At 66.3% G+C, this 55,773-nt stretch carries 53 protein-coding genes and 1 riboswitch (2 of these 54 cut by a window edge); of the genes, 30 read left to right on the top strand and 23 right to left on the bottom strand.

All coding sequences use genetic code 11. The features are described from left to right. Window positions 1-1,789, bottom strand: the 5' portion of a protein-coding gene (locus J2T47_RS06915) for a transglycosylase domain-containing protein (RefSeq protein ID WP_437180956.1). 1,328 nt of this gene lie to the left of the window's left edge; only the first 1,789 of its 3,117 coding nucleotides appear in the window; it begins with the start codon at window positions 1,787-1,789; its stop codon lies beyond the left edge, outside the window. Window positions 1,790-2,109: 320 nt separating this feature from the next. Between J2T47_RS06915 and J2T47_RS06910 the strand changes: the two genes are divergently transcribed. From J2T47_RS06910 to J2T47_RS06900, 3 genes are all read left to right on the top strand, one after another. Further along, on the top strand, window positions 2,110-2,289 hold the full coding sequence (locus tag J2T47_RS06910; RefSeq protein WP_437180960.1) for a hypothetical protein: 180 nt from the start codon (window positions 2,110-2,112) through the stop codon (window positions 2,287-2,289). A 118-nt stretch (window positions 2,290-2,407) separates the two neighbouring features. Beyond that, window positions 2,408-3,085 (top strand): class I SAM-dependent methyltransferase, encoded by a 678-nt coding sequence (locus J2T47_RS06905; RefSeq protein WP_253443742.1) that lies wholly within the window; start codon window positions 2,408-2,410, stop codon window positions 3,083-3,085. 325 nt (window positions 3,086-3,410) lie between these two features. Continuing rightward, window positions 3,411-4,805, top strand: coding sequence for an amino acid permease (locus J2T47_RS06900; RefSeq protein ID WP_253443739.1), 1,395 nt, complete (start codon window positions 3,411-3,413; stop codon window positions 4,803-4,805). Between the two features lie 60 nt (window positions 4,806-4,865). Here the strand turns inward: J2T47_RS06900 and J2T47_RS06895 are convergent, their stop codons facing one another. The 4 genes from J2T47_RS06895 to J2T47_RS06880 form a co-directional block, all read right to left on the bottom strand. After that, window positions 4,866-5,240 carry a 5-carboxymethyl-2-hydroxymuconate Delta-isomerase gene (locus J2T47_RS06895; protein ID WP_253443736.1) on the bottom strand — a complete coding sequence of 125 codons (375 nt, stop codon included), beginning with the start codon at window positions 5,238-5,240 and terminating at the stop codon, window positions 4,866-4,868. A gap of 793 nt (window positions 5,241-6,033) precedes the next feature. Beyond that, window positions 6,034-7,941: a M48 family metallopeptidase gene (locus J2T47_RS06890; protein WP_253443733.1), complete on the bottom strand. Its 1,908-nt coding sequence runs from the start codon at window positions 7,939-7,941 to the stop codon at window positions 6,034-6,036. 21 nt (window positions 7,942-7,962) lie between these two features. Next, window positions 7,963-8,559 (bottom strand): LemA family protein, encoded by a 597-nt coding sequence (locus J2T47_RS06885; protein WP_253443730.1) that lies wholly within the window; start codon window positions 8,557-8,559, stop codon window positions 7,963-7,965. Window positions 8,560-8,722: 163 nt separating this feature from the next. Beyond that, window positions 8,723-9,271 (bottom strand): cysteine hydrolase family protein, encoded by a 549-nt coding sequence (locus J2T47_RS06880; protein WP_253443728.1) that lies wholly within the window; start codon window positions 9,269-9,271, stop codon window positions 8,723-8,725. A gap of 109 nt (window positions 9,272-9,380) precedes the next feature. Between J2T47_RS06880 and J2T47_RS06875 the strand changes: the two genes are divergently transcribed. From J2T47_RS06875 to J2T47_RS06865, 3 genes are all read left to right on the top strand, one after another. Further along, window positions 9,381-10,379: a GlxA family transcriptional regulator gene (locus tag J2T47_RS06875; protein WP_253443725.1), complete on the top strand. Its 999-nt coding sequence runs from the start codon at window positions 9,381-9,383 to the stop codon at window positions 10,377-10,379. A 92-nt stretch (window positions 10,380-10,471) separates the two neighbouring features. After that, complete coding sequence (locus tag J2T47_RS06870) at window positions 10,472-10,726, top strand: type II toxin-antitoxin system RelE family toxin (protein ID WP_253443722.1); 255 nt, start codon at window positions 10,472-10,474, stop codon at window positions 10,724-10,726. Next, a complete protein-coding gene (locus J2T47_RS06865; RefSeq protein ID WP_253443719.1) occupies window positions 10,710-11,036 on the top strand; it encodes a helix-turn-helix domain-containing protein in 327 nt (108 codons plus the stop codon). The genes J2T47_RS06870 and J2T47_RS06865 overlap by 17 nt, the downstream gene beginning before the upstream one ends. A 4-nt stretch (window positions 11,037-11,040) precedes the next feature. Here J2T47_RS06865 and J2T47_RS06860 read toward each other — a convergent pair whose 3' ends face one another. Beyond that, window positions 11,041-11,409: a cupin domain-containing protein gene (locus tag J2T47_RS06860; RefSeq protein ID WP_253443716.1), complete on the bottom strand. Its 369-nt coding sequence runs from the start codon at window positions 11,407-11,409 to the stop codon at window positions 11,041-11,043. Between the two features lie 180 nt (window positions 11,410-11,589). On the opposite strand from J2T47_RS06860, the gene J2T47_RS06855 reads away from it, so the two are divergent. The 10 genes from J2T47_RS06855 to J2T47_RS06810 all read left to right on the top strand — a co-directional run bounded on the left by J2T47_RS06855 (window position 11,590) and on the right by J2T47_RS06810 (window position 20,441). Then, window positions 11,590-12,018, top strand: a complete 429-nt coding sequence (locus J2T47_RS06855; protein WP_253443713.1) for a VOC family protein — start codon at window positions 11,590-11,592, stop codon at window positions 12,016-12,018. A 72-nt stretch (window positions 12,019-12,090) separates the two neighbouring features. Beyond that, window positions 12,091-12,297: riboswitch (cobalamin riboswitch) on the top strand. Between the two features lie 94 nt (window positions 12,298-12,391). Beyond that, on the top strand, window positions 12,392-14,347 hold the full coding sequence (locus J2T47_RS06850) for a TonB-dependent receptor plug domain-containing protein (RefSeq protein WP_437180955.1): 1,956 nt from the start codon (window positions 12,392-12,394) through the stop codon (window positions 14,345-14,347). Continuing rightward, window positions 14,347-15,048, top strand: coding sequence for a (2Fe-2S) ferredoxin domain-containing protein (locus tag J2T47_RS06845; RefSeq protein WP_253443711.1), 702 nt, complete (start codon window positions 14,347-14,349; stop codon window positions 15,046-15,048). The genes J2T47_RS06850 and J2T47_RS06845 overlap by 1 nt, the downstream gene beginning before the upstream one ends. Window positions 15,049-15,191: 143 nt before the next feature. Beyond that, complete coding sequence (locus J2T47_RS06840; protein ID WP_253443708.1) at window positions 15,192-16,064, top strand: ABC transporter substrate-binding protein; 873 nt, start codon at window positions 15,192-15,194, stop codon at window positions 16,062-16,064. An 86-nt stretch (window positions 16,065-16,150) separates the two neighbouring features. Then, window positions 16,151-17,245 (top strand): D-alanine--D-alanine ligase, encoded by a 1,095-nt coding sequence (gene ddlA, locus J2T47_RS06835; protein WP_253443705.1) that lies wholly within the window; start codon window positions 16,151-16,153, stop codon window positions 17,243-17,245. 102 nt (window positions 17,246-17,347) lie between these two features. Then, window positions 17,348-18,172, top strand: coding sequence for an aldo/keto reductase (locus J2T47_RS06830; protein WP_253443702.1), 825 nt, complete (start codon window positions 17,348-17,350; stop codon window positions 18,170-18,172). Between the two features lie 90 nt (window positions 18,173-18,262). Then, a complete protein-coding gene (locus J2T47_RS06825) occupies window positions 18,263-18,634 on the top strand; it encodes a nuclear transport factor 2 family protein (protein ID WP_253443699.1) in 372 nt (123 codons plus the stop codon). 1 nt (window position 18,635) lies between these two features. Continuing rightward, window positions 18,636-19,448, top strand: a complete 813-nt coding sequence (locus J2T47_RS06820) for a class I SAM-dependent methyltransferase (RefSeq protein ID WP_253443696.1) — start codon at window positions 18,636-18,638, stop codon at window positions 19,446-19,448. A gap of 68 nt (window positions 19,449-19,516) precedes the next feature. After that, window positions 19,517-19,972 carry a DUF3237 domain-containing protein gene (locus tag J2T47_RS06815; RefSeq protein ID WP_253443693.1) on the top strand — a complete coding sequence of 152 codons (456 nt, stop codon included), beginning with the start codon at window positions 19,517-19,519 and terminating at the stop codon, window positions 19,970-19,972. A gap of 73 nt (window positions 19,973-20,045) precedes the next feature. Beyond that, a complete protein-coding gene (locus J2T47_RS06810) occupies window positions 20,046-20,441 on the top strand; it encodes a thiol-disulfide oxidoreductase DCC family protein (protein ID WP_253443691.1) in 396 nt (131 codons plus the stop codon). Window positions 20,442-20,566: 125 nt separating this feature from the next. On the opposite strand, the gene J2T47_RS06805 is transcribed toward J2T47_RS06810, so the two are convergent. Together J2T47_RS06805 and J2T47_RS06800 are read right to left on the bottom strand one after the other, a co-directional pair. Continuing rightward, on the bottom strand, window positions 20,567-21,310 hold the full coding sequence (locus tag J2T47_RS06805; protein ID WP_253443689.1) for a TorF family putative porin: 744 nt from the start codon (window positions 21,308-21,310) through the stop codon (window positions 20,567-20,569). Window positions 21,311-21,458: 148 nt separating this feature from the next. Next, window positions 21,459-23,216 (bottom strand): amidohydrolase, encoded by a 1,758-nt coding sequence (locus J2T47_RS06800; protein WP_253443687.1) that lies wholly within the window; start codon window positions 23,214-23,216, stop codon window positions 21,459-21,461. Between the two features lie 118 nt (window positions 23,217-23,334). Between J2T47_RS06800 and J2T47_RS06795 the strand changes: the two genes are divergently transcribed. Continuing rightward, a complete protein-coding gene (locus J2T47_RS06795; RefSeq protein ID WP_253443807.1) occupies window positions 23,335-24,243 on the top strand; it encodes a LysR family transcriptional regulator in 909 nt (302 codons plus the stop codon). A 3-nt stretch (window positions 24,244-24,246) separates the two neighbouring features. Here J2T47_RS06795 and J2T47_RS06790 read toward each other — a convergent pair whose 3' ends face one another. From J2T47_RS06790 to J2T47_RS06770, 5 genes are all read right to left on the bottom strand, one after another. Further along, window positions 24,247-24,855 carry a LysE family translocator gene (locus J2T47_RS06790; RefSeq protein WP_253443685.1) on the bottom strand — a complete coding sequence of 203 codons (609 nt, stop codon included), beginning with the start codon at window positions 24,853-24,855 and terminating at the stop codon, window positions 24,247-24,249. 52 nt (window positions 24,856-24,907) lie between these two features. Beyond that, entirely contained in the window at window positions 24,908-25,744 is an 837-nt protein-coding gene (locus J2T47_RS06785) for an AraC family transcriptional regulator (protein WP_253443683.1), read from the bottom strand. 110 nt (window positions 25,745-25,854) lie between these two features. Continuing rightward, window positions 25,855-27,462, bottom strand: coding sequence for an FMN-binding glutamate synthase family protein (locus tag J2T47_RS06780; RefSeq protein WP_253443681.1), 1,608 nt, complete (start codon window positions 27,460-27,462; stop codon window positions 25,855-25,857). 443 nt (window positions 27,463-27,905) lie between these two features. Further along, window positions 27,906-29,285 carry an L-serine ammonia-lyase gene (locus J2T47_RS06775; protein WP_253443677.1) on the bottom strand — a complete coding sequence of 460 codons (1,380 nt, stop codon included), beginning with the start codon at window positions 29,283-29,285 and terminating at the stop codon, window positions 27,906-27,908. A 254-nt stretch (window positions 29,286-29,539) separates the two neighbouring features. After that, window positions 29,540-30,319: a helix-turn-helix transcriptional regulator gene (locus tag J2T47_RS06770; RefSeq protein WP_253443674.1), complete on the bottom strand. Its 780-nt coding sequence runs from the start codon at window positions 30,317-30,319 to the stop codon at window positions 29,540-29,542. Between the two features lie 150 nt (window positions 30,320-30,469). On the opposite strand from J2T47_RS06770, the gene J2T47_RS06765 reads away from it, so the two are divergent. From J2T47_RS06765 to J2T47_RS06755, 3 genes are all read left to right on the top strand, one after another. Further along, on the top strand, window positions 30,470-31,291 hold the full coding sequence (locus J2T47_RS06765) for a carbon-nitrogen hydrolase family protein (protein ID WP_253443671.1): 822 nt from the start codon (window positions 30,470-30,472) through the stop codon (window positions 31,289-31,291). Window positions 31,292-31,454: 163 nt separating this feature from the next. Further along, window positions 31,455-32,777, top strand: coding sequence for an APC family permease (locus J2T47_RS06760; protein WP_253443668.1), 1,323 nt, complete (start codon window positions 31,455-31,457; stop codon window positions 32,775-32,777). Window positions 32,778-32,833: 56 nt separating this feature from the next. Then, the gene (locus J2T47_RS06755; protein WP_253443665.1) at window positions 32,834-33,478 is read left to right on the top strand and encodes a glutathione S-transferase family protein; all 645 of its coding nucleotides are present in this window, start codon (window positions 32,834-32,836) and stop codon (window positions 33,476-33,478) included. A gap of 266 nt (window positions 33,479-33,744) precedes the next feature. Here the strand turns inward: J2T47_RS06755 and J2T47_RS06750 are convergent, their stop codons facing one another. The 3 genes from J2T47_RS06750 to J2T47_RS06740 all read right to left on the bottom strand — a co-directional run bounded on the left by J2T47_RS06750 (window position 33,745) and on the right by J2T47_RS06740 (window position 36,339). Further along, window positions 33,745-34,743 (bottom strand): tellurite resistance/C4-dicarboxylate transporter family protein, encoded by a 999-nt coding sequence (locus J2T47_RS06750; RefSeq protein ID WP_253443662.1) that lies wholly within the window; start codon window positions 34,741-34,743, stop codon window positions 33,745-33,747. A gap of 116 nt (window positions 34,744-34,859) precedes the next feature. Beyond that, on the bottom strand, window positions 34,860-35,780 hold the full coding sequence (gene metR / locus J2T47_RS06745) for a transcriptional regulator MetR (RefSeq protein WP_253443659.1): 921 nt from the start codon (window positions 35,778-35,780) through the stop codon (window positions 34,860-34,862). A 115-nt stretch (window positions 35,781-35,895) separates the two neighbouring features. Then, window positions 35,896-36,339: a CopD family copper resistance protein gene (locus tag J2T47_RS06740; protein ID WP_253443656.1), complete on the bottom strand. Its 444-nt coding sequence runs from the start codon at window positions 36,337-36,339 to the stop codon at window positions 35,896-35,898. A 194-nt stretch (window positions 36,340-36,533) separates the two neighbouring features. Between J2T47_RS06740 and J2T47_RS06735 the strand changes: the two genes are divergently transcribed. Then, window positions 36,534-37,544 (top strand): alpha/beta fold hydrolase, encoded by a 1,011-nt coding sequence (locus tag J2T47_RS06735; protein WP_253443653.1) that lies wholly within the window; start codon window positions 36,534-36,536, stop codon window positions 37,542-37,544. A 19-nt stretch (window positions 37,545-37,563) separates the two neighbouring features. Here the strand turns inward: J2T47_RS06735 and J2T47_RS06730 are convergent, their stop codons facing one another. Next, entirely contained in the window at window positions 37,564-38,475 is a 912-nt protein-coding gene (locus tag J2T47_RS06730; protein WP_253443650.1) for a LysR substrate-binding domain-containing protein, read from the bottom strand. A gap of 99 nt (window positions 38,476-38,574) precedes the next feature. Between J2T47_RS06730 and J2T47_RS06725 the strand changes: the two genes are divergently transcribed. The 5 genes from J2T47_RS06725 (at window position 38,575) to J2T47_RS06705 (ending at window position 45,145) form a co-directional block, all read left to right on the top strand. Further along, a complete protein-coding gene (locus J2T47_RS06725; protein WP_253443639.1) occupies window positions 38,575-39,660 on the top strand; it encodes a tartrate dehydrogenase in 1,086 nt (361 codons plus the stop codon). Window positions 39,661-39,903: 243 nt separating this feature from the next. Next, window positions 39,904-41,553 carry a BCCT family transporter gene (locus tag J2T47_RS06720; protein WP_301295398.1) on the top strand — a complete coding sequence of 550 codons (1,650 nt, stop codon included), beginning with the start codon at window positions 39,904-39,906 and terminating at the stop codon, window positions 41,551-41,553. 139 nt (window positions 41,554-41,692) lie between these two features. Then, complete coding sequence (locus tag J2T47_RS06715) at window positions 41,693-42,814, top strand: aromatic ring-hydroxylating oxygenase subunit alpha (RefSeq protein ID WP_253443637.1); 1,122 nt, start codon at window positions 41,693-41,695, stop codon at window positions 42,812-42,814. Window positions 42,815-42,949: 135 nt separating this feature from the next. Next, the gene (locus J2T47_RS06710) at window positions 42,950-43,909 is read left to right on the top strand and encodes a PDR/VanB family oxidoreductase (protein WP_253443635.1); all 960 of its coding nucleotides are present in this window, start codon (window positions 42,950-42,952) and stop codon (window positions 43,907-43,909) included. 150 nt (window positions 43,910-44,059) lie between these two features. Next, on the top strand, window positions 44,060-45,145 hold the full coding sequence (locus tag J2T47_RS06705) for a helix-turn-helix domain-containing protein (RefSeq protein WP_253443633.1): 1,086 nt from the start codon (window positions 44,060-44,062) through the stop codon (window positions 45,143-45,145). 1 nt (window position 45,146) lies between these two features. Here the strand turns inward: J2T47_RS06705 and J2T47_RS06700 are convergent, their stop codons facing one another. From J2T47_RS06700 to glpK, 4 genes are all read right to left on the bottom strand, one after another. Beyond that, complete coding sequence (locus J2T47_RS06700; RefSeq protein WP_253443800.1) at window positions 45,147-45,473, bottom strand: GlpM family protein; 327 nt, start codon at window positions 45,471-45,473, stop codon at window positions 45,147-45,149. Window positions 45,474-45,575: 102 nt separating this feature from the next. Next, window positions 45,576-47,117, bottom strand: a complete 1,542-nt coding sequence (gene glpD / locus J2T47_RS06695; RefSeq protein WP_253443631.1) for a glycerol-3-phosphate dehydrogenase — start codon at window positions 47,115-47,117, stop codon at window positions 45,576-45,578. A gap of 146 nt (window positions 47,118-47,263) precedes the next feature. Beyond that, window positions 47,264-48,019, bottom strand: coding sequence for a DeoR/GlpR family transcriptional regulator (locus J2T47_RS06690; protein WP_253443629.1), 756 nt, complete (start codon window positions 48,017-48,019; stop codon window positions 47,264-47,266). 244 nt (window positions 48,020-48,263) lie between these two features. Next, complete coding sequence (gene glpK, locus J2T47_RS06685) at window positions 48,264-49,778, bottom strand: glycerol kinase GlpK (RefSeq protein ID WP_253443627.1); 1,515 nt, start codon at window positions 49,776-49,778, stop codon at window positions 48,264-48,266. Window positions 49,779-49,949: 171 nt separating this feature from the next. Here glpK and ybaK point away from each other — a divergent pair, with 171 nt between their 5' ends. The 3 genes from ybaK to J2T47_RS06670 all read left to right on the top strand — a co-directional run bounded on the left by ybaK (window position 49,950) and on the right by J2T47_RS06670 (window position 52,351). Continuing rightward, window positions 49,950-50,420, top strand: a complete 471-nt coding sequence (ybaK, locus tag J2T47_RS06680) for a Cys-tRNA(Pro) deacylase (RefSeq protein ID WP_253443625.1) — start codon at window positions 49,950-49,952, stop codon at window positions 50,418-50,420. Between the two features lie 93 nt (window positions 50,421-50,513). After that, on the top strand, window positions 50,514-51,299 hold the full coding sequence (locus J2T47_RS06675; protein ID WP_253443623.1) for a PhzF family phenazine biosynthesis protein: 786 nt from the start codon (window positions 50,514-50,516) through the stop codon (window positions 51,297-51,299). Between the two features lie 95 nt (window positions 51,300-51,394). Next, window positions 51,395-52,351, top strand: coding sequence for an electron transfer flavoprotein subunit alpha/FixB family protein (locus J2T47_RS06670; protein ID WP_253443621.1), 957 nt, complete (start codon window positions 51,395-51,397; stop codon window positions 52,349-52,351). Here the strand turns inward: J2T47_RS06670 and J2T47_RS06665 are convergent. Both J2T47_RS06665 and argF read right to left on the bottom strand, forming a co-directional pair. Then, window positions 52,348-53,409, bottom strand: a complete 1,062-nt coding sequence (locus J2T47_RS06665; RefSeq protein WP_253443619.1) for an ABC transporter ATP-binding protein — start codon at window positions 53,407-53,409, stop codon at window positions 52,348-52,350. The two genes, J2T47_RS06670 and J2T47_RS06665, sit on opposite strands and share 4 nt — an antisense overlap. A 17-nt stretch (window positions 53,410-53,426) precedes the next feature. Beyond that, on the bottom strand, window positions 53,427-54,344 hold the full coding sequence (argF, locus tag J2T47_RS06660) for an ornithine carbamoyltransferase (RefSeq protein WP_253443617.1): 918 nt from the start codon (window positions 54,342-54,344) through the stop codon (window positions 53,427-53,429). A gap of 314 nt (window positions 54,345-54,658) precedes the next feature. Here argF and J2T47_RS06655 point away from each other — a divergent pair, with 314 nt between their 5' ends. Beyond that, window positions 54,659-55,773 carry the 5' portion of a molybdopterin oxidoreductase family protein gene (locus J2T47_RS06655; RefSeq protein WP_253443615.1) on the top strand. Its footprint extends 979 nt past the window's final position, so the window shows 1,115 of its 2,094 coding nt (coding positions 1-1,115); its start codon is at window positions 54,659-54,661; its stop codon lies beyond the right edge, outside the window.

The following is a 55,773-nucleotide window of genomic DNA, read 5'->3' as shown; positions in this document are numbered from 1 at the left end:
TGTGGATGCCGCCGCCGGTGAAGAAGCTCTCGTAGGGGCTGGCGGAGTACTTGCGTTGCAGGGCGGCGGCGAGCATGTCCGGCAGGTCGCGGTCCTTGGCGGTGATCAGGTAGTCGATGGACCAGCGGGTAAGGAAGTCCAGCGGCTCCACCGGCACCTTCTTCAGCTCCGCCACGCTCATCGGCGCGTACAGCTGGTGCAGGTCGGCGATGGTTTCCAGGTAGGTGGAGAGCACGCGCAGCTTGGCGGTGGAACCCAGCTCCAGCTTGCTGCCCTCGTTGATGTCGAAGGGCTGCTCGGTGCTGTCGGTCTGCACGCGCACGCGGTTGCCACTGGGGGTGCGCTCGAAAAGGGTGAAGCTGTAGCGCACGTCCTTGGTCTTGTCCTTGGACAGCAGGTGCTCGCCGAACAGGCCGATCTGCTCGGCGAAGGCGGGGTCGGACAGCTGCCGCAGGTAACCGGTGACCTGCTCCTGCAGCTCATGCTGCAGGGTGGTGGTGAAGCTCATGTCGAAGCGGTCGAGGTCGTACAGCGGCACGTCGAGCATGCCGGCCAGGCGGGTGCGCGCCAGGCCGATGCCCTTGTTGTTCTCCAGCGGGGTGAAGCTCGGCTCGCTGCGCGGATCGCGGAAGGTGAGCTTCTGCTTGAGTGCGGCGTCGCGCAGCTCGGGGGCGATCACGTTGTTCTGCGCCAGCAGGCGCAGGTAGCTGTCGGTCAGCACGGCCAACTGGTCGCGGCCACGCGCCAGGTACCAGGACGGCCGACGGTGGGCGATCATCAGCGACACCACCTGGCGCAGCGCCTTGCCCTGGGCGGCCAGTTCGGCACCGGAGCCGGGCGCGGCGTTGAGCAGCTTGTTGACCTGCTGGTAGTCGGCGCCGTACCAGATCCACAGACCGTCCGGCAGGCCGCTGACTTCGCCGTAGCCGGGCTGCGCCGAAAGCGGTACCGAGTTCAGGTAGGTGAGGGCGACGTTGCGCCGCGCGGCCATGTTCTCCGCGCCGTTCTGGTAGGTGCGCACGCTGGCCGACGCCATCTGCCGCAGCTTGTCGGTGATGGAGTTGGTGCGGCCATCCTCGGAGTGACGGTACTTCTCGATCTGCGTCGCGAGGGTGCTGCCGCCGGGCGCGTGGTTGCCCAGGCCGACCAGCTTGCCCACCTGCGCCACCGAGGCCTGGGTGAAGCGGCTCCAGTCGATGGCCGGGTTCAGGTAGGGGCGGTCGGGGTCGAGCAGGTCGCGGTTCTCGATGAACAGCAGGCTGTTGACGATGGCCGGCGAGATGCTCTCGAAGTTGGCGTAGAGCCGCTGCGGGTAGCGGAAGTTGTAGATCGGCAGGCCGCGGCAGTCGGCGATGTCGACGCCGGCCTGGGCCTTTTCCGGGTAGGGCGGGAACATGCCGTGGCTGGTGTACTGCAGCAACGGATCGGAGAAGCGCGCCTGGCGCAGGGTGACGAAATTGCGCTCGTGCAGGCGGCCGAGGAAGCCCGGCAGTTGCTGGTAACCCAGGCGCCGGTCGAAGGGGCCGCCCTGGGGATAGACCACGTCGCCGGTGCCGCCCTGTTCCAGGCTCCAGGTCAGCCCGGTGGCATAGCGCGCCAGCTCGCGCGCCTGCAGCTTGGAGGTGCGCGCTTCATAGAGCAGCGCCGCGCCCATGGCGGCCAGCAATGGCAGGAGAAAGAGGAAGAGGATGAGGAAACGGTGGTGATGCACTTTCTGTGGGGAAAGGCCGGGCCCCAGACTTCCCGGTTGACCTGCCACTTGCGTACCGGAATGCTTCGAGTTGCCCATCTTCACGCCCCGCCCTTGCTTGTACGACAGCCCAGGTAGCGGACTCCGCCCACGTGATGGCCGGCGCCATCCTGGCGCCGCGAAAGCCGCTTCCCCCGCGGCTTTCCTAACTTCCAGCGTAGTCGGCGGCAAAAAAACTGCGCACCGGCTGGCACCGTTCATGGCCATGCGGATTGATTTGCCGACGGCCAGCAGGTGCAATGTACTGACTTCGACAGGAACCCTTGCCCATGCGTTCGCCTTTTCTGCCTTGCAGCCTGCCCCGTACTCTGCTTCTGGCCGCGCTGCTGCTGGCGTCCCTGAGCGCCGAGGCGGCGCCCATGCCGTTCTATCGCTGGCAGAGCAAGCTCGATGGCGCCTATACCTGCCAGCAGACCTCGCCGGGCAGTGGCTGGCAGAAGATCGGCGGGCCGTTCCGCGACGCCGGCTGCCGTGAGGCATTGCCGCAGACTCCACCGCCCAAGGGATTGGCGGTGCCCAAGGTGTTGAAGCCTTTGTAGGAGCGCGCCATGCGCGCGATCGTGGGCGCGGCCCGCTCCTCCAGGGGGCCGCAAGCGGTTGGTATTTCGTAGGAGCGGATTCATCCGCGATCGCCTCACCCGACGCACGGAGCAGACCATGACCGACCACGACGCCCAGATCCGCCAGAGCTGGCAAACCAACGCCGACGCCTGGACCCGCGCCGTGCGCGAGCAGCGTATCGAAAGCCGGCGGCTGGTCACTGACGCGGCGATCCTTGGCGCCATCGCCGATGGCCCGGCGCGGCGCGTGCTCGACATCGGCTGCGGCGAAGGCTGGTTGTGTCGCGCGCTGGCGGAGCGGGGCTGCGAGTGCGTCGGTGTGGATGCCTCGGCGCCCCTGATCGATTCGGCGCAGGCGGCGGGCGGCGCATGTTTCCAGGTGATGGATTACGCGGCGTTGATCGAGTCCGGCAACAGCCTGGGCCAATTCGACGTGCTGGTGTGCAACTTCGCGTTGCTCGACGAGTACATCGCCCCCTTGGTCGGCGCCCTGCGCGAGCGGCTCAACCCCGGCGGGCGGCTGCTGATCCAGACCGTTCACCCCTGGGCCGCCTGCGGCGACGAGCCCTACGCGGACGGCTGGCGGCTGGAAACCTTCGCCGCCTTCGGTGGCGAGTTCAGCTCACCGATGCCCTGGTTCTTTCGCACCCTGGAGTCCTGGCTGGCGCTGCTGACCGCCAGCGGCTGGCGCGTCCGCCAGTTGCGTGAGCCGCGCCAGCCGGATACCGGCAAGCCCTGTTCGCTGTTGCTGGAGTTGCAGCCGCTGATGGGCTGAACAGCTCTACAACGGCCATCACGCAGTGGCGGGATGTGGCGATACGCCGCTATCCCTTTGGTCACATTGCACCTTGGTGGTGCAGACGTTTCCTACACACTTGTGTAACACTCGCCCGCGACCTCAGCCGTGGTCCTCCCGCAATGCCCACGTCCGCTTCACAAGAGCGGGCAGCCTCTTCCGGTGTGCCGTCCTGGAACTGCCAGACACTTCTCCCTCCGTGCCGCCCGGCGCGGTGGCGAAGCCTTTCCGGTGGTTCCGCACCCTGACTGCACTCAGAGTCCGCAGCTGATTACTCCCAAGAACAAAATGAGGTTGCATCACCATGTCGTCCCACGATCTCCAAAGGGATCTCAACGAGCGGCACATCCGTCTCATGGCCCTGGGCGCCTGCATCGGCGTCGGCCTGTTCCTCGGCTCCGCCAAGGCCATCCAGATGGCCGGCCCGGCCATCATGCTGTCCTACATCATCGGCGGTCTCGCCATCCTCGTGATCATGCGCGCCCTCGGCGAGATGGCCGTGCACAATCCCGTGGCCGGCTCCTTCGCCCGCTATGCGCAGGACTACCTCGGCCCGCTGGCCGGCTACCTGACCGGCTGGAACTACTGGTTCCTCTGGCTGGTGACCTGCGTCGCGGAGATCACCGCGGTGGCCATCTACATGGGCATCTGGTTCCCCGACGTGCCGCGCTGGATCTGGGCGCTGGCCGCGCTGGCGAGCATGGGCACCATCAACCTCATCGCCGTGCGCGCTTTCGGTGAGTTCGAGTTCTGGTTCGCGCTGATCAAGATCGTCACCATCGTCGCCATGATCCTCGCCGGCGCCGGCATGATCTTCTTCGGCCTGGGCAACGGCGGCATCGCCACCGGCATCTCCAATCTCTGGAGCAATGGCGGCTTCATGCCCCACGGCATCACCGGCGTGCTGATGTCGCTGCAGATGGTGATGTTCGCCTACCTGGGCGTGGAGATGATCGGCCTCACCGCCGGTGAAGCGAAGAACCCGCAGAAGACCATCCCCGGTGCGATCAACTCGGTGTTCTGGCGCATCCTGCTGTTCTACGTGGGCGCGCTGTTCGTGATCATGTCGATCTACCCGTGGAACGAGATCGGCACCCAGGGCAGCCCCTTCGTGATGACCTTCGAGCGCATGGGCATCAAGACCGCCGCCGGCATCATCAACTTCGTGGTGATCACCGCGGCGCTGTCGTCCTGCAACGGCGGCATCTTCAGCACCGGCCGCATGCTCTACAGCCTCGCCCAGCATGGCCAGGCGCCTGCCGTGTTCGCCAAGACCTCCAGGGGTGGCGTGCCGCGCAATGCGCTGCTGCTGTCGATCTTCGCGCTGCTGCTGGGCGTGCTGCTGAACTATCTGGTGCCGGAGAAGGTGTTCACCTGGGTGACCTCCATCGCCACCTTCGGGGCGATCTGGACCTGGGCGATGATCCTGCTGGCGCAGCTGAAGTTCCGCCGCGGCCTCTCCGCTGACGAAGCCGGCAAGCTGCAGTTCAAGATGTGGCTGTACCCGCTCAGCTCCTACCTCGCCATGGCCTTCCTGGTGCTGGTGGTGGTGCTGATGGCCTTCTTCGAGGACACCCGCATCGCGCTGTACATCGGCCCGGCCTTCCTGGTGCTGCTGACGGTGTTGTACTTCGCGCTGAACCTTGCACCCAAGAATCTGGCTCCGAAAGAGCAGGGCAGCGTCGCCAGCCGTGCCTGATGTGCGGTTGAGCGAATGAAAAAGGGCCTCTGCGGAGGCCCTTTTTTTGTGTGTGCCGGTTCAGGCGGTGGGCAGGCTGCCGGCCATGCGGGTCAGGCTGCGGTCGAGTTCGGTGATTTCCAGTTGCAGGCCGACGGGGCGTTTTTCCATGAGCGCGGCGAGGGTCTGTTCGGCGGTGGAGAACAGGGTGTCGACGATGCGCTGGCGCAGTTCCTCCGGGCGGCCGGGGGCGATGCGGATCTGGATGTTGATGAAGGCCTCGTCCTTCGTGTTCGCGCCGACCTGGAATTCCTCGATGGCGCGAGCGAAGGTGCGCAGGCCGTTGAGCGGGAACACGCCCATGGTTCGGGCTGCTTCGTGGAGTTTCCGGGGCAGGTCGAGGGGTGCGAGGTCGTCGGCGAGGTTGGCGGTGTAGTCGATGGTGATGTGGGGCATGGCGGCGCAGTCCAGCGTCAGTGGTGACGGCCATCCTAGGGCGATGGGCTCGCTGGGGATATGCGGGTGACTACGTATTTGAAGGGGCCAGCGGGGACGGCCTGTACTCCTCCGGAAAGACCGGCGGCATCCGTTGATCGTGCTGCTTCAGCTTGGGTGTTTAAGCGCCGCTTCGGCGCGCGCGCGGACCCTCTGTTTCGCCCCCTCGGGCGACCTTCTTTCGCAAACGCCCCAAAGAAGGCAAAGGTCTTGCCCCGGACATCCGGTTTTTCGCTTAGGCGAAAAATTTCCTCGTTGAAGCGAAGTTTCAGGGGCACGCGTCGAAGGGCCATCCCTGGCCCATCGACGCTCTCGCGACATCCATGTCGCTCAACCCCTGAAACTCCGCTTCAACGAGGCCTCCTGAACGGGGCAGTCGGAGTGCGCGGAGGTTTCTCTGGAAGACTTTCGAGCCAGAGCCAGAGCCAGAGCCAGAGCCAGAGCCAGAGCCAGAGCCAGAGCCAGAGCCAGAGCCAGAGCCGGGCTCGGGTGTTGGGCTCTTCGTAGGAGCGAGCTTGCTCGCGAACCGCATGGCACGGAATCTCCCTGTAGGAGCGACCTTGTCCGCGATCGGAGTTCCTATCCCCGCTGAAATCACGGCGAGGCACGAACGTAGGATGGTGTGGAGCGAAGCGATACCCATCAATTCCCGTGCGCCGTCAGCTTCGTAGGGCGCATAACGCGCCAGCGTTATCCGCCGTCATGGTATCGGCGGATAACCCGTTCCGGGTTATCCGCCCTACGTGCTGGAGCGTCAGGCCGCCAGCAACGGCGGCATCGGGCAATCGAGGATATCCGCCACCGCCCGCATCAGTTCCGCCTCGCTGGTGCTGATGCGGCCGTCGTGCTCGATGCAGCGCGCCAGCGCCTTGAGCAGCTGCGGTTTCTGCAGCGGCCTGAGCTGCTCCAGCTTCTTCAGGGCGCCTTCCAGGTCACGCAGGCTGCCTTCCGCCGGCAAGGGGCGAGGCGGGAAGGGCAGGCCGCTCCAGGCATCGGCGAAGGCCTGCGCGGTTTCCGCATCGCTGGTTTCACCGACGTGGGCGAGGAAGGCCAGCAGCGTTGCGCACTCCTCGGCAAGCTCCGCCAGTGCCACGTTGCCGATTCTCCCGCTGCCCGGCCGCAGGTTGCGTTCGACGATGCGCAGCAGGGTCCACTCCAGCAGCTTCACCTTGCCGTCCAGCTTGATCAGCAGCGCCATGTTCTCGCGCAGGGCGAGGAAGGCCTGGGTGTCCAGTTGCTTGAGCGCCGGCATGGCCAGGTCCAGCAGCGGCAGGCGCTGGCCGGGGTCGAGGCGCTGCAGCGCTTCCTCCAGGAGGTCCAGTTGCAGCGCCAGGCTCAGGTTCAGGCGCTGCTTGATTGCTTCCAGCTGGCGCGCACGCAGGCCGGGTTCGCTGTCCAGCAGCAGGCCGTAGATCAGCGCCTCGGCGCCTTCGCAGTCATGGGCGGCGCGCTGCAGGCGTTCATCCAGGCGTTGCAGGGTGCTGCGCGCTTCCAGCAGGTGGGCGGCAGTCGGCGCGCCCACGGCGGCCACGGCCACTTCCACGGCGCCGGGCTGGTAAGGCTGGCCGGTGACGGCGGCGGTCCAGGCGTCCTTGTTCATCAGTGCCACGTCCAGGCGCGGCTCGAATTTCGGGTAGCGGCCGTCCCAGCCCGGATCGACTCGGCGGATGCGGTCCTTCAGCGGCGGGTGGGTGTCGAACCAGCTGCTGCCCACGCCGTCGCCGAAGTACAGGTGGCTGAACTCGGCCGCGCGCGGTGCGCTGAGCAGGGCGCCCAGAGGATTGCCGCCGATCTTCTTCAGCGCGCCGGCGATGGTCGAGGGATCGCGGGTGAACTGCACGGCCGAGGCGTCGGCCAGGTACTCGCGCTGGCGGCTCACCGAAGCCTTGATCAGCTGGCCGAAGAAGGTCCCGACATAGCCCAGCACGTAGAGCACCACGCCGGCGCCGATCACCAGCAGCACCACGCTGCCGCCACCGTTCTTGTCGTTGCTGCTCCGGCTGCCGAGACGGATGCCGCTGCTGGTTTCGCTCCAGCCACGCAGCAGCATCCCGCCGATCAGACCGAGCAGGAGCATGCCGTGGAGCAGGGCGGTCAGCCGGGTGTTGAGCAGCATGTCGCCGTGGTGGATATGGCTGAACTCGTGGGCGATCACGCCCTGCAGTTCGTTGCGGTCGAGCTGTTCGATGGCGCCGCGGGTGATGCCGATCACCGCATCACGCGGGGTCAGGCCGGCGGCGAAGGCGTTGATCGATTGGTCTTCCAGCACATATACCGGCGGCACCGGCGAGCCGGAAGCCAGCGCCATTTCCTCGACGACATTGAGCAGGCGGCGCTCGTCGGCGTTGCCGGCGCTGAGGTTGAGCAGGCGGCCGCCCAGGCTCTCGGCCACCACCTTGCCGCCGGCGCTCAGTTGCACCTGCTTGTACAGCGCGCCGAGGACGACCACGCCGATGATCACGGCGGCCACCGACAGGTACAGCTCCGGGTCGGGCAGGGAGGCGCGCGAGGTCAGGTGCAGCGCCGGCTCCCCCAGGTGACGCCAGAGCCAGCCCAGGGCGAAGCTGGTGATGGTCACCAGGCAGACCACTGCAACGGTCAGCAGCAGGACCAGGCGCCCGGTCTGCTTGCGGGCGCGGTCCTGGTGTTCGAAGAAGTTCATCGCGCGTCCTGCGCCGAGGTGTTAGAAGGCGACTTTCGGCGCGGCCTGGATTTCCTTGCTGTCCTCGAACTCCAGCAGGCTGGCGTCCTTGCTGTGGCCATAGGTGGTGGCGAGGAAGTTGGCGGGGAACGACTGGCGGTAGGTGTTGTACTCCATCACCGCGTCGTTGTAGGCCTGGCGGGCGAAGGCCACCTTGTTCTCGGTGCTCGACAGTTCTTCGCTGACCTGCTGCAGGTTCTGCGAGGCCTTGAGGTCCGGATAGGCTTCCAGGGTCACGTTCAGGCGGCCCATGGCACCGCCCAGGGCGTTCTCGGCGGCGGCCAGTTGCGCCATGCGGCCGGCGTCGCCGGGTTGTTCGGAAGCGGCTTTCAGACCGGCGACCGCCGCGTTGCGGGCGGCGATCACGGCTTCCAGGGTCTCGCGCTCGTGCTTGAGGTAGGCCTTGGCGGTTTCCACCAGGTTGGGGATCAGGTCGTAGCGGCGCTTGAGCTGCACTTCGATCTGCGCGAAGGCGTTCTGGTAGCGGTTGCGCAGCGCGACCAGGCGGTTGAACACGCTGATCAGCAGGAAGATGGCGCCAGCGATGATGGCGAGGGTGATGATCGACGAAACGCTCATGGGATGTCCTTATCGGCAGGCGAATGTGGCCCGATGATAGCGGAAAGCCGGCCGAGTGTTGCGCAGCTTCTCACGTCTTGCTTCGCCGGTTCGTCTGCAGTGTTACGGAGCGTTTCCGAACGAAAACGGCCTCCGTGGAGGCCGTTTTTCCGAGCCCGGCAAATCAGCGATTCAGGTACTCGGCAGTGGACACCACTTCGGCATAGGCGAACGCCAGGGACGCCATGTAGGCCGCGTGCACCTGGGCTGCCGGAACGGTCACGCCGTTGAATTCCAGGTCCAGGGTGGCGCAGGCGTCGTGCAGCACGGTCACCGGGTAGCCGAAGTCGGCAGCGGCGCGCACCGCGCCATCCACGCACATGTGGCTCATGTGGCCGACCACCACCAGCGACTCCACGCCGTGCTGGTCGAGGAGGGCCTTCAGGTCGGTGTCGCGGAAGGAGTTGACGAAGTGCTTGAGCACCACCGGCTCGCCGGGCTGGTTGGCGACCTTGCCGTGGATCTTGGCGCCGTCGCTGCCGGGGACGAAGAACGGCGCGTCGGCGCTTTCGAATTCGTGGCGCACGTGCACTACCAGGTCACCGCGCTCACGGAACGCGGCCAGGACCTTGGCGGCCTGGTCGGCGGCGGCTTCGATGCCGACCAGCGGCCACTTGCCGGAAGGGAAGTAGTCATTCTGGATATCCACTAGGATGAGCGCTTGCTTGGCCATTTCCGAAGTCCTTGTTGAACGTTGAGTGATGAGGAAGTGGGACCAGTATGGTTCGCCGCGCGCCGCGCGGGGATCAGGCGGAACGACAATTACCGGGGGAAAACTGACAATGGCTGTGGAACGGAGCGTCGTCGAGATCGGGTTGCTGCTTTATCCCGGTGTACAGACGGCGGCGCTGCATGGTCTCACCGACCTGTTCGCGGTGGCCGAACGCATCGCCAGCGAAGAGGCCGCGCAGCAGTTGCCGGCGCTGCGGGTCAGTCACTGGTCCGGCGAAGGTGGCGGTGAGCCCCGTCGTGTCTTTGACACGCATCCAGGCGCCGACAGTCGCCTGGTCGCGGTGCTGGTGCCGCCGTCGCTGTTCGGCCTGCCCGACGCGGCACCGCTGCGCAATCTCACCGACTGGCTCGCCGCGCGCCACGGCGAGGGCGCCATCGTCGGCTCGGTGTGCATCGGCGGCCTGCTGGTGGCCGAGGCCGGGCTGCTCGACGGGCGCAGCGCCACCGCCCACTGGAGCGGTGCCGCGGCCTTCGCCGAACGCTTCCCGCGTGTGCGCCTGGAAGCGCACAAACCGATGGTGGACGATGGCGACCTGATCACCTCCGCCGGGCTGATGGCCTGGTCTGACCTGGGCCTGCGCATCGTCGACCGCCTGCTCGGCCCGAGCATCGCCAACCGCACCGCGCGTTTCCTGGTGGTGGAGCACAGCGACAGCGCCCAGCAATGCGGCAGCAACTTCGCGCCGCTGCTGGGGCATGGCGACGCCGCCATCCTTAAGGTGCAGCATTGGCTGCAGGGCAATGGCGCGGTGGATGTCAGCCTCGCCGCCATGGCTGCTCAGGCCGGGCTGGAGGAGCGCACCTTCCTGCGCCGCTTCCGTGCCGCCACCGGGCTCAAGCCCACCGAGTACTGCCAGCACCTGCGGGTCGGCAAGGCGCGCGAGCTGCTGGAGTTCACCAACGGCACGGTGGACCACATCGCCTATACGGTCGGCTACCTCGATCCGGGGTCGTTCCGCAGCACCTTCCGCAAGATCACCGGGATGGCGCCGAGCGATTACCGCAAGCGGTTCGGGGCGAAGGCGGGAGAGGTGCTCGCCAAGACCTGAGCGTGTCCGAGAACGCGGTCCCAGAATGGATGAGATCGCGCTAATATACTTATTGAAAAACTTATATTGCTGCCTCTCCCAGCGAGGCAGCCATGAACCGGATCAACTGGACCCGCAAGGCCGTGAAGCAGCTCGGCAGGCTCAATAAGGCAGACCAGCCGGTGATCTACGATGCCGTGCAGGAGCTGGCGCAAATGCCGAATGTCCAGAGCGTGAAGAAACTGGTCAACCACAGCTATGGCTACCGCCTGCGGGTGGGTAAGTACCGGGTGCTGTTCGACTGGGACGGCGGCATCCGCATCGTGAATATCGAAGAGGTCAGCAAGCGCGATGAGCACACGTACTAGCGTGCAGATCATCAATGGGCCGGATGGTGTACCGGCCTTCGTGGTCATCCCCTACGCGGAGTACCTCGCCAGCCACCCGAAGGAGGACCTGGTCCCCAACGAGGTGGTGGGCTTCATGGTCAAGGAAGGTCTGACCGCCGTCGGCGCCTGGCGTAAGCACCTGGGGCTGACCCAGGCGGAAGTGGCCGAACGCATCGGCATCAGCCAGTCCGCCTATGCCCAGCAGGAGGCCGCAAGCCGGCCACGCAAGCCCACGCGAGAAAAGCTCGCGAAGGCGCTGGGGATTCACGCCGACCTGCTGGATATCTGAGCAGTCAGATCCAGCGATCATTCTCCGCCGTGCGCTCGCCACCCTGCTCGCCGGTGTTCAGCACGCCGCGCGGTTCGATCAGCATCACCTGCACCTCGTGCTCGGCGTACGGTTTGTGCTCCACGCCGCGAGGCACCACGTAAAGCTCGCCGGCGCGCAGGGTCAGCGGGCCGTCGCGGAAGTCGATGCGCAACTCGCCGTTCAGCACGATGAAGGTTTCGTCGGTGTCGGCATGGCTGTGCCAGACGAAGTCGCCGTGCAGCTTCACCACCTTGAACTGGTAGTCGTTCATCTCGGCGACCACCCGCGGCTGCCAGGTTTCAGTGATGCGCCCGAGCTTGTCCTGCAGGTTGATCGGTTGGCGTTGGGTCACGGTGGTTTTCTCCTTGGGATCGTTGCGTCGACACTACGGCCGCAGCCTCGGGCGGTCTTGCAGGAAATTGCGCTTCGATGGGGTTTCCCCCATGTTGTTGCGGGTCGCCGCATGGCGCTGAGGAACGAAAGGCGGGCGACTATGCTCAGAGCATCGCGCCCGTTTTCGCCGGAGATCGCCATGTCCACGCCCGCTCCCATTGCCCGCCCCAGTGTCATTCCCTGCCTGCGCTACCGCGATGCGCCCCAGGCCATCGACTGGCTGTGCGCGACCTTCGGTTTGCAGCGGCAGCTGGTGGTCGCCGACGACCACGGCGGCATCGCCCACGCGCAGCTGGCGCTGGCCGACGGCCGCGGGCTGGTGATGCTCGGGTCGCTGCACGACAACGAGTACGGCCGGCTGATGCGCCAGCCCGACGAGATCGGCGGCTGCACCCAGAGCATCTACGTGGTGGTGAAGGACGCCGAGGCGCTGTACCGCGCGGCGGTCGGGGCCGGCGCGCAGATCGTCATCGACATCAAGGACGAGGACTACGGCGGCCAGGGCTTTACCTGCCGCGATCCGGAAGGACACATCTGGAGCTTCGGCACCTACGATCCCTGGCACTGAGTCCTTGCGCCCACACCAGCCCGCAACATCCTGCCCAACCCCCGCGCTTGACGCTTTCGCGCGTCCGGTGTTCAGATGCGCCCCGTTTCAGGTGCCCCCCGCCGCCGTGTGTGGGGTGAAACGGGAAGCCGGTGCGTCGCCCTCGTGCGATCAGTCCGGCGCTGCCCCCGCAACGGTAAGCGAGCGGAACATCCATCAGGCCACTGTGCTCAGGCATGGGAAGGCGGATGTTTCATGACCCTCGCAAGCCCGGAGACCGGCCTGGAACCTGTTTGGCAAACCCGCGGTGGGCGGGCGTGAGCCGGTTCCCGGGGCGCGCTCGTTCCGGGTCTCGCTGCGCCGCCTGCGAAATCCTGATTTCGAGGCGATCACCTTGCAACATTCTTCGTTCCGGTACCGGCGCGCCCTGCGCCGGACTCCCGTTCTCTCCCTCTGTGTCCTCAGCTCGCAGCTTGCTGCGGCGCCCCTCGACCTGGCCGACGAAGTCGTCAGCGCACCTTCGGTGGAATCCACCACCGTGGCCGACATGGCCCGTTACGGCAGCAAGCTGGAGGTCATCGACCGCCAGCAGATCGAGCGGGCCGGCCCCAGCGCCGACATCACCCGTGTGCTGCAGATGTACGTGCCCGGCCTGTTCGTCGCGCCGAAGAACGGCCCGTTCGACTACGGCACCTACTCGCTGCTGGGCGGGCGCAACGACGACACGCTGATCCTGCTGGACGGCGTGCGCCTGAACAACCGCCTCTACGGCGGCATCTACATCGACACCCTGCCGACCACCGCGGTGGAGCGCATCGAGGTGCTCAAGGGCGGCCAGGGCCTGCTGTTCGGCACCCAGGCGGTATCCGGGGTAATCAACATCGTCACCCGCAGCGCGCGCAGCCGCGAGGCTTCCGGCGAGGTGAACCTCGGCCTGGATACCTTCAAGGGCCGCAGCGGCGATGCCCGTGCCGAGAAGATCGTGCAGAACGGCCTGGGCAACCTCGGCCTGCTGGCCTACGTCAGCCACAACCGCTCCGACGGCTACCAGCCGTACCGCGACCGCGACATGACCGACACGGTGAGCGACAAGCGCCGCTCCTACGACGTCAACGTGTTCGGCGCCAAGGCCATCCAGGCCATTGGCGACGCCTCGCGTCTGGAGCTGTTTTACCAGTACGCCGACGCCGAGCTGGACTTCGCCCGCCCGACCTCCAACCACCACACCAGCAACAACCGCGTGCAGCAGATTGCCACGGCGACCTTTCAGCAGAGCGTCGGCGACGATTTCAGCTGGTTCGCCAAGACCCACATCAACGACTGGGACACCCGCTACGACCGCGTCTACAACCTGCAGGGCGGCGGTACCCAGGTGCTCAACCACAACGACTACTGGGGCTTCACCGACTGGGGCGCGCAGCTCGAGGGCAAGGCGAAGCTGGCGGGCGGCCACGAACTGGTCTTCGGCAACGACAACCAGTGGTACAAGGGCCAGGACGATGTGCTGATCATCGACAACGACAAGGCCGAATCCCACGCGCTCTACGCCCAGTTGCGGCCGAACATCGAGGCGCTGCCCGACTGGCACCCGAGCCTGGGCGTGCGCCGCGAGGAAATCTCCGGCGGCGAGGGCGCCACCGTGTGGATGCTCACCTCGCTTTACGACCTCACGCAGCAGCTCAAGCTGCGCGGCCAGTTCGGCACCGCCTTCAAGCTGCCCACCGCCGAGCAACTGTTCGTCAACGAGCCGGGCGACGAAGTCGGCAACCGCGACCTCAAGCCCGAGCGCAGCCGCAACGCCGAGCTGGGCCTGGACTACACCGGCGAGCTGTTCGAGCAGCCCTGGAGCGGCAGCGTCACCCTGTTCCGTCGCGAGATCACCGACCTGATCACCCTGGCGGGCGATCAGTGGGTGAACGGCAATGGCGAGATCACCGTGCGCGGCGTCGAGGCCAACGGCCAGTGGCAGGTCGGTCGGCACTGGCAGGTCTCGGCCGACGCCACGCGCAACCTGGTGGACAGCCGTGAGGGCGTGACGGTGAACAACATCCCGCACTTCTTCGCCCGCGTGCGCCTGGGTTATGACGACAGCCTCTGGGGCGCCGGCCTGGCCACGCGTTACGTCGGCTCCATCGTCAGCGCCCAGGACGACGACTACGGCCACTACACGGTGCTCGACGGCGACGCCTACCGCTACCTCGACGCCGCCCACGCGCACCGCCTGAGCCTGCTGCTGGAGAACCTGCTGGACCGCGACTACGCCACCGGCCGCACCAGCAACGGCATCCGCCAGGTGGACAACCTCGGCCGGCCGCGCACCGCCGAGCTGCGCTACACCTTCAGCTTCTGATGAAGGCCATCCTGCTGGTCGGCCCGCTCGCCGGAGCCCAGGGCGAGCGCCTGCACCGCGAGGTTTCGGGGCGTCTTGCCGGTGTCGAATGCATCGACACCGGCGAGGGTTTCGATTCGCTCTGGGCGCGGCTGCGCGAGCTGTTGGCCAAGGGGCGAGAGGTGCTGCTGGTAGACCTCGAACCGACCGCCGACGGTGCCTACCTCGACTGGTTGCGGGCCGAGCTGGCTGCCTTGTTCGCGGATCATCCGCAGGCATCGCCGCCGAAGGTCACCGCCTCGGCGCTCGGCCGGCGCGGGCTGGATGCGGCGGCGGTGCTGACGGCGATTGACGATCCGGCGCAGCAACTGGATTGCCAGGGCGTCGGTGAAGTGCCGACACAACCGGACTGGTCCGCACCGCCGCTGCACCGGCATCACCTGTTCCTCTGCACCGGGCCGCGCTGTGTGCGGCGCGGCGCATTGCCGTTGTGGAAAACCCTGCGCCGCGAGCTGATCCGCCTCGATCTCTATGAGAACGCCGAGGGTGCCCTGCTGACCCGCACCGGCTGCCAGTTCCCCTGCAATCGCGGGCCGTTGCTGACGGTGTATCCCGAGCGTGTCTGGTATGGCCTGCGTAGCGACGAGCAGGTTTGCCGGGTGGTGGCGGAGCATCTGCGCGACGGCGTGCCGGTGGCGGAGCTGCGGGTGGACGAGCCATGACCCGCGCGCTCTTCGTAGGAGCGAGCTTGCTCGCGAACAGCTGGAGGCAGCGCAGCTCGACTGTAGGAGCGCGCCATGCGCGCGATCGCGGGCATGGCCCGCTCCTACAGGGGGCGCTGCTGCTCGCATGCTTGCTTGGCACTATGACGGTCTCCGCACAGGACTACCGCAACTGTGCCCGGACCTGGCAGATCGACCACCCGCCGCAACGTATCCTCGCCCTCAACCAGCACGCCGCCGACCTGTTGCTGGAGCTCGGTGCCGGGCCACGGCTGATCGGCGTGGCCTACATCGATGACGACCTCGATCTCGCGAACGGCAGCTATCGCGGCGTACCGTTGCTGTCGCGCCAGTACCCGTCGGCGGAAGCCGTCTACGCGCAGCGCCCGGACCTGGTGGTGGCCGGGTTCGCCTCGGCCTTCCGGCTGGGCAACCTGTCCCGTGAGGAACTGGCTGGCCATGGCGTTGCCAGCTACCTGCTGGAGGCCGGTTGCGGGGTTTGGCAGGAGGACCTGTTCGCGGGTGTCGAGACGGACCTGAAGACCCTGGGCGATCTGCTCGGCGAGCGGGAACGCGCGCGCGAGCTGATCCGCCGGCAACGCGCCGAGCTGGCCGAAGCGCGCCGGCTTTCGACCGGCCGCCAAAGGCTGGAAGTCTTCTACCTCGACAGTGCCGGCAACGGCCTGGAGAGCCAGGGCCGGCGTGGCGTGGTCACCCAGTTGCTGCACGCCGCTGGCGCGCACAACCTGTTCGAGGATGTCGATCTGGGTGGCTTCACCGCCAGCGCCGAGCCACTGCTGGCCCGCGACCCGGACGTGATCCTGCTGGCCGATGCACTGTGGTCCACGAGCGAGCAGAAGATCAGGACGCTGCGCGCCGACCCGGTGCTCTCGCGCCTGCGCGCCGTGCGTGAGGGGCGCTTCGTGGCCTTGCCCTTCACCCACTTGTTCCCTGGCGTACACAGCGGGCAGGCTGCGCGCGAACTGGCGCAGGCGTTGAGGCGTTACCAACGATGAACGTCCCGTCTGTTCGTCCCCCACTGTTCCTACCCAAGCGCCGGAGCCCGTGTTAGAAAGCGCCCATCGATCATGCGGAGGCTGTCATGGGCAAGTTGCGCGTTGGGGTGATTTTCGGTGGGCGTTCGGCGGAGCACGAGGTGTCGCTGCAATCGGCGAAGAACATCGTCGACGCCTTGGATCGCGAGCGCTTCGAACCGGTGTTGATCGGCATCGACAAGGAGGGCCGCTGGCACCTCAACGATGCTTCCGACTACCTGCTCAACCAGGAAAACCCGGCGCTGATCGCCCTCAACCGCTCCAACCGCGAGCTGGCCGTGGTGCCGGGCAAGGCCGAGCAGCAACTGGTGGAAACCGGCAGCCGCCAGCTGCTCGACCACGTCGACGTGATCTTTCCTATCGTCCACGGTACCCAGGGCGAAGACGGCTGCCTGCAGGGCCTGTTGCGCATGGCGGACATTCCCTTCGTCGGCTCCGACGTGCTGGGCTCGGCCATCTGCATGGACAAGGATGTGAGCAAGCGTCTGCTGCGCGACGCCGGCATCGCCATCACACCCTTCCTCACCCTGACCCGCAGCAACGCCGCGCGCACGCCGTTCGCCGAGGCGCAGCGCAAGCTTGGCCTGCCGCTGTTCATCAAGCCGGCGAACATGGGCTCCTCGGTGGGTGTGAGCAAGGTCGAGGACGAGACCGCCTACGATGACGCCGTGCGCCTGGCGCTCGCCTTCGATGACAAGGTGCTGGTGGAGTCCGCCGTGAAGGGTCGCGAGATCGAGTGCGCGGTGCTGGGCAACGAGCAACCGATTGCCAGCGGCTGCGGCGAGATCGTCGTCGACAGTGGCTTCTACTCCTACGACAGCAAGTACATCGACGAGGACGCGGCCAGGGTCGTGGTCCCCGCGGATATCCCTGCCGAGGCCAGCGAACGTATCCGCCGGCTTGCCGTGGACGCCTTCCTGGCGCTGGAGTGTTCGGGCCTGGCGCGGGTCGACGTGTTTCTCACGGAGAGCGGCGAGGTGCTGATCAACGAGCTGAACTCGCTGCCCGGCTTCACCCGCATCAGCATGTACCCCAAGCTCTGGCAGGCCGCCGGGATGACCTACAGCGAGCTGGTCAGCCAGCTGATCGATCTGGCCATCGAGCGCCATGCCACGCGCCGCAACCTGCAGACCAACCGCTGATCCGCAACCCGGCTCCTGCTTCTGCGCTACCCTGTGTGCCCGTCGCCCGGTTCTGGGCGGCTGGCCCCGTGTCCCCCATACCAGCGCAACAAGGAGCACGAGATGAACACTGTGGTATTCGCCGACGGCACCGCCGTCCCAGCCATCGGCCAGGGTACCTGGCGGATGGGCGAGGACAGCTTCCAGCGCAAGCGCGAGATCGCCGCCCTGCGCGAAGGCATCGAGCGCGGCCTGACCCTGATCGACACCGCCGAGATGTATGCCGAGGGCGGCTCGGAAGAAGTGGTCGGCGAGGCGCTGAGCGGCCTGCGCGATCAGGTCTTCCTGGTCAGCAAGGTCTACCCGCACAACGCCAGCCGGCGCGGTATCCCCGAGGCCTGCGAACGCAGCCTGCGGCGCCTGGGCACCGACTGCCTGGACCTCTACCTGCTGCACTGGCGTGGCCAGTATCCGCTGGAGGAAACCGTCGAAGCCTTCGAGCGCCTGCGCGAGCAGGGCAAGATCAAGCGCTGGGGCGTGTCCAACTTCGACCTCGATGACCTGCAGGAACTGAGCGAACCGGCCTGCGCCACCAACCAGGTGCAATACAGCCTGGAGGAGCGCGGCATCGAGTGGGACCTGCTGCCCTGGTGCCAGGAAGAGCGCATGCCGCTGATGGCCTACTGCCCGGTGGGGCAGGGCGGCAAGCTGCTGCGCCACCGGGTGCTGGCGGACATCGCCGGCCGCCACGACGCCACCCCGGCCCGCGTGGCCCTGGCCTGGCTGATCCACCAGCCGGGCGTGATCGCCATTCCCAAGGCGGTGGAGCCGCTGCACGTGCGTGACAACGCCGCTGCGCTGCAACTGCGCCTGACGCCCGAGGACCTCGAAGCGCTCGATGCCGCGTTCCCGCCGCCGACCCGCAAGCGGCACCTGGCGGTGGTCTGACGCCGGAGCCCCGGTCGTCGCCCGCCAGGGCGCGGCCGGGGCGCGGTGCTAGCCTTGCCCCATGGTCACCGACCGGGGAGGGCTGCAGCGATGAGCAATTACACGGCGGACAGCGCCGCCATCAACCGCGTACTGACGGACTACGTCGAGGGCATGACCTTCGGTGACGAGTCGCGCCTGCGCCTGGCGTTCCATCCGTCCTGCAAGATCATCGGCAATTACCACGGTGCGCTGGAGTGGGCGTCGCTGGATGAGTTCATCGGTGCGATCAAGGCCGAGTCACCGCCAGCTGAAGGCGCGCCGCCGGCGTGGGAGCTGAAGTCGCTGGACATCACCGGCGACAGCGCCGTGGCCAAGGTCACCGACGAGTTCCTCGGCATGCATTTCACCGACTACCTGGCCCTGCTGCGCGTCGGCAACGGCTGGCAGATCGTCAACAAGCTCTATTACCTGCACGAATGACGTGGAACGCATCACCCTGCGCGGCACACCGGAAACCCTGCTGATCACCCTGTACGCCAAGGCGAAGGAGAGCGAGCTGCCTGACAGCCTGCTGCGCGACCGTTTCGCGCGGCAGGCCGTGGAGCAGATCGACTACGACTTCGCCCGCCTGCGCATCGGCCGCGCCGAGCAGGTGGGCATCGCCCTGCGGGCCCGGCTGTTCGATGACTGGGTGCGTGACTTCCTCGCCCGATACCCGGCCTGCGTGGTCCTGCAATTGGGCTGCGGGCTGGACAGCCGGGTCTTTCGCATCGACCCGCCGTCCTCCGTGCAGTGGTTCGAGGTGGACTTTCCGCAGGTGATCGCCTTGCGCGAACGCCTGTACCCCGCGCGGGAAAATTGCCACCTGCTGGCCAGTTCCCTGACGGCACCCGACTGGTGGCGCGCAGTGCCCACCGGGAGGCCGGTGCTGATGGTCGCCGAGGGTGTGTTGCCTTACGTGGAGACTGACAAGGTGTTCCGCCTGCTGACGGCGCTGACCGCGCGCTTCGGTCGGGGCGAGCTGGTGTTCGACGGCTACAGCCGCCTGGGCATCCGCCTGTTGCAGTGGAACCCGATGATCCGTCGCACCGGCGCTGTACTGCACTGGGGCATCGACGAGCCGCAGGAACTGGAGCAACAGGTGCCGGCCCTGCGTTTCGTCGATGCCATCGCCGCCTACGACCGCGCGCAGATCGCCCGGCTGTCCCTGGGCATGCGCCTGCTCTACGAGGTCACCCTGGCCATTCCGGCGATGCGGCGCATGGGGCGGCTGCTGCGCTATCGCTTCGGCTGAAGATGGCTGCGGTGCCCCCTGGCTGCTTTACTGATGCGTCTACGACGACCTTGCGCAGGAGCGCGGCGATGAAGCTCGAGCCGTTGATGGAGATGAATGTGAAAGCCAGCGTGCCAGTGGAGATCGGCCGGGTGCCGCAAGGCCAGCGGCTGATCTCGGCGGCCGGCGGTGGCACCTTCACAGGCCGGCGGCTGAATGGCGAGGTGCTGCCCGGCGGTGGCGACTGGATTCTGGTGGACAGTGACGGCGGCTGGCACCTGGAGGTGCGCCTGGTGCTGCGTACCGACGATGGCGCGCGCATCCTGATGCAGCACATCGGCCTGCTCGTGGCCAATCCGAAGATCATCCACGCAGTCTCGCGGGGCGACAGTACCGAGTTCGGCGATACCTACTTCATGATCCAGCCGCGCTTCGAGGTCGGCGACGACCGCTACCGCTGGCTCAATCACCAGTTGGCGGTGGGCGAGGGAAGGCTGGGGCCGGGCTGGGTGGAGTACCGCATCTTCTCGCTGACCAATAGCTGACACGGATATTTCCTGCGGGTGTCACAAGCGGTGAGCATAGTGAGGGGCATCAGGTAATCGTCGGAGAGACACGATGCCGCTTCCCCTCGATATGCACCCGCGCGACAAGGTCGTTCTGTTCGATGGCAACTGCCCGCTTGGCAGCGATTTCATCCGATTCCTCCGCCATCAGGACCACGGTCGCAGGGTGAGGCTGTATAGCGTGCAGTCCGCTGAGGGAAGGGCGATTCTCGACTGGTTCGGCCTGCCCGGCGATTGTGTCCAGAGCCTGCTGTTCATCGACGACCGGCAAGGGTACGAGCGTAGCGATGCTTTCCTGCGCACGCTCGGGCAGTTGCCCAATCCCTGGAGTTGGCTGCGCGTCCTGCAACTGCTGCCGTGCTCGCTGCGTGATGGCTGCCTCGATCGCCTTGTCCGCCACCGTTACCGTCTGTTCGCGAGCAAGCTCGCTCCTACCGTTTCACCGTAGCTTCGGAGGGCTATTCGTAGGGCCGAGGGGAACACCTGGTCCTTGCTCGCGAACCGAGGTGACACATCGCATTCCTGTCGGAGCGGGCGTTGCGCTGCGTACGCTCAGCGCCCCGCCCATCCGTGTCAGAAACTCCTGCTCACGCTGGCGACCACGGTCGCCGTGCACACGTCGCCGAAGCCGAACTGAGTGCGGCATTCGTTCTGCGACAGGTCGGTGTCGATGTAGCTCACGCCCCAGTCGAAGCCCACCCATTCATGGCTCAGCTTCGCTTCCCATTCGTGGTAGGTGTCGCGGGTGCTGCCGTCTCCGGACAGGTAGAGCGGGTCCTTGGCGTCGTTGCGGCCGTAGCGCACGCGAAGTTTGAACTCCGCTGGCAGCTCGGCGTTGTAAGCCAGGTAGGTATAGAGGTTGGCCTGGTCTTCGCCGAAGTAGGTGGGGTAGTCGTTGCCATAGTACGCCGCCAGCTCGAAGCCGTAGGCATGCAGGATGGCGTAGGTGTCGCTCTGGTTGAACTGGCTTTCCTTCGGGTAGGCGTACTTGATGTAGCCCAGGTCCAGGGCGATGTCGTCGTTGGCCTGCCAGTACCAGCCGCCGTAGTAGTCCAGTTCCTGGCGGGTCTTCAGGCCGCCGCCGAAGTCGACGTTGGAACTCCACACGCCCAGGTAGGCGCCGGAGGCGTGTTGCAGGGTGGCGCCGACCTGCACGGCGGGGTCGCCCTGGGTCTGCGAGATACCGCGGGTGCGGTAGTCGCTGACCAGGGCGGTGTCGATCTGCAGGGCGAAGCCCTCGCCGAGCTCCACGGCCAGGGCAGAGGTGAGGGGGGCGCAGGCGAGCAGTGCGCCGACAAGCCATTGCGGGCGGTTCATACGGGGTTCCCTTTGTTGTGATTGTCTGTGGGCAGAGGAAAAATCCCGCGCAGCACCGGCCCTTCGGCGTTGCCGAGGAGCATGACGAAAGGACTGGGCTGGCGGGCAGGGCGCCGGGGGTGTTCACGCCCCGGCGCAGGAGCCCGGCTCAGAGAGCCGGTTGGTCTTCGGCGCGGTAGACTTCGCGGCCTTCGAACAGGGTGTGGAGCACGCGGGCTTCGTCCAGTTGCTGGTCGGGCACGCTGAACACGTCGCGGTCGAGCACCACCATGTCGGCCACCTTGCCCGGTGCCAGGGTGCCGATCTTGTCGCCCAGACCGATGGTCTGCGCGGCATTGCGGGTGTAGGCGTAGAACATGGTCTGGCGATCCACGCTCTCGGCGGCGTTGAGCACGCCTTCCTCGCCCTTGCGGGTCACGGCCTGGTAGATGGCCTTCAGCGGATCGGGCGTGGACACCGGCCAGTCGCTGGCACCGGCGATGGTGGCGCCGTTGTCCAGCAGTGACTTGGCCGGGTACATATAGCGGTAGGCCTCGTCGGCAATGTAGGGCTTCACCAGCTCCACGGTGTAGGGCTCTGCGGTGGCCCAGTCCAGCTGCATCGAGGCGATCACGTTCAACTGCTTGAAGCGCGGGAAGTCCTTGGGGTTGACCAGCTGCAGGTGGGTGATCGAGTGGGTCACGCCGCTCTGCCGGTCCTTGCGTGCCTGGGCGAAGCCGTTGAGCGATTCGCGCACCGCGCGGTCGCCGATGGCATGCACGTGCACCAGCCAGCCACGGGAGTCAGCGGCGCTGACCAGCTCGCCGAAGTGCTTCGGATCGATCAGCAGTTCGCCCGGCTTGTGGCTGTTCTTGTAGTTCTCCAGCAGCGCGGCGGACTGCGCCGGGAACTCGATCACGCCGTCGGCGAAGACCTTGATCCCCGGCAGCGTCAGGTTGGGGATGCCCTGGAATTGCTGGCGGACCTTCTCGATGACGTCAAGATCGGCCGGAGTGCACTTGGGATTGACCACCTGCAGTGCGGCGACGTGGGCGGTCAGTTCGCCGTCGCGGGCAAGATCGCGGTACACCGGCAGCACGCCGACGGTCTTCTCGGTGGGCTTGATGTTGAACAGCGCATCACCCGGGCTGCCGTTGGCGGCCGGATCCATCCAGGCGGTGATGCCGAGGCTGTTGTTGTACTTCACCGCGGCGCGGCCGGCGCGGTCCATGGTCTCGGTGCTGGCGGCGGGCAGGGTTGCAGCGACCAGGTCGAAGCCCGAGTCCACCAGGAAGCCGGTGGGGGCGAAGTCCTTGCCATGGGCGACGTTGCCCTGTTCCAGCGCGCTGAGGCTGCGCACCCGCTGGGCGTCGAGCTTGGCGCGCTTGAGCATGGCGGCGTTGGCCCAGGCGGTGTGGTGGTCGCTGCCGATCAGGATCACCGGCACCTGCTCCCATTCGCCATGATTCAGGCGCTCGGCCAGGCCGTCGGCCTTGGACCAGTAGCTGGAGTTCATGCCGTTCATCACCACCACGTCGCCATTCTTCGCCTTGCCACTGTCGCGGTCCTGCTTCAGGCGGGCGACGAAGGCGTCGAGGTCCATCTCTTCATCCTGCAGGCTGGCGGAGATCAGCTCCAGGCCGCCGAAGATGGAGTGCGAGTGGCTGTCGATGAAGCCGGGCATCAGTACCTTGCCGCCCAGGTCGACCTGCTTGCTGGCGGCGCCGGCGAGCTTGCGGATGTCCTCGTTGGAGCCCACCTGCAGCACCTTGCCGCCAGCGACCGCGACGGCCTGCTGCAGCGGTTGGCCGGGTTCGGCGGTGAAGACCTTGGCGTTGTACAGGATCAGGTCCGCGTTTTGTGCCTGGGCTTCAAAAGTACCCAGTGCGATGGCGAGCGCCAGCGCGCCCTTGAGCATGCCGTGCATGACTTCCCTCTGCTTTTCGGTGGATTATTGTTGGTCTGCGGCGCAGGCTACTGGCGGACCGGAGCGTGCGGAAGTCGCCGTCAGGCATAACACTTGTGAAGGATTGGCACGAATGACGATGGACAGATTCAGCAGCCTGGCAATGTTCGTCGCCAGTGCCGAGACCGGCAGTTTCAGCCGCGCCGCCGAGCAGTTGGGCAAGACGCCCTCGGCGGTGACCAAGGCGGTTGGCCAACTGGAAATCGAAGTCGGCGCGCGCCTGTTCGAGCGCACCACGCGCAGCATGTCGCTCACCGAAGCCGGCCAGCTCTACCTCGACGGCGCCCGCGAAGTGCTGGCGCGGATGCGCGAGACCACCGAGGAAATCGCCCAGCTGCAGCACAGCCTGCGCGGCGTGCTGCGCATCACCGGGCCGCTGATCGTCGGCCCGGTGTTCCTCGACCAGGCCTGCGCCGAATTCCTCGACCTGCACCCGGACGTGCGCCTGCAGGTGGACCTTTCCGACAGCTATGTCGACCTGCTCGACGGCCGCTACGACCTCGCCCTGCGCATGGGCAACAGCGACCTGCCGGGGCTGATCGCCCAGCCGCTGGCCGAGAGCCGCCTGGCACTCTGCGCCACGCCCGCCTACCTGGCCCGGCGCGGTACGCCCCGGCACCCCAGCGAGATCGTCGACCACGATTGCCTGGTCTACCGTCACCCGGCGCTGGATGACCGCTGGTGGTTCGACGTCGACGGAGAGCGCTACTCCACCCCGCGCAATGGCCGACTGAACAGTGACAACCAGGCGGTGCTGCTCACCGCCTGCCTCGCCGGCCATGGCCTGCTGCCGTGCCCGCGCTGGAGCGTGCTGGAACACCTGCGCAGCGGGCGGCTGGTGACGGTGCTGGATGACTACTTCTTCGAGCCGGACACCTTCGGCGCGCAGATCCTCGCGGTGTACCCGAGCAACCGCCGGGCGACGCGCAAGATCCACGCCTTCATCGAGCACCTGCGCGAGTACCTGCGGCGCGATGGCATTCTCTGAGGACTAGAGCAGCGCGCCGGCCCAGGCCGAGACCAGCAGCAGGACCGCCATCAGCTGGTTGAGCCGCCGCATGTGCGTCGGCGAGAGCAGGCGCTGGCTGCCGATGCCCAGGCCGGCCCAGACCGCCGTGCAGGGAATCGACACGAGGAAGAACAGCAGCGACAGCAGTTGCACGCGGTCCAGCCGGTCGACGCCGTGGCCGGCGTACACGCTGATCACCGCCAGCGCCATCATCCAGGTCTTGGGGTTGACCAGTTGCAGCGCGGCGGCGCCGAGCGCTCCCAGGCGCGCGGCGTCGGTGTCGCGTGCGAGGTCTGCTGGCGGGCTGCGGAAGATCTGCCAGGCCAGCCAGCTCAGCCAGAGCACACCGGCGGCGCTCATCGCCTGTTGCACGCGCGGCAGGCTGGCCAGTACCTCGCCCAGGCCGCTGCCCACGGCGAGTACCAGCGCTGCCGCTGCCGCGCAGCCGCCGAACATGATCGGCAGCGCGGCGCCCCAGCCGAAGCGTGCGCTGTTGCTGAAGATCAGCAGGTTGGTCGGCCCCGGCGTGATCGAGGCGACGAAGGCGAAGAGCATGAAGGGCAGCCATTGGCCGAGCTGCGAGAGGTGCATGGCGGGAACTCCGGTGAATCCGTGGGAGCTCATCTTCGCCAGTGCGGCGGTCTCAGTCTGGAAGCTTTGAGCAGCGCTTGCGGTAGTACGCGGGCGTCACGCCGTAGGCGCGGCGGAACCAGCGGCCGAGGTGGCTCTGGTCGGCGAAGCCGAGGTCGGCGGCGATGTCCGCGGGCGCCAGGCCACGACCGAGCAGCTGCCGCGCGCGGGCCAGGCGCAGCTGGATCAGGTAGGCATGGGGCGGCAGACCGAAGGCCTGCTTGAAGGCGCGGGTCAGGCGGAAGCGGTCGCATCCAGTGGCGCGGGCCAGATCGTCGAGACCGATGTCGGCTGTCAGGTTGGCATGCAGGAAGTCCCGTGCGCGCTGCGCCACCAGCGGCAGTTGCGCCGTCGTGGCATCGCGCTGGCGCCAGTGCAGATGCTGGGTCATGCCGTCGAGCAGTTCATCCATGGCGGTCTGGCGGACGATCTTCAGGTCGTTGCCGTGTACTGCCTGGAAGGCATTGTCGATGCGTCGCGCCAGCCGCGGATCGTCGATCAGCAGCTCGGGGACGCTCAGCTGGCAGTTGCCCGGCGCCTCTTCGAACAGCGTGCCGATCTCGCGTTCCAGCCAGGGCGCGTCGAGGTACAGGGTGCGGTAGGTGAAGCCGCCTTCGGTAGGCGCCTCGCCGTCGTGGATATCACCGGGCTCGAGGAAGAACACCTTGCCGGTGGTACTGATGTAGCGCTGGTTGCGGCTGCGGAACTGTTGCACACCGGACTCGGTGAGACCGATCAGGTAGCTGTCGTGCCAGTGCGGGTCGTAGGCATGGCCCTTGAAGTGCGCGCGCAGGCTCTGGATGCCGGTGTCGGCATCCTGCAGCAGGTCGATCCAGTTGTCTTTGTGCATGGGCCGCCTCCGCACCGCTTGCCCGGTCGGCCAGCATAGCGCGCGTGGAGTAGCTGTCTGGAAGATTCGTGCAGCCATCGATCCGATGGCTGCACGATCAGGGGGAAGGATCAGCCGGCGGCGTCGAAGCTGTCGCTGCGGGCCATGCGCCAGATGCGCTCGTAGAACTCGCCCTCGATGTTGCCGGACAGCAGTTCGCCGGGTTTCAGGAAGTAGTGCAGGTGCGAGAACAGGCGGATTTCGGTGGCCGAGACACGGCGCACCAGGTGCTTGGCTTCCAGCTGCGAGGGATGCTGGATGCCGGCGGCGGCGAGCATCTCGGCCAGGCCCTTGAGCGTGTTGCGGTGGAAGTGATAGACGCGCTCGGCCTTGTCCGGCACCACCAGGGCGCGCTGACGCAGCGGGTCCTGGGTGGCGACGCCGGTGGGGCACTTGTTGGTGTGGCAGCTCTGCGACTGGATGCAGCCGATGGCGAACATGAAACCGCGCGCCGAGTTGGCCCAGTCGGCGCCCATGGCCAGCACGCTGGCGATGTCGAAGGCGCTGACGACCTTGCCGCTGGCGCCGATGCGGATCTTGTCGCGCAGGTTCAGGCCGACCAGGGTGTTGTGCACGAACAGCAGGCCCTCGCGCATCGGCAGGCCCATGTGGTCGGTGAACTCCAGGGGGGCGGCGCCGGTGCCGCCTTCCTTGCCGTCGACGACGATGAAGTCGGGGAGGATGCCGGTCTCGTGCATGGCCTTGGCGATGCCCATGAATTCCCAAGGGTGGCCGATGCACAGCTTGAAGCCCACCGGCTTGCCGCCGGACAGTTCGCGCAGCTGGACGATGAAGTTCAGCAGGCCGTGGGGCGAATCGAAGGCGCTGTGGGAGGAGGGCGAGATGCAGTCCTGGCCCATGGGCACGCCACGGGTGGCGGCGATTTCCGGGGTGACCTTGTGCTTGGGCAGGATGCCGCCGTGGCCGGGCTTGGCGCCCTGGCTGAGCTTGATCTCGATCATCTTCACCTGCGGGTCGACCGCCTGCTTGGCGAAGCGCTCGGGGCTGAAGGTGCCGTCGTCGTTGCGGCAGCCGAAGTAGCCGCTGCCCAGTTCCCAGGTCAGGTCGCCGCCGTATTCGCGGTGGTAGGGGCTGATGCTGCCTTCGCCGGTGTCATGGATGAAGCCGCCGAGCTTGGCGCCCTTGTTCAGCGCGCGGATGGCGTTGGCGCTGAGCGAGCCGAAGCTCATCGCCGAGATGTTGAACACCGAGATGGAGTAGGGCTGCTTGCACTCCGGGCCGCCGACGGTGACGCGGAAGGTGCAGGGGTCGGCCACCGGGGCCGGGCGGATGGAGTGGGCGATGAACTCGAAACCCGACTGGTAGACGTCGATCAGGGTGCCGAAGGGTTTGTCGGCGGTCTCGTTCTTCGCCCGCGAATACACCAGGGCGCGCTGCGCGCGGGAGAAGGGCAGGGCCTCCTGGTCGCCTTCGAGCAGGTACTGGCGGATTTCCGGGCGGATGGCTTCCACCAGGTAGCGGATGTTGCCCAGGACCGGGTAGTTGCGGCGTACCGCATGGCGTTCCTGCAGCAGGTCGAAGACCCCGAGCACGCTCAGGGCGAGGGTGAGGAGGGTAAACGGCCACACCCAGTCGTGCCCGAGGAAGGGCAGGCTGAGCACGGTGAACAGGACGCAGGCGGCGAAGAAGGCGTAGCGGCTTAGGAGCGACAGGTTCATGGAGTCTCCAGTCGTCGGGCTTTGATCACGGTAAGGTTGGCCGAAAGGGCCGCCACAGAGCATGGCAGGCATCGCGCGAACGCGCCTGGGTAAAGGTCAATGCGGCGGACTTTCGGAAGTCTTTCTAGTTCTGGCGGGCATCGACGGTAGCCCGAAGTGATGGAAAAAGAAAGCTAGCTAACGATTTTATCCGGGGCTGAGAAAGCCTGTTTCGGGCGGTGCAAGAACGGTGGAACGGGGGCCGGGCTGTTCGCGAGCAAGCTCGCTCCTACAGTGGTCGTGGGCGTAGGGCGAATAATCCGGAACGGGTTATCCGCCAGGACGGCGGATAACGCCGTAGGCGTTATGCGCCCTACGCGGGTGAGCGAAGCATGGAGCTGTTGTAGGAGCGGGCCATGCCCGCGATCGCGCGCATGGCGCGCTTCTTCAACGAACCTCGGTGGTCAACAGGCAATCACATTCACCGCCAGCCCGCCCTTCGCCGTCTCCTTGTACTTGTCCATCATGTCGCGGCCAGTATCGCGCAGGGTGTCGATGGCCTTGTCGAGGCTGACCAGGTGCTGGCCGTCGCCGCGTAAGGCGAGTTGGGCGGCGTTGATGGCCTTGAGCGAGGCCATGGCGTTGCGCTCGATGCAGGGCACCTGCACCAGCCCGGCCACCGGGTCGCAGGTCAGGCCGAGGTTGTGCTCCAGGCCGATCTCGGCGGCGTTCTCCACCTGTTCCAGGCTGCCGCCCAGCACTTCTGCCAGCCCGCCGGCGGCCATGGCACAGGCCGAGCCGACCTCGCCCTGGCAACCCACTTCGGCGCCGGAGATGGAGGCATTGAGCTTGCACAGGATGCCGATGGCGGCGGCGGTCAGCAGGTAGCGCTCGATGCCTTCGGCGTTGGCGCTGCTGTCGTAGCGCGCGTAGTAGTGCAGCACCGCCGGGACTATGCCGGCCGCGCCGTTGGTGGGCGCGGTCACCACGCGCCCGCCGGCGGCGTTTTCCTCGTTCACCGCCAGCGCCCAGAGGTCTACCCAGTCCAGCGCGCCGAGGGTGGTGGCGATCAGGTTGCCGCTGTCCGCCTCGTTCAGCCGGCGGAACAGCATCGGCGCGCGCCGCCGCACCTTGAGTCCGCCGGGCAGTGTGCCTTCGGTTGCCAGGCCGCGGTTCACGCAGGCCTGCATTTCATCCCAGATATGCGCAAGGCCTGCGCGGATTTCCTCGTCGCTGCGCAGCGCGCGCTCGTTGGCCCACATCAGGTCGCTGATGCGTTTGAAGCCGTGTTCGTGGCACAGTCGCAGCAGCTCCTCGGCGCTGTGGAAGGGGTGGGGCATCGGGTTGCCCTGTAGCGCGCGGTCGGTGTTGAAGTTCGCCGCGTCCACTACGAAACCGCCGCCGACCGAGTAGCAGATACGTTCGGCCAGCAGCTCGCCGTTGTCATCCAGCGCCCGTAGATGCAGGCCGTTGGGGTGGGCGGGCAGGCTGTCGTCGTGGAAGACCAGCTGGCGCGCCGGGTCGAAGTCGATCTCCTGCACGCCGCCCAGGCGCAGGCGATGACGCAGCAGGATGTCGTCCACCTGTGGGGCGAGGGCTGCGGGGTCGGCTTCGGCCGGGTCGATGCCGAGCAGGCCGATCAGGCAGGCGCGGTCGGTGGCGTGGCCCTTGCCGGTGGCGCTGAGGGAGCCGTAGAGATGCACTTCCACAGTGGCGGTGCGCGGCAGCAGACCGTCGTTGCGCAGGCGGTCGACGAACTCGCGGCTGGCGCGCATCGGCCCCACGGTGTGGGAGCTGGACGGCCCGACGCCGGGCTTGAACATGTCGAAGACGCTGAGGCTCATGGGATTTCCTCCTGTGCTCAAGCATGGACCCGCTACGGCGCTGATGCTCACTGACCGCTCGGCGGCCAGATGCATTTTGTAGGAGCGAGCTTGCTCGCGAACCGCTTCACGACAGTACGTAGGGCGGATAACCCGGAACGGGCTATCCGCCGAAACCACGGCGGCGGATAACGCTGACGCGTTATGCGCCCTACGGACTGACCGCTTGGTGGCCAAGCGCTTTACGGCTCCCGTATGAGTGAGGCGGAGTGCTCTCAGCCCTGCGCCTGCAGGAACAGCGAGAACAGCTCCGACTGCGACTTGATCCCCAGCTTGGCGTACATGTGCTTGCGGTGGACCTTCACCGTCTCCGCGGAGATCGCCAGCTTGCGGGCGATCTCCTTGCTCGAGCAGCCGCTGAGCATCAGCCGGCCGACTTCCAGCTCGCGGGCGGTGAGCGGGGTTTCCATCTGCTGCGCGGTGGATTCCAGGCGGTTCTGCCAGCGCGGCGGCGGGGGCGCTTCCTGTACTTCGCGCTCGAAAGCCATGCGCTGGCGCATCAGGCCGGCGACCCAGGGCTGCACCAACGCGAGCAGGGCGATCTGCTCCGGGGTGAAGCGGCCCTTGCTGCCCACCGAGCAGCAGAGGGTGCGCTCGACGTCGAGCTGCACGTTGATCTGCACTTCGTCGGCGACTACGTTGAGGCTGAAGTAGCGCTGGTAGTAGTCGGTCTGCTCGAACATTTCCGGCGCCACGTCGTCGAGGCGGAACAGCCCGCTGCCGGGTGCCTCGCGGCTGGCAATGTAGAAGGGGTCGAGCAGGTAGAGGCCCTTGAGGTAGTCCTGGAACAGCGGATCGGGGCCGCCATCCTCGCCGGGGCATTCGGCGAACACCTGTGGCCTGCCATTGCTGAAGAGCAGCACGACCCAGCTGTCGAACGGCACATACTGGCCCAGCAGACGCACCAGCAAGGTCCAGAAATTCGGCTTGTCCAGCGCCTCGATCAGTTGCCCGACCGAGCGGTGCCAGGCGATATCCTGAAGGGAAAGGCTCATCACTCTACCCCCGATGGGTTACCACGCAGGCGTAATTACCCGGTGATGGCACGCCCGGCATACTCGGTGGATGCCTTGAGCCGGCGCGGTGCGCATTCTGACTCTTTTGCGCGGCACGGTCACTGGAATACAAGAATCCGAGGAAGCCCCATGAAAGTAGAACTCGTCCAACTCGCCGGCCGTGATGGCGATGTGGCCTGGAACCTGGCCCGCACCCTGGAGGCCATCCACGCCTGCGCCGACGACACCCAGCTGGTGGTGTTCCCCGAGACCCAACTGACCGGCTTCCCCACCGAGCAGAACATCGCCGCCATCGCCGAACCGGTGGATGGCCCCAGCGTGCAGGCCGTACAGGCCGCCGCACGGGAGAAGAACATATCCGTCGCCGTGGGCTTCGCCGAAGCCGCTGACGATGGCCGCTTCTACAACACCACGCTGCTGATCACCCCCGAAGGCATCGCCATGAAGTACCGCAAGACGCACCTGTGGGCGTCGGACCGCGGCATCTTCACCCCCGGCGACCGCTACGCCACCTGCCTGTGGAACGGCATCCGCGTCGGCATCGTGATCTGCTTCGACATCGAATTCCCCGAGTCCGCCCGCGCCCTGGGCCAGCTCGGCGCCGAGCTGATCATCGTCACCAACGGCAACATGGACCCCTACGGCCCGACCCACCGCACCGCGATCATGGGCCGCGCCATGGAAAACCAGGCCTACGCCGTGATGGTCAACCGCGTCGGCAAAGGCGATGACGACCTGGTATTCGCCGGCGGTAGCGCCGTGGTCGACCCCTACGGCCAGCTGATCGTCGAAGCCGGCCGCGAAGAGTGCCGGCAGATCGTCGAGCTGGACTTCGAGCGCCTGGCGCAATCGCGCCGCGACTACAGCTACCTGGCCGAGCGCCGTTTCGTGCTGCCTGGCGAGATGCGCGAGCACGCGGATGGCCTGCGCGAGCTGATCATTCCCGCCTGAGTTCCTCCACCGGCCCCACTGCAACGGGGCCGGGGCGCAGGGCCGCGCCGACACAGCGTTATTCCACTATCGACGGGTGACGAGAGCACCCGCGAGGCCTGCGGGTGAGCGCAGGCCAGCAACTTTGCACTGCCATAACAAACACAACGCGGAGTAAGCAGTAATGGCTCGACTGAAACGAACCCTGTCGCTGGGTTCGGTGGTGCTGTTCGGCATCGCCTACATGACCCCGATCATCGTCCTCGGCACCTTCGGTATCCTCGCCGACGTCACCCGCGGCGTAGTCCCCTCGGCCTACCTCGTCGCATCCGTTGCAATGCTCTTCACCGCGCTCAGCTACGGGCGCATGGCGGCTGCCTTCCCGGTGGCCGGCTCCGCCTATACCTACGTCCGCAAGTCGATCAGCCCGAAGCTCGGCTTCCTTGCCGGCTGGGCGGTGCTGCTGGATTACCTGTTCCTGCCCATGGCGATCTGGCTGATCGGTGCGGCTTACCTGCATTCCGCCTTCCCGGCCGTGCCCCAGGCCCTGTGGGTGCTGGCGTTCATCGGCGTGACCACCGCGATCAACGTGGTCGGCCTGCGCCTGGCGAAGAACATCAACGGCGTGCTGATGCTGGTGCAGTTCCTCGTGCTGATCGCCTTCGTCGGCCTGGCCATCCACTACATCACCGGTGATGGCAGCCGTCCGCTGTGGACCCTGGAGCCCTTCCTCAAGGAAGGCACCCAGCTGCCGCTGATCATGGGGGGCGCGGCCATCGCCTGCTACTCCTTCCTGGGCTTCGACGCGGTCAGCACCCTGACGGAAGAAACTCACGAACCACGCAAGACCATTCCGCGCGCCATCCTGCTGATCACCCTGATCGGTGGCGGCATCTTCATCGCCGCCAGCTACTTCGTACAGCTGGCGCACCCGTCGGTGGAGTTCCAGAACGCCGATTCCGCCGCCTACGAAATCGCCCGCAATATCGGCGGCGACCTGTTCGTCAGCTTCTTCCTGATCGGCCTGATCGTCGGCCAGTTCACTTCCGGCCTGTCGGCCCAGGCAAGCGCCTCGCGCCTGCTGTTCGCCATGGGCCGCGACGGCGTGCTGCCGCGCCCGTTCTTCGGGCGCATCAGCAAGCGCTTCGAAACGCCGGTGAACAGCATCGTGCTGTGCGGTGTGGTAGCCCTGCTGGCGCTGTACATGGACGTCACCACCTCCACCTCGTTCATCAACTTCGGCGCCTTCCTGGCCTTCAGCCTGGTGAACCTGTCGGTGATCTTCCACTACTACCTGAATGCCGAGCGCCGCGGCCTGCGCGAGCTGGTGCTGTTCCTGCTGTTCCCGCTGATCGGCCTGCTCGCCGACCTGTGGCTGATGGTCAGCCTCGACCACCTGGCCATCTGGCTCGGCGCTACCTGGCTGGTGCTCGGCGTGATCTACCTGGCGGTGATCACCAGCGGTTTCCGCCAGCAACCGCCGGAGATGCACTTCGAGGAGGCGTGAGCCCCGCGCGGGGCTATGCTGGGGACTCCGAGCCGTGATGCACGAGGAGACCCGCCATGCCCCGCCTCACCCTCTACCATTCGCCCCAGACACGCTCCAGCGGCACCCTGGTGCTGCTGGAAGAACTGGGCGCCGAGTACGACCTCGAACTGATCAACATGAAGGCCGGCGAGCAGCGCAAGCCGGAGTTCCTGGCGCTCAACCCGTTGGGCAAGGTCCCGGCGATCCGCCTCGGCGAATCGCTGGTCACCGAGCAGGGCGCCATCTTCATCTACCTCGCCGACCTGTTCCCCCGGGCGAACCTCGCTCCCGCCATCGACGACCCGCTGCGCGGACCGTACCTGCGCTGGCTGGTGTTCTACGGTTCGAGCTTCGAACCGGCCATCGTCGACCGTGCCCTGAAGCGCGATGCAGCCCCGCAGGCCATGAGCCCCTACGGCGATTACGACAGCGTGATGCGCGCCCTCGCCGAGCAGCTGGAAACCGGCCCCTACCTGCTGGGCAACCGTATGACCGCCGCCGACGTGCTGTGGGGTTCAGCCCTGCGCTGGACCATCGGCTTCGGCGTGGTGCCCAAGCTGCCGGTGTTCGAGCGCTACGTGGAGCTGGTGACTTCGCGCCCGGCCTTCAAGCGGGTCTGGGAACGGGACGTGCAGTGGGCGGAAGAACACACCCGCGCGGCGGAAGCGAAAACGCCCTGACACCCGGAGAAGGACCGGTCCGGAGCCATGGAAGGGGTTCGGACAGCCGTGGCGCTCCTGGCGCGTTTTGCGGAATCGGTCTCATGTCATGTGGGAAAGTTCTTTTTTCCATGTGGCCTTATTTCCCGTCGAAGCCTGCTGGTCAATGATTGCCCCACGCCGCGTAACCCCATCACACGGCGGCGCTGCAACCATAAGAACCACAGGTGTTGATCCGTTATGTCCCCGATGGCCCATCCGCAAGGATGGGCCTTTTTTTCTTGGCTTCAGCGCCGCGCCAGATGGCGCAGCAGCCCGAAGAAGGTCGCCGCCCAGGCAGCCAGGGCGACATAGGCAACGACCTGGATGACCGGCAGGAACACCTGCTGATGAATCAGCGGCAGGAAGCTGAACGAGGCGACGCAGAACATGCCCAGCGGGAACACCACCGACCAGTTCTGCAGGTCGTAATGGATGCCGATCCCATAGCGCACCCGGTGGGTGACGAAGACCAGCACGAGAAAAGGAATCCACCAGCAGGCGAAAGCGCCGACGAAAACCGACAGCCCGAGGATGAAGGGCGCCAGCGACTGGATCAGCGTGCTGTCAGCTCCGGCTGTCAGCAGGCGTGCGCCGGCCAGCGTGGAGATTGCCAGGGCGCCCATGTTGATCCAGTAGGACGGCGACAGCTCCCCGGCTTCCAGGTCGAGGAACAGCCAGCGGTAGAGAATCTGCGACATGATCAGCACGTACAGCATGATCCCGACCATGTAGGCCGCCACGCAGACGAAGAGGATCAGTTCCGGATCGGGAAATCGCCCTGCCAGGTAGCTGCCGAGCACGCAGACCGAGGCGCTGGACACCGTGCACAACAGCCAGGTGCCGTTCAGGCCCTGTTCCAGGGTGGGCTTGTGCTGGGTAAGGGTGACGCCGGCAAGCATCGCGTACATGCACAGCAGCCACAGCGGCCCGGCGAACAGCCACAGGGCGTGGGCGATGGCGGGCTGGCCGGCGAGAACGATGAACTGCACGCCCAGTACGTTGGAGCCGGCCACCAGAGTGAGGAAGCCCGGGCCGCGTGCGTGGTGGGTGAGGTCCTGCCACATCAGCCGCGGATAGCGTGCCAGCCGATACAGGCTGCACGACAGGCACAGCGCGTACTGCAGGATGTTGAGCCAGAACAGGCCGAGGGCCACCGGCTGCAGGCCGACCAGGTGGCAGGCCAGGGAGACGATGCCGGTCGCCATGACCAGCGCGAAGTAGCTTGGCGGAAAGTCCTTGAGCACTGGATATTCTCCTGGGAGGAATCCTTCCCTATACCGCGATGCGCGCGCGGCGTTCCAGCTCTGGCGTCCCGCTCCTGGGTGGGGTTGGCGCTCTGCGACGGGCGTCCGGCGTCAGATCAGTTCTTGGCGGCGCTGACGCCTTCCAGGGTGGCGAACGAAGTGTCCTTCGCCGTCAGCAGGAAGTCGCGCATGAACGGCGCATCCAGCATGTCGGCGCGAATGGCGGCGAACAGGGTGCAGTACAGGCCTTTTTCCCCCAGGCGCTTGGCGGTCACGTAGCCCCGCGAGCTGTACTCGTGCAGCGCCCAGTTGGGCAGGCTGCAGACACCGCGTCCGGAGGCCACCAGCTGCATCATCATCACCGTCAGCTCCGAGGTGCGCACCTGCGCCGGTTCGACGTCGGCGGGTTCGAGGAAGCGGGTGAAGATGTCCAGGCGATCCCGCTCGATGGGGTAGGTGATCAGCGTCAGGTTGGTCAGGTCTTCCGGGACGATGAAGGACTTGCCGGCCAGCGCATGGTGGTTGTCCACCGCCAGCAGCGCCTCGTAGGTGAACAGCGGCACGTAGGTGATGCCGGCAATGTCCACCGGGTCGGAAGTCACCACCAGGTCCAGGTCGCCGCGGGCCAGCGCCGGCAGCGGCGCGAAGGAGAAGCCGGAGGCGAGGTCCAGCTCCACTTCCGGCCAGGCGTCGCGGAACTGGTCGATGGTCGGCATCAGCCACTGGAAGCAACTGTGGCACTCGATGGCCATGTGCAGGCGGCCGGCGGTACCCCCGGCGAGCCGCGCCAGGTCGCGCTCGGCGCCGCGCAGCTGCGGCAGCACGGTGTCGGCCAGTTGCAGCAGGCGCAGGCCGGCGCTGGTGAAGCGCACCGGCTTGGTCTTGCGGATGAACAGGGACAGGCCGAGGCGCTCCTCCAGCTCCTTGAACTGGTGGGACAGGGCGGACTGCGTCAGGTGCAGGCGCTCGGCGGCCTCCACCAGGCTGTCGGCTTCGCGCAGGGCATGCAGGGTTTTCAGATGACGGAGTTCAAGCATGGCGCGGCCTCGCCTCACTATGAGGAAATCTTGATGAAACGGCGGAAAAATTGAGCTGCTCTCATGATAAGCCCACCGCTGGCGCTTCACCAGCACGCTTTCGCGGCGGCCGTCTTCACCAGCTCAGGTAGAACATGCCCTTGGCCAGCAGCACGATCAGCACCACGTGGGCGAACACGCTGTAGTGGATGCGCCGGGAGCGCTGCCCGGTCATGCGCCCGACGCGGAAGGAGTACATGGCGAAGAGGAAATGGCCCAGGACGCTGGTGGCCAGCAGCAGCTTGAGGCTGAGCAGCGTGGCGAAGGGCGAGGCCAGCGGATCGGCCAGCAGCGGCGCGTAACGCAGGTGCAGCATGCCCAGGCCGCTGCCGAACAGGGTCAGGATCACCCACGGCATCACCCGGCGCAGGCGACGACCCAGCGCGCCCTCGACCATTTTCATCGCCCGTGCCGGCACATGGCGGTGGACGCTTTCCAGGATCAGCACCTCGAAGAACACCGTGCCGACGAACAGGATCGCGGCGAACAGGTGCAGCACCAGCAGGATGGGGTAGGCCATGAGGAAACTTCCGAGCGGGGGTTTCCTATCTTCGCCAGTGCAAGGGGCGACCTCCCTTGATCCGGATCATGGGAAAGGCCCTCGGTGACCGCTCAGCGCCTTTCATCAAACTGTCACGGACCTGTGGCAGAGCGAGCGACGGAAATTCATCAGAATCGCGCTCAACTGGGGTTTTGCGTTCCGGATTTTCATTCATGCGTGCTTTCCTGCTGGCAGTCGCACTTTGCTGCGGCCTGTCCTCTCTTTCCTTTGCCGACCGGGCGGTTGCCGCGGATCGTTGCGATGCGCGGGTGCCGACCGAGTTGGTCGACCTCGGCGACGTGCGCCTCGCCTACCAGAGCATTGGCCGTCCGCAGGACCCGACGCTGCTCCTGGTCATGGGCCTGGGCGGCCAGCTGATCCACTGGCCGGACGAAGTGGTCGAGGCGCTCTGCCAGCAGGGCTTCCGGGTGATCCGCTACGACAACCGCGATGTCGGGCTGTCTTCCTGGCGCGTTCCTGTGCCCAGCGGCAACCTGACCTACGAAGTCATTCGCTATCGCCTTGGCCTGCCCGTGAGTGCGCCCTACAGCCTGACTGACATGGCCGGCGATGCGCTGCACCTGCTGGACGCGCTGCATGTCGAGCGCGCCCATGTGCTGGGCGCGAGCATGGGCGGGATGATCGCCCAGCATGTCGCCGACATGGCGCCCGACCGTGTGATCAGCCTGACGCTGGTGATGACCAGTTCCGGCGCCGAAGGCCTGCCGGCGCCCAGCGAATCGCTGCTGCGTCTGCTCGCCCGACGTGAAGCGGCCAGCCGCGAACAGGCCATCGAGCAGCAGGCCGACCTGCTGGCTGCTCTGGGTAGCCCGGAAGTGCGCGATGACCGTCAGCAATTGCTGCAGCAGGCGGCGCGTTCCTATGACCGCGCCTTCAACCCCGAGGGCGTGCAGCGGCAGATCCTGGCGATCCTCGCCGAGCCCAGCCGGGTGGACCTGCTCAACCGCCTGAACGTGCCGACCCTGGTGGTCCACGGCACCGCCGACCCGCTGCTGCCGGTGATGCACGGCGTGCATGTGGCGGCGCACATCCGTGGTTCGGTGCTCAAGCTGATTCCCGGCATGGCGCACCGCTTCCAGGAAGACTTCAAGGAACCGCTGCTGGGTGCAGTGCTGCCCTACCTGCGCGAGCACCAGGGCGGCGGGCACGTCGCCCAGCTCTGAGATTTCCCGTAGGAGCTTGTCAGTCTGGTTGGCGGTAACGCTCGGCGAAGTACTGCCGCAGAAACTCCACCGCCACCCGCACCTTGGCCGAGCTGGCCAGGGGCGCGGTGTACACCGCCCAGATGTCCGCCGGCTGCTGGTATTCCGGCAGCACCTGCACCAGGCGGCCGTCCTCCAGGCTGTCGTGCACGTCCCACCAGGAGCGCAGCAAAATGCCGCGCCCGTCGATGCACCATTGGTGCACCACCTCGCCGTGGTTGGATGACAGCGGTCCGGTGACCTTCACGCTTTCCTCGCCAATGGGCCCCTGCAGGTGCCAGACGCCGAAGGGATGGTCGCGTTCCTTGATCACCAGGCAATCGTGCCCGGCGAGTTCCGCCAGGGTTCGCGGAGTACCACGGCGTTCCAGGTAGCCCGGTGCGGCGCAGAGTACCCGGCGGTTGCGCGCCAGGGGGCGGGCGATCAGGTTCGGGTCGATCTCGTTGCCCACCCGCACGTCGAGGTCGAAGCCTTCGCCGATCAGGTCTACCAGGCGGTCCTGCACATCCAGGCGGATATCCAGCTGCGGGTGGCGGGTGGCGAGTTCCGACAGGGCAGGGGCGACGAAGCGCCGCCCCAGGCCGAGGCTGCTGGCGATGCGCAGCTGGCCGCTGGGCTCGCGGTGCAGCGCGGAGACGTCGTCGCCCATGCGCTGCACCGAGTCGAGGATGCGCAGCGCCCACTGGTAGACGCGCTCGCCGTCCTCGCTCACCGACACCCGACGGGTGGTGCGGTGCAGCAGGCGTACGCCGAGGTCTTGCTCCAGCAGGCGGATGCGCTTGCTGACGAAGGCGGCGGACATGCCCAGCTCGCTGGCGGCCGCGGCGAAGCTGGAGCGACGGGTGACATGGACGAAGACACGCAGGTCTTCCAGGTTCGGCAGATTGTTCACGGTTCGTGTTTCAAGAATCCACAGTCGTCTGGATTATGTTTGATTTCACGACTTATAGCATGGCTCGCACCGCCACTGATCCGACCCGCGAGGTGCACCATGAGCAAGACCTACAGAATCGCCACCCTTCCCGGCGACGGCATCGGCCAGGAAGTCCTGCCCGAAGGCCTGCGCGTCGTCCAGGCCGCCGCCCGCAAGCACAGCCTGCAACTGGAGTTCGAACAGTTCGAATGGGCCAGCTGCGACTACTACCTGGAGCACGGCAAGATGATGCCGGACGACTGGTTCGAGCAGCTCCAGGGCTTCGATGCGCTGTACTTCGGTGCCGTCGGCTGGCCGGACAAGGTGCCGGACCACATCTCCCTGTGGGGCTCGCTGCTCAAGTTCCGCCGTGAGTTCGACCAGTACGTGAACATCCGCCCGGTCCGCCTGTTCCCCGGCGTGCCCTGCCCGCTGGCCGGAAAGAAGCCCGGCGACATCGATTTCGTGGTGATCCGCGAGAACACCGAAGGCGAGTATTCGTCCCTGGGCGGACGCATGTTCGAAGGCACCGAGAACGAGTTCGTGCTGCAGGAGTCGGTGTTCACTCGCCGTGGCGTCGACCGCATTCTCAAGTACGCCTTCGACCTGGCGCAGACCCGCGAGCGCAAGCGCCTGACCTCGGCCACCAAGTCCAACGGCATGGCCGTGAGCATGCCCTACTGGGACGAGCGCACCGCCGCGATGGCTGCCGGCTACCCGGAGATCACCTGGGACAAGCAGCACATCGACATCCTCTGCGCGCGCTTCGTGCTGCAGCCGGAACGCTTCGACGTGGTGGTGGCCTCCAACCTGTTCGGCGACATCCTCTCCGACCTCGGCCCGGCCTGCGCCGGCACCATCGGCATCGCGCCGTCCGCCAACCTCAACCCGGAGCGCAGGTTCCCCTCGCTGTTCGAACCGGTGCATGGTTCGGCACCGGACATCTTCGGCCAGAACATCGCCAACCCCATCGCCATGATCTGGTCCGGCGCGCTGATGCTCGACTTCGTCGGCCAGGGCGACGAGCGCTATCGCGCGGCCCATGACGACATCCTCAAGGCCATCGAGCAGGTCATTGCCGAAGGCGCCGTCACCCGCGACATGGGCGGCAAGCTGTCGACCCAGGCGGTGGGTGCGGCAATTGCCGAGATCGTGGGCGGATAATTCCGACATCTTCGCAGATCACCGCCGCGATGCCCGTTCCTGAGCGGTTATGGGCATCGATGGTGGTGTTGCCAGGGTGATGACAGGCTCTTGCGCCCTGCGGCGTTTCATCGCAGACTGTTAACCATTAGATATTTGTTAACCAATGGTTGATAGTGTGTAATCAACCTTGGTGACGCTGCACCATCCGCTGCCCGCGTCGGATGAGTGACAACAACAATAAAACGTCCCAGGAGACGCCTGATGTCCCGCCTGCTGTCCCAGAACAACAAGAAGGTCGATGTATTCCTGATATCCATGAGCCTGGTGGCGGTGTTGCTCACCGTGATCGGCCTCGCTGCCTTCCCGGCCCAGGCCGAGCAGGCTGCCAACCAGCTGTTCGAACTCTCCACCCGCTCCTTCGGCACCGCCGTCCAGCTGATCATCTTCGGCAGCACCCTGGCGGTGCTGTACATCGCCTTCAGCAAGTACGGCAACATCCGTCTGGGGAGCGGCAAGCCCGAGTACGCCACGGCGACCTGGGTGTTCATGTTCATCTGCGCCGGCATGGGCTCCTCGACCCTCTACTGGGGCGTGATGGAGTGGGCCTACTACTACCAGTCGCCGGGCCTGAACATCGTCCCGCAGTCCCGTGAAGCCCTGGAGTACAGCGTCGGCTATTCCTTCTTCCACTGGGGCATCAGCGCCTGGTCGATCTACGCCCTGGCCTCGCTGGCCATGGCCTACCACTTCCACGTGCGCAAGAAGAGCGGCCTGAACCTGGCTTCCGTCATTGAGGCCGTCACTGGCTTCAAGTCCACCGGCCCGGTCGGTCGCCTGGTCGACCTGATCTTCCTGCTGACCATGATGGGCGCGCTCACCGTGTCCTTGGCGCTCACTGCCTCGACCCTGACCCGCGGCCTTTCCGGGCTGGTCGGCACGCCTGACACCTTCACCGTGCAGGTGATGGTGATCGGCATGATCGCCGTGCTGTTCTCCCTGAGCTCCTACATCGGCATCGACGGCGGCCTGCAGAAGCTGAGCAAGGTCGTCTGCTACGGCGCCCTGGTGTTCGCCGCCGTGGTGCTGCTGGTCGGCCCGACCCAGTTCACCATCAACAACACCGCCAACGGCCTGGGCCTGATGATCCAGAACTATGTGCACATGAGCCTGTTCACCGACCCGGCGGGCGACGGCGCGTTCACCCGCAACTGGACGGTGTTCTACTGGCTCTGGTGGGTGTCGTACGCGCCGGGCGTGGCGATGTTCGTGACCCGCGTGTCCCGTGGCCGGCAGATCAAGGAAGTGGTGTTCGCCCTGCTGCTGGGCGGCAGTGTCGGCTGCTGGTTCTTCTTCGGTGCGCTGGAGAGCTACAGCATGCACCAGTTCATCACCGGCGCCATCGACGTGCCGAAGATCCTTACCGAACAGGGTGGCGAGAGCGCGGTGGAAGCGCTGCTGCTGGGCCTGCCGGTGGGCAAGCTGTTCCTCGCCGTCTATCTGTTCATCATGGCGGTGTTCTGCGCCTCGCACATGGACGCCGCCGCCTACGCTGTGGCCGCCACCAGCACCCGCAACCTGCAGGAAGGCGACGATCCGACCCCGACGCACCGCCTGTTCTGGGCCATCACCCTGACCCTGGTGCCGCTGGCCATGCTGTTCGCCAAGGCCTCGCTGTCGACCATGAAGACCGCCGTGGTGCTCACCGCGATTCCGTTCACCGTCATCCTGCTGGTGAAGGTCTACGGCTTCTTCAAGTGGATGCTGCAGGACTACGGCTCGATACCTGCCTACCGCATCGAGGAAGAAGCGGCTGCCATGGGGCTCGAAGGCCAGCCCGCGCAGGCTCCGGACTCCGAAGCCCTGCCGCTTGCCGACCAGCCGGTTGCCGAAAAGGCAGCCCTCGCCCAATGAATCCTGCGTGGCGCCGCCAACCCGAGGGCGGCGTCACCGGCAGGCTTTTTTTTGCCTGCTCTGTTAACCATCGGGTTGCAGTTAACCAATAAGTAATGACCGCGCCCCGCGCGAGTCGATGAAAGCCTGGAGATATCAGATGACCGATTTCGAACGCCTGCCCGCCGACTTCTGCAGCAACCCTGAACACGCCTTCACGATCCCGGCGAGCTTCTATACCAGCGATGCCGTGTTCGAACACGAGAAGGAAAAGATCTTCGCCCGCAGCTGGATCTGCCTCGGCCACCGCAGCGAAGTCGCGCAGAAGAACGCCTACATCGTTCGCGAAGTGATCGGCGAAAGCATCATCGTCGTGCGTGGCCGCGACGACGTGCTGCGCGCCTTCTACAACGTCTGCCCGCACCGTGGTCACCAGCTGCTGGAAGGCAGTGAAGGCATCGCCAAGAACGTCATCACCTGCCCGTACCACGCCTGGACCTTCAAGCTCGACGGCGAGCTGACCCACGTGCGCAACTGCGACCAGGTCGAGGCCTTCGACAAGGGCGACTTCAGCCTGGTGCAGCTCAAGGTCGAGGAGTACGCCGGCTTCATCTTCATCAACATGGACCCCAACGCCGGTAGCGTCGAAGACCAGTTGCCGGGCCTGCAGGCGAGCATGCGCGACGCCTGCGCGGTGATCGATGACCTGCACCTGGCGGCGCGCTTCGTCAGCAAGACCCCGGCCAACTGGAAATCCATCGTCGACAACTACATGGAGTGCTACCACTGCGGCCCGGCGCACCCCAGCTTCGCCGACTCGGTGGACGTCGGCCAGTACGGCCACACCCTGCACGGCAACTGGTCGCTGCAGTACGGCATCGCCAAGTCCTCGGAGCAGTCGTTCAAGGTCGACGAATCGGTGAGCGATCCGTCCTTCGCCGGCTACTGGGCCTGGCCTTGCACCATGTTCAACGTGCCGCCGGGCGCCAACTTCATGACCGTGATCTACGAGTTCCCGGTCGACGCCGAGACCACCCTGCAGCACTACGACATCTACTTCCTCAACAAGGACATCACCGAGGAACAGCACAAGCTCATCGACTGGTACCGCGAAGTCTTCCGCCCCGAAGACCTGCGCCTGGTGGAGAGCGTGCAGAAGGGCCTGAAATCCCGCGGCTACCGCGGCCAGGGCCGGATCATGGTGGACAAGCAGCGCACCGGCATCAGCGAGCACGGTATTGCCCACTTCCATAACCTGATTGCCGTCTCGCATCTCGACTGATATCGCAGACCGCCGGCAGAGACGCCGGCGGTGCTCCAAGACACGAATTCTTAGTACCTCGCCCGGTGGTGGAAGCCGGGCGAGGGATAGCCCGGACGGCACGGCCGCCGCCCGCAGGCGCAGTTGAGGTGAACCATGGCCAATACCTACGAGATGTTCAGCGTGCGCGTCACCGAGGTCGAGCAGGCGACCCCGCAGATCAAGCGTTTCACCCTGGCGCGCAGCGATGGCCAGCCGCTGCCGGCCTTCACCGGCGGCAGCCATGTGATCGTGAAAATGGCCGACGGCCTGAGCAACGCCTATTCGCTGATGAGCGATCCGCGCGACCTCGGCCACTACCAGATCGGCGTGCGTTTGGAAGAGCAGTCCAAAGGCGGCTCGGCCTTCATGCACCAGCAGGTGGAAGTGGGCAGCGAGCTGACCATTTCCACCCCGAACAACCTCTTCGCGCTCGACCCCAAGGCAGGGCGCCACGTGCTGATCGCCGGTGGCATCGGTATCACCCCGTTCCTCTCCCAGCTGCATGAGCTGGAGGGCGGCGCTGTGCCGTACGAACTGCACTACGCGTTCCGCAGCCCGGAACACGGTGCCTTCCAGGGCGAGCTCGCCGACGGCCCGCACAACGAGAATGTGCGCTTCTATATCGACAGCGAAGAACGCCGTCTCGACCTGGCTGCGCTATTCGCTTCCCTGGCGGCGCAGGATCACGTCTATGTCTGCGGGCCGAAGCCGCTGATCGATGCGGTAATCGATGGCGCTAAGAAAGCCGGCATCGATGATGCGCGGGTGCACTTCGAACAGTTCGCCGCCGCTCCCGCCAGCGGCGGCGCCTTCACCCTGGTGCTGGGCCGCTCCGGCCGCGAGCTGCGGGTGGAGGAGGGCATGACCATCATCCAGGCCATCGAGAACGTGAAGGCCGCCCAGGTCGATTGCCTGTGCCGCGAAGGTGTCTGCGGCACCTGCGAGACGCGCATCCTCGAAGGCGAGGTCGACCATTTCGACCAGTACCTATCGGACGAGGAAAAGGCTTCGCAGCAGACCCTGATGCTCTGTGTTTCCCGCGCCCGTGGGGAGCGGCTGGTAATCGACCTCTAGCTGGAACATCCGGCGAGCGTAGGAGCGGACCGATTCCGCGCCTACGAAATGCCCGCGACCCTGGCATCGGGTGTCAGCCTGGTCTGTCATCCATCGGTTTACAGCTGTGTATACTGCGTCCCTCGACTTCGTCCAGGGACCGCGCCCCCCATGCTGGAAAACAGCTTCGCCTTCCGTCTCAAGGAACTGCTCGAACACCACAAGCTGACGCTGCAGGCAGTGGGCACGGCGTTGGGTATTTCGCGCACGGCGGTGCACAAGTGGACCAAGGGTGGCGAGATCGACTACGACAACCTGCGCAAGCTGGCCGACTTCCTCAAGGTCAACTGGCTCTGGCTGCGCTACGGCGAGGAAGCCCTGCGCAGCGTGCAGGAGGCCGAGCCCGTCGAGCTGCCGATGACCGACCTGCGCCGCCGCTACACCGCCGAGATCATGGAGAGCGAGACGCGCATGAAGCTGGCCCAGGAGGGCGCGCGCATCGTCACCTGGGAATGGAACCTGATCAGCGACGAAGTGACCTACTCGCCCAACGTCGAAGCGGTCTACGGCTGGCATGTCAGCTCCAACCAGACCTTCTGGAGCCACCTGCCGGCGGAAGACGTGGCGACCCTGCAGGCGATGTACGAGCGCGCCGCCGCCGAGGGCAAGGGCTGCGAGTGCGACTTCCGCGTCATCCAGCCCGACGGCAGCCAGCGCTGGATCGCCTCGCGCGCCACGGTGGTCAACGACGCCGTCGGCCGGCCGCTGAAGATGGTCGGCATCAGCATGGACAACACCGAGCGCATGGCCACCGAGGAGCAGCTGCGCAACAGCGAGGAGCGCTTTCGCGCGATCTTCGAACTGACCTGGGGCGCCCTGGCCTACATCGGCCTCGACGGCGGCTGGCAGCGGGTCAACGGCAGCCTCTGCGAGTTGCTTGGTTACCGCGCCGAAGAGCTCTACGCCATGACCTTCCAGGACATCACCCACGCCGATGACCTAGGCACCAACCTCGAGCTACTGCGCCAGCTGCTGGCCGGCCACTTCGACCGCTACGTGGTGGAGAAGCGCCTGCGTCGTCGCGACGGCGAATACGTCTGGGTTCGTGTGCGCACCTCGCTGCAGCGCCGCCAGCACGATGCCCAGCCCGATCACCTGATCAGCGTGTTCGAGGACATCCGAGCCGAGCGCGCCGAGCGCGAGCGCCTGCAGGCGCGCATCGCGGAGCTGGAGTCGCAGCTGGCAGTGCGCACCTGACTCAGTGCAGGCGCACCCAGCAGAACACCAGTAGCGAAGCCGCCACCAGCCAGGCCAGCGCCGCCATCGCCAGTGACAGCTCCAGGCGCATGCGGTCGACCAGCAGGTAGAGCGCCGCCAGGTAGACGAAGTAGGGGATGATCGACCACATGCCGAACAGGATGGTGGTCTTCAGATCGTCCAGCGAACGGCTCTTGCCGACGATGTAGTGGGCGATCAGGGCGAAGGTCGGGAACAGCGGCACCAGGCCTGCGATGTAGTAATTGCGCGTCTTCGACAGCGCGGCGAGGATCAGCACAACGCCGGCGCCGATGGTTGCCTTGAGGATCAGGTCCACTTTGTTCTCTATGCAGCGACGCCACCGGGGCGGTGGCGTCGGGGGAGTGTCGGTGGATTATCCGCGAGACCGGCGCTGGCTCCAATGCGACCTTCAGGCGACCTGCGTACTCGGCTCCAGCGGGCTTTCGCTGTTGAGGAACTGCTCCAGACGCTCGCGCTGCCGGGCGTTGAGGAACAGGCCGAGCTTGGTGCGGCGCCAGAGGATGTCGTCGGCGTCGCGCGCCCATTCCTCGTGGATCAGGTATTCCACTTCCCGCGCATAGAGCCCGGCGCCCAGGTGTTCGCCGAGTTCGCTGAGGTTGTGCGCGCCGTCCAGCAGCTTCCAGATGCGGCTGCCGTAGGTGCTGGCCCAGCGCCTGGCGAGGGCGGGGTCGAGCTGGCGCAGACGCTCCATGAGCTGGATGGCCAGGTCTTCGACGCTGGTCATGGCCTCGCCGCCGGGTAGCGGGGCGCTGGCGGTCCAGCTGGCTTTCATCACGCCGGCGAAGTGTGGCGCCAGTTGCTCCAGTGCGGCCTCGGCGAGCTTGCGGTAGGTGGTCAGCTTGCCGCCGAACACCGAGAGCAGCGGCGCTTCGCCGGGGGTGTTGTCCAGCGCCAGGGTGTAGTCGCGGGTGACGGCCGAAGGATCGTCCGACTCGTCGTCGCACAGCGGACGCACGCCGGAGAAACTGCGCAGGATGTCCTGGCGGCCCAGTTGGTGTTTGAAGTGGGCGTTGACCACGTTGAGCAGGTAGTCGGTCTCTGCTTCGCTGATGCTGATCTTCGCCGGGTCGCCCTGGTATTCGCGGTCGGTGGTACCGATCAGGGTGAACTGGCGCAGGTAGGGGATGGCGAAGACGATGCGCCGGTCCTCGTTCTGCAGGATGTACGCATGATCGCCTTCGTACAGGCGCGGCACGATCAGGTGGCTGCCCTGGATCAGGCGGATGCCGTAGGGCGGTTTCTGCCGCAGTTCCTCGCGCAGGAAGCGGTCGACCCAGGGGCCGGCGGCGTTGACCAGTGCGCGGGCGCGCACCGAGTACAGGCTGCCGTCGCGGCGCTCCAGGTGCAGGTGCCACAGACCCTTGCTGCGCCGCGCGCTGACACAGCGGGTGCGTGGGTGGACATGGGCGCCGTTCTCGCGGGCGGCCATGGCGTTGAGCACCACTAAACGGGCGTCGTCCACCGAGCAGTCGGAGTATTCGAAGCCGCGGGTGATCCCGGACTTCAGCGGGCTGTCGAGGCCGAAGCGCACGCCACGGGAAGCCGGCAGTTTCTCGCGCTTGCCCAGGTGGTCATAGAGGAACAGGCCGGCGCGGATCATCCAGGCCGGGCGCAGGTGTGGGCGGTGCGGCAGTACGAAGCGCAGCGGGTGGACGATGTGCGGAGCCTTGGCCAGCAGCACTTCGCGCTCGGCAAGGGCTTCGCGGACCAGGCGGAATTCGTAGTGCTCCAGGTAGCGCAGGCCGCCATGCACCAGCTTGCTACTGGCGGAGGAGGTGTGGGCGGCGAGGTCGTGCTGTTCGCAAAGGAACACCGACAACCCGCGCCCGGCGGCGTCCGCCGCGATCCCCGCGCCATTGATGCCGCCACCGACGACGGCCAGGTCGTAGACTTCGGCCAGGGGCGCGTGGCGCTTGCTGGTTGGGTTCATGGGGGCCGCCTCGGGGGTTGAAAGTGAATCTTGTGATGTTCGTTTTCGAAAATATCCTAGTTCAGTGAATGAAATATGACCAGCCTTGAGTGCGAATTCGCGCAGGCATTCGTCTGAATGTTCGAAAGTGAATGGGCGGGCGCGACTCAGACCAGTTCGAGCTGGACCTTGTGCTGGTGCATCAGGCGCGCCACGGCGGCGGGGGGCGGGCTGTCGGTGAACACCCGGCTGACCAGGGAGATCGGCCCCAGGCGCACCACGGCGTTGCGCCCGAACTTGCTGGAGTCGGCGGCAAGGAACACCTGCCGGGCGTTGTCGATGATGGCGCGGGAGACGCGCACTTCCTGGTAGTCGAAGTCCAGCAGGCTGCCGTCCTCGTCGATGCCGCTGATGCCGACCACGGCGAAGTCGACGCGGAACTGCTCGATGAAGTCCACCGCCGCCTGCCCGACCACACCGCCATCGCCGCGTACGGTGCCGCCGGCAACCAGTACTTCGAAGTCGTCCTTGCCGGCGAGGATGCTGGCCACGTGGAGGTTGTTGGTGATGACCTTGAGGTTCTGGTGGCCGAGCAGGGCGCGGGCAATGGCCTCGGTGGTGGTGCCGATGTTGATGAACAGCGAGGCGTTGTCCGGGATGTGCGCAGCAATGGCATCGGCGATGCGCTGCTTCTCGTCGCGCATCTGGTCGGCGCGGGTGTTGTAGGCGGTGTTCTCGACGCTGGAATCCCAGGCCGCGCCGCCGTGGTAGCGGCGCAGCAGGTTCTGTTCGGCGAGCTGGTTGATGTCGCGGCGGATGGTCTGCGGGGTCACGGCGAACTGCTGGGCGAGTTCCTCGATGCTCAGGTAGCCGCGTTCGCGGACCAGGTCGAGGATGCTTTGCTGTCGAGGTGGCAGGTTCATGCGCTGTGCTCGTGCGGACGGGCGAAGGGGCAAGGATGCCGCAGCGGGGGCCTTGCTGTCATGCCAGGTGAGTTCGGCGCGGACGGTTCCCCTCTCCCTAGCCCTCTCCCTGAAGGGAGAGGGGACTGGTTCGGAGCTGGCTTATACAACAGCATCAGTCTGCTCGGATAGCTCCCTCTCCCTTCAGGGAGAGGGCGGGGGGAGAGGGTTGGGCTGAGCTCAGGAGTTGCCGCGAAGGACTTTCTCAGTCTTCGGCTGCCCAGCCGCGGGTGCGCTCCACGGCTTTCTTCCACCCGGCATACAAGCGCGTGCGCTCCGCTTCGTCACAGGCCGGCTGGAACACCCGCTCGATCACCGCCTTGTTCTTCAGCTCGCCCAGGCTGCCCCAGAAGCCGCAGGCCAGGCCCGCCAGCACGGCGGCGCCGAGGGCGGTGGTCTCGCGCATCTGCGGGCGCTCCACGGGGGTGCCGAGGATGTCGGCCTGGAACTGCATGAGGAAGTTGTTGGCCACTGCACCGCCGTCCACACGCAGGGCACGCAGCGGCTCGCCGGCGTCCTGTTGCATGGCATCGAGCACGTCGCGGGTCTGGTAGGCGATGGACTCCAGGGTGGCGCGGATCAGGTGGTCGGCCTTGACTCCACGGGTCAGGCCGAACAGCGCGCCACGAGCGTACGGGTCCCAGTAAGGCGCGCCGAGGCCGGTGAAGGCGGGGACCAGGTAGACGCCGTTGCTGTCCTTCACCTTGGTGGCGAAATACTCGGAGTCGTGGGCGTCGTTGATCACCTTCAGCTCGTCGCGCAGCCACTGCACGGTGGAGCCGCCGTTGAACACTGCGCCTTCCAGCGCATAGGCCACTTCGCCGCTTGGCCCGCAGGCGATGGTGGTGAGCAGGCCGTGGGTGGACTTCACCGCCTTGTCGCCGGTGTTCATCAGCAGGAAGCAGCCGGTGCCGTAGGTGTTCTTCGCCTGGCCCGGCTCCACGCACATCTGCCCGAACAGCGCGGCCTGCTGGTCGCCGGCGATCCCGGCAATCGGCGTGCGGTGCACACCAAGGCCGCCGACCTTGGCGTGGCCATACACCTCGGAGGAAGCACGCACCTGCGGCAGCATGGCGCGCGGTACGTCGAGCGCGGAGAGCAGGCGTTCGTCCCAGTCGCGCTTGTGGATATCGAACATCAGGGTGCGCGAGGCGTTGGTGTAGTCGGTGACATGCACCTCGCCCTCGGTGAGCTTCCAGATCAGCCAGCTGTCGACCGTGCCGAACAGCAGCTCGCCGCGCTGGGCACGTTCGCGGGCGCCTTCGACGTTGTCGAGGATCCATTTGAGCTTGGTGCCGGAAAAGTACGGGTCGATGACCAGCCCGGTGGTGTCGCGGATGTGCTGTTCCAGCCCGTCGCGCTTGAGCTGCTCGCAGATCGCCGCGCTGCGCCGGCACTGCCAGACGATGGCGTTGTGGATCGGCCGGCCAGTGGCCTTGTCCCACACCAGGGTGGTTTCGCGCTGGTTGGTGATGCCGATGGCGGCCACTTCGGCGACACTGATGTTGGCCTGGGCGAGCGCCTCGACGAGCGTCGAACTCTGGGTCGCCCAGATTTCCATCGGATCGTGCTCGACCCAGCCCGGCTGCGGGTAGATCTGCGCGAACTCGCGCTGGGCTGTGCTGACCACATTGGCGTCGTGGTCGAAGATGATGGCGCGCGAGCTGGTCGTGCCCTGGTCGAGGGCGACGACGTATTTCTTGTTCGTAAGGTTCGTCATGGTGGCGGCCTTGTGCGGATTCCGTTCGGCAACCCCGGCGGCAGGACCGGGTAGGGATTGGCGGTGAACATACGGGATTCATCCGCGTCGGTGAAGCGAACGCCGTGCAGTGCAGCACGCCTTGGCTTACTGTTATGCGCTGGAAAGCTGCCTGCGAGAAGCCTGCCGATCATGACCCCCGCCATCGACCTGTTGAAGAAGAACCGCGCCGAACACCACGTGCTGAGTTACGAGCACGACCCCAAGGCGCCGTCCTATGGCCTGGAGGCCGCGGAGAAGCTCAACCTCGATCCGGCGCGGGTGTTCAAGACCCTGCTGGCGGCGAGCGAGAAGGGCGAGTTGCTGGTGGCGGTGGTGCCGGTGGTGGGTACCCTGGACCTCAAGGCGCTGGCCCATGCGGCGGGTGTGAAGAAGGCCGACATGGCCGACCCCAACGCCGCGCAGCGCGCCACGGGTTACCTGGTGGGCGGCATCAGCCCGCTGGGGCAGAAGAAGCGCCTGCGGACCTTCATCGACGAATCCGCCCAGGGCTTCCCGACCATCCATGTCAGCGCCGGGCGGCGCGGGCTGGAAGTGGAGTTGAGCGCCGAGACCCTGGCCGGGCTGACCTCGGCGAAATTCGCGCCCATCGGCCGCGCCTGATCACTCGATTGCGCGGACTGTGTGCTCCCTACTGTACGGTTCGCCGCCCGTCGGCATCTGTCATGCTCGGCCATCACTGACCAGGAGATCACCATGCTGCTCGACTTCCACCAGGTGGACGCCTTCACCGACCGCCCCTTCGCCGGCAACCCGGCCATGGTCTATCGCCTCGACGCGTGGTTGAACGACGAGCTGATGCAGAAGATCGCCGCCGAGCACAACCTGTCCGAGACCGCCTTCCTGGTGCGGGAGCCCGAAGGCTGGCGCATCCGCTGGTTCACCCCGACCGCCGAGGTCCCGCTGTGCGGCCACGCCACCCTGGCCAGCGCCCATGTGCTGTTCGAGGTGTTCGACGAGCCGGGCGAGGTGCTCGAGCTCAATTCGCTGTCCGGCCCGCTGCGCGTGACCCGCGAGGACGGCCGGCTGGCGCTGAACTTCCCGGCGCAGCCGCCGAGCGAAACCGGCGCCACCGTGGAGCTGGCGAGCGCGCTGGGCGTGGACGTGGTGGATGCCCTGAGCAACGCGTCGCACCTGTTGGCGCTGCTGGAGTCCGAACAGGCCGTGCGCGACTGCAAGCCGGACTTCGCCGCCCTCGGCCGCCTGCCCTACCTGGGCGTGATCGTCACCGCGCGCAGCGATGACTACGACTTCGTCTCGCGCTTCTTCGCCCCGGCCATCGGCCTCAACGAAGACCCGGTGACCGGCGCCGCCCACTGCAGCCTGATCCCCTACTGGTCGGGCCGTCTGAACAAGCTGCAGATGCGCGCCTTCCAGTGCTCCGAGCGGGGGGGCGAGCTGTGGTGCCGGCTGGAGGGCGACCGCGTGAGTATCGCCGGCTACGCCCGCCTGGTGGCCAGCGGCCGTCTGCTGGTTGTTTGATCTGTGACCGGGGTGCTTTCGGCGCCCTGGCCTAGGCTTGCCTGTCATGTCCGTCCGCGCATCCCGGCGCGGCGCACCGAATCGGAGGCAGGCCCATGGCGATCCTGGTCATCGCTGACTATCACACCCACACCGGTTGCGCCGTCCTCGCACCGGCAACCCTGAACGCCCTGGCGGCCGCCCGACAGATCGGTGGCGACGTGCACCTGCTGCTGGCCGGCACCGGCCTGGACCCGTTGGCGGAGCAGGCGCGGCAGATCGAGAGCGTCGCGCGCATCGTGCGGGTGGATGACTCTGCCTGCGACCACCTGCTGGCGGAAAACCTCTGCGCACTGGTCGTGCAACTGGCCCCCGGCTACAGCCATATTCTCGCACCCGCCACCGCGATGGGCCGCGATTGCCTGCCGCGTATCGCTGCGTTGCTGGACGTCGATGCGGTATCCGATGTCATCACCGTGATCGACAGCGAGACGTTCCAGCGGCCGATTTACGCTGGCAACGCCATCGCCACAGTGCGCTGCGAAGGACCGGTGAAGGTGCTGGGGATTCGACCAACGGCTTTCGATCCGGTTGCCGCTGAAGGCGGCAACGCCGAGCTGGAAAGACGCAGCGGGGCCGGTGATCTCGCGCTTGCATCCTGGCAGGGCGAGGAGCGCCCGGATTTCGAACGCCCGGCGCTGGAGTCGGCGCGGGTAATAGTCGCCGGTGGGCGCGGCCTGCAGACTGCGGAAGGTTTCGCTGCGCTCTATCCCCTGGCGGAGCGTTTGCAGGGTGCAGTCGGCGCTTCGCTGGCGGCGGTGGACGCGGGCTTCGCACCGGCGGAGCTGCAGATCGGCCAGTCCGGGCGCATCGTCGCCCCCGAGCTGTACCTGGCGGTGGGCATCTCCGGTGCGGTGCAACATGTGGCGGGCATGAAGGACGCCAAGGTCATAGTCGCGATCAACCTCGACCCGGAGGCGCCGATCTTCGAGGTCGCCGATTACGGCTTGCAGGGGGACCTGTTCGACTTGCTGCCGCAGCTGCAGGGCGAACTGGACCGAGTACTCGGCTAGAGCGCCACGCTGCCCTGGGCGGGGAACAGCACCAGGTGCTCGGCGGCTACGCCGATGGCCACTTCATCGCCCGGCTGGTGATCTGCATGGCTGGGGAAGAGGGATTCCAGCTGGGTGCCGGTGGGCAACTGCAAGCGATACAGCGTCGCCGCGCCGAGGAATGACTTGCCGACGATCCGCGCCTTCAGCCCGCCATCGGCGGCGGGTACCAGGTCGTCCGGGCGCAGCAGTACGTCCACCGCACTGCCGTCCGGCAGGCTGTAGGCGCGGTTGCCGTGGAGCAGGCCGAGTTCGGTCTGCACCGCATCGTTCCCGCGCATCTGGCCGCGAATGAAGTAACCCTGGCCGACGAAGCTGGCGACGAAGGGGGTCTGCGGCTCGTGATAGAGATTGAACGGGGTGTCCCACTGCTCCAGCACGCCGTGGCGGAACACGCCGACGTGGTCGCTGACGGCGAAGGCTTCTTCCTGATCGTGGGTCACCAGGATCGCGCTGGTGCCGCGGGCCTTGAGGATGTCGCGGACCTCATGGCTGAGCTGGCGGCGCAGTTCCACGTCGAGGTTGGAGAAGGGCTCGTCGAGCAGCAGCAGCTGCGGTTGCGGCGCCAGCGCACGGGCCAGGGCCACACGTTGCTGCTGGCCGCCGGAGAGTTCGTGGGGGAAGCGCAGGCCGAGGCCGTCGAGCTTCACCAGCTCCAGCAACTCGCCGACGATGCGCTCGCGCTCGGGATGCTTGCGGATGCCGAAGGCGATGTTGTCCGCCACCGACAGGTGCGGGAACAGCGCGTAGTCCTGGAACACCATGCCGATCCGGCGCTTCTCCGGCGACAGGGTGAAGCCTGGGCGGGAAATCACTTCGCCGGCCAGTTCGATACGGCCGCTCTGCACCGGCTCGAAACCGGCGATGGCGCGCAGGGTGGTGGTCTTGCCGCAGCCCGAGGGGCCGAGCAGGCAGCCGATATCGCCGGCGTTCAGGTGCAGGCTGACGCCTTGCACCACACGCTGCTGTTCATAGCCACAGGAAAGATCTTCGAGGTTGAGCAGCAGCGTCTGGGTCATCGGACTCTAAGCAGGGATCAGGCGTAGTGGGCGTGCTCGACCAGCAGTTCGAGCAGCGCCTTCTGGGCGTGGAGACGGTTTTCCGCCTGGTCCCAGGCTACCGAGCGAGCGTCGTCCAGCAGGTCTTCGCTGATCTCTTCGCCACGGTGGGCAGGCAGGCAGTGCATGAATAGTACATCCGCCGCCGCGCCATCGAGCAGCGCACGTGTTACCTGATATGGCTGGAACAGGCGCAGGCGTGCGGCCGCTTCGTCTTCCTGGCCCATGGAGGCCCAGACGTCAGTGCTCACCAGGTGCGCGCCGGCCACTGCTTCACGCGGGTCGCGGAAGATCTTCACACGCTCGCCGGCCAGTTCCATCAGCGCGGCGTTCGGCTCGTAGCCTTCCGGGCAGGCCACGTGCAGCTGGAAGTCGAAGCGGATCGCCGCCTCGATATAGCTGTTGCACATGTTGTTGCCGTCGCCGATCCAGGCCACGGTCTTGCCGGCGATGCTGCCGCGGTGCTCGAGGAAGGTCTGCATGTCGGCCAGCAGCTGGCAGGGATGCAGGTCGTCCGACAAGCCATTGATCACCGGCACGCGGGAGTTCTCGGCGAACTCGATCAGGTTGCTGTGGGCGAAGGTGCGGATCATCACCGCATCGACCATCCGCGACATTACCCGCGCGGCGTCGGCGATCGGCTCGCCGCGGCCCAGCTGGGTGTCGCGCGGCGAGAGGAAGATGGCCTGGCCGCCGAGCTGGATCATGCCGGCTTCGAAGGAAATCCGCGTCCGCGTCGAGGCCTTCTCGAAGATCATGCCGAGCACGCGGTTCTTCAGCGGTTCGTAGAGCACGCCTCGGTCTCGCAGGTCCTTCAGCTCGGTGGCGCGGCGGATCAGACCGAGCAGTTCTTCGGTCGTGTAATCCAGCATCGAGAGGAAGTGACGTGCGCTCATGGTTCGTACCTACTACTTATTCTCAGAATCAGGCCGAGGTACCGACCGGCTTTCGTGAGAAAAAACGGGCTGAACCTGCGGCGGGACCGCATGGAGCGGAAAATGGGGGAAGGCGCGATCCTATAAGGAAATGACGGATCTACGCAAGTTTCGCCCGGAGGGCCCGTCGGGCGGGGCTTCAACATGGTCGTTCCTGATGCCCTGCGATTCACCCGACGGAAGCTGGTGGTGCTTCGCCAGGCCAGGATTCATAGTGCTTTCGACCCCGCGACCGGCCCCATGAGGCGCCGGCGACAACAAGAACGAGGCGAGCCATGAGCAAGACCCTCCACCACCGTGCGTGCCACCTGTGCGAGGCCATCTGCGGCCTGACCATCGAGACCGAGGACGAGCGCATCCTCTCGATCAAGGGCGACGCCCAGGACAGCTTCAGCCGTGGCCACATCTGCCCCAAGGCAGTGGCGCTGCAGGACATCCAGAACGACCCGGACCGCCTGCGCCAGCCGGTGCGCCGCGTCGGCAACGAGTGGCAGCCGATCGGCTGGGACGAGGCCTTCGAGCTGGTCGCCACGCGCCTTGCGGAGATTCGCTCACGCCATGGCAACGACGCCGTGGCCGTGTACCAGGGCAACCCCAGCGTGCACAACTACGGGCTGATGACCCACAGCAACTACTTCCTCGGCCAGCTGAAGACCCGCAATCGCTACTCGGCGACCTCGGTGGACCAGTTGCCGCATCATCTGGTCAGCCAGCAGATGTTCGGCCATGGCCTGCTGATCCCGATTCCCGACATCGATCACACCGACTTCATGCTGATCCTGGGCGGCAACCCGCTGGCCTCCAACGGCAGCATCATGACCGTGCCGGATGTGGAGAAGCGCCTGAAGGCGCTGAAGGCCCGTGGTGGCAAGCTGGTGGTGGTCGACCCGCGTCGCACCGAGACGGCGGCACTGGCGGACCAGCACCTGTTCGTCCGTCCCGGGGAGGACGCAGCCCTGTTGCTGGGCATCCTCGACACGCTGCTCAGCGAAGGGCTGACCCGTGCAACCGCCCTGCCGGTAAATGGCCTGGAGGTGGTGCGCGAAGCGTTGGCGCCGTTCAAAGTTGCAGCGATGGCCGCCCGTTGTGGCGTGCCGGCTGACGAGATACGCCAGCTGGCGCGGGCTTTTGCCGCCGCCGACAAGGCTGTCTGCTACGGGCGGATGGGGGTTTCCACGCAGGTCTTCGGCAGCCTGTGCCAGTGGCTGGTGCAGCTGATCAACCTGGTCACCGGCAACCTCGACCGCGTGGGCGGCACCCTGTGCACCACGCCGGCAGTGGACCTGGTGGCGACCACCGCGGGTGGCGCGTTCAATCGCTGGCAGAGCCGCGTGTCCGGCCTGCCGGAGTACGGTGGCGAGTTGCCGGTGGCGGCACTGGCCGAGGAGAT

It is taken from the genome of Pseudomonas nitroreducens, assembly GCF_024170165.1.
In the GTDB taxonomy this organism is placed as follows: Bacteria; Pseudomonadota; Gammaproteobacteria; order Pseudomonadales; family Pseudomonadaceae; genus Pseudomonas; species Pseudomonas nitroreducens_C.
This window is presented reverse-complemented; position numbering and strand designations above follow the sequence as displayed.

Coding starts and splice junctions, on each gene's coding strand:
- glpK (WP_253443627.1), bottom strand. CDS start 49,778: ATGACGAACCTTACGAACAAGAAATACGTCGTCGCCCTCGACCAGGGC.
- J2T47_RS06765 (WP_253443671.1), top strand. CDS start 30,470: ATGAAAGTAGAACTCGTCCAACTCGCCGGCCGTGATGGCGATGTGGCC.
- J2T47_RS06800 (WP_253443687.1), bottom strand. CDS start 23,216: ATGCACGGCATGCTCAAGGGCGCGCTGGCGCTCGCCATCGCACTGGGT.
- J2T47_RS06705 (WP_253443633.1), top strand. CDS start 44,060: ATGCTGGAAAACAGCTTCGCCTTCCGTCTCAAGGAACTGCTCGAACAC.
- J2T47_RS06715 (WP_253443637.1), top strand. CDS start 41,693: ATGACCGATTTCGAACGCCTGCCCGCCGACTTCTGCAGCAACCCTGAA.
- ddlA (WP_253443705.1), top strand. CDS start 16,151: ATGGGCAAGTTGCGCGTTGGGGTGATTTTCGGTGGGCGTTCGGCGGAG.
- J2T47_RS06740 (WP_253443656.1), bottom strand. CDS start 36,339: ATGGCCTACCCCATCCTGCTGGTGCTGCACCTGTTCGCCGCGATCCTG.
- J2T47_RS06910 (WP_437180960.1), top strand. CDS start 2,110: ATGCCGTTCTATCGCTGGCAGAGCAAGCTCGATGGCGCCTATACCTGC.
- J2T47_RS06825 (WP_253443699.1), top strand. CDS start 18,263: ATGAGCAATTACACGGCGGACAGCGCCGCCATCAACCGCGTACTGACG.
- argF (WP_253443617.1), bottom strand. CDS start 54,344: ATGAGCGCACGTCACTTCCTCTCGATGCTGGATTACACGACCGAAGAA.
- J2T47_RS06760 (WP_253443668.1), top strand. CDS start 31,455: ATGGCTCGACTGAAACGAACCCTGTCGCTGGGTTCGGTGGTGCTGTTC.
- J2T47_RS06875 (WP_253443725.1), top strand. CDS start 9,381: ATGGCTGTGGAACGGAGCGTCGTCGAGATCGGGTTGCTGCTTTATCCC.
- metR (WP_253443659.1), bottom strand. CDS start 35,780: ATGCTTGAACTCCGTCATCTGAAAACCCTGCATGCCCTGCGCGAAGCC.
- J2T47_RS06735 (WP_253443653.1), top strand. CDS start 36,534: ATGCGTGCTTTCCTGCTGGCAGTCGCACTTTGCTGCGGCCTGTCCTCT.
- J2T47_RS06815 (WP_253443693.1), top strand. CDS start 19,517: ATGAAGCTCGAGCCGTTGATGGAGATGAATGTGAAAGCCAGCGTGCCA.
- J2T47_RS06775 (WP_253443677.1), bottom strand. CDS start 29,285: ATGAGCCTCAGCGTCTTCGACATGTTCAAGCCCGGCGTCGGGCCGTCC.
- glpD (WP_253443631.1), bottom strand. CDS start 47,117: ATGAACCCAACCAGCAAGCGCCACGCGCCCCTGGCCGAAGTCTACGAC.
- J2T47_RS06830 (WP_253443702.1), top strand. CDS start 17,348: ATGAACACTGTGGTATTCGCCGACGGCACCGCCGTCCCAGCCATCGGC.
- J2T47_RS06905 (WP_253443742.1), top strand. CDS start 2,408: ATGACCGACCACGACGCCCAGATCCGCCAGAGCTGGCAAACCAACGCC.
- J2T47_RS06785 (WP_253443683.1), bottom strand. CDS start 25,744: ATGCACAAAGACAACTGGATCGACCTGCTGCAGGATGCCGACACCGGC.
- J2T47_RS06840 (WP_253443708.1), top strand. CDS start 15,192: ATGACGGTCTCCGCACAGGACTACCGCAACTGTGCCCGGACCTGGCAG.
- J2T47_RS06755 (WP_253443665.1), top strand. CDS start 32,834: ATGCCCCGCCTCACCCTCTACCATTCGCCCCAGACACGCTCCAGCGGC.
- J2T47_RS06865 (WP_253443719.1), top strand. CDS start 10,710: ATGAGCACACGTACTAGCGTGCAGATCATCAATGGGCCGGATGGTGTA.
- J2T47_RS06870 (WP_253443722.1), top strand. CDS start 10,472: ATGAACCGGATCAACTGGACCCGCAAGGCCGTGAAGCAGCTCGGCAGG.
- J2T47_RS06790 (WP_253443685.1), bottom strand. CDS start 24,855: ATGCACCTCTCGCAGCTCGGCCAATGGCTGCCCTTCATGCTCTTCGCC.
- J2T47_RS06805 (WP_253443689.1), bottom strand. CDS start 21,310: ATGAACCGCCCGCAATGGCTTGTCGGCGCACTGCTCGCCTGCGCCCCC.
- J2T47_RS06810 (WP_253443691.1), top strand. CDS start 20,046: ATGCCGCTTCCCCTCGATATGCACCCGCGCGACAAGGTCGTTCTGTTC.
- J2T47_RS06690 (WP_253443629.1), bottom strand. CDS start 48,019: ATGAACCTGCCACCTCGACAGCAAAGCATCCTCGACCTGGTCCGCGAA.
- J2T47_RS06725 (WP_253443639.1), top strand. CDS start 38,575: ATGAGCAAGACCTACAGAATCGCCACCCTTCCCGGCGACGGCATCGGC.
- J2T47_RS06670 (WP_253443621.1), top strand. CDS start 51,395: ATGGCGATCCTGGTCATCGCTGACTATCACACCCACACCGGTTGCGCC.
- J2T47_RS06675 (WP_253443623.1), top strand. CDS start 50,514: ATGCTGCTCGACTTCCACCAGGTGGACGCCTTCACCGACCGCCCCTTC.
- J2T47_RS06900 (WP_253443739.1), top strand. CDS start 3,411: ATGTCGTCCCACGATCTCCAAAGGGATCTCAACGAGCGGCACATCCGT.
- J2T47_RS06710 (WP_253443635.1), top strand. CDS start 42,950: ATGGCCAATACCTACGAGATGTTCAGCGTGCGCGTCACCGAGGTCGAG.
- J2T47_RS06795 (WP_253443807.1), top strand. CDS start 23,335: ATGGACAGATTCAGCAGCCTGGCAATGTTCGTCGCCAGTGCCGAGACC.
- J2T47_RS06770 (WP_253443674.1), bottom strand. CDS start 30,319: ATGAGCCTTTCCCTTCAGGATATCGCCTGGCACCGCTCGGTCGGGCAA.
- J2T47_RS06885 (WP_253443730.1), bottom strand. CDS start 8,559: ATGAGCGTTTCGTCGATCATCACCCTCGCCATCATCGCTGGCGCCATC.
- J2T47_RS06895 (WP_253443736.1), bottom strand. CDS start 5,240: ATGCCCCACATCACCATCGACTACACCGCCAACCTCGCCGACGACCTC.
- ybaK (WP_253443625.1), top strand. CDS start 49,950: ATGACCCCCGCCATCGACCTGTTGAAGAAGAACCGCGCCGAACACCAC.
- J2T47_RS06855 (WP_253443713.1), top strand. CDS start 11,590: ATGTCCACGCCCGCTCCCATTGCCCGCCCCAGTGTCATTCCCTGCCTG.
- J2T47_RS06880 (WP_253443728.1), bottom strand. CDS start 9,271: ATGGCCAAGCAAGCGCTCATCCTAGTGGATATCCAGAATGACTACTTC.
- J2T47_RS06720 (WP_301295398.1), top strand. CDS start 39,904: ATGTCCCGCCTGCTGTCCCAGAACAACAAGAAGGTCGATGTATTCCTG.
- J2T47_RS06890 (WP_253443733.1), bottom strand. CDS start 7,941: ATGAACTTCTTCGAACACCAGGACCGCGCCCGCAAGCAGACCGGGCGC.
- J2T47_RS06780 (WP_253443681.1), bottom strand. CDS start 27,462: ATGAACCTGTCGCTCCTAAGCCGCTACGCCTTCTTCGCCGCCTGCGTC.
- J2T47_RS06845 (WP_253443711.1), top strand. CDS start 14,347: ATGAAGGCCATCCTGCTGGTCGGCCCGCTCGCCGGAGCCCAGGGCGAG.
- J2T47_RS06665 (WP_253443619.1), bottom strand. CDS start 53,409: ATGACCCAGACGCTGCTGCTCAACCTCGAAGATCTTTCCTGTGGCTAT.